Here is a 57,671-nt window from a genome sequence, read left to right on the forward strand (position 1 = left end):
ACCGTCCATCGGCGCGTTCGCCGCGGCTCCGGCGACACCGGTGGGCCCCACCGGCGGATACGGCGGCGGGGGAGCGGGGGCCAAGGGAGGCTCCGGGGCCGGCGGCTCCACGGACGACGGCGCCGCCGATCCCACCGAGGGCACACCGCCGATCGCTTCCCCCGCGACGTAGGCCGTTCCGCCCCACCCCAGGAGCCCATCGGCGATCACGGGCCGGGGATCCTCGTCCATCCGTATCAGGTCGCCGTACACCCCGGCACACGAAAGGCACCCGGACAGATGGCGTTCCAGGTCGTCGCAGCGCCGGGGGTTCTCCGGCCGTACCGCGGCCTCGATCAGGCCCCGGAACCCCCGACACGTCTGCTCGCCGCCACGCTCCAGATGGATCCGCAGCCATGCCTCGCGCAGCGCGCCCTGAGCCGTCTCCCGGAGTGTGGGGACGGTGTGCGGCGCCACGCCCGCGAAGGTGGCCACCACCGTATCGGGCTCCTCCTCCACCACGCTGTACCACAGGACATCGCGGGTGCGCGCCGAGAGGGTGAGGAAGCCGTCGAGCATGGGCGAACGCTCCCTCGGCCCCGGGAGTCCGGCCGCGCCGCCCGTGGTGGTACCGGAGTGGCCGAGCCACTCGGCGAACGCGGGATCCAGCCGCTCCTCCCGGCGGCCCTCCGCCCAGGTGGCGGCCACCCGCTGGACGAGCAGCAGCAGATGGTGGCGCCACGGCCCCCAGGGATCGATACCCCGGCAGGTCTCCTGCGCGGCGAGGCCGAGGGAGAGGTCGGCGAGCTGGTCGGCGTCGGCCTGGGTCCTGCCGCAGAGCCGGGCGTAGGACAGCACCGCCGAAAGGTGGCGCTCCCTCAGTTCCTGGGTGGCGGGGAGGGCGGTGGGTGCCCCGGAGCGGATCCGCTCGGTGAGCTCCGTGTCGGACAGTTGGGCGTACGACCGCTGCCCGGTGGTGGCATCGGGTTCGGTTCCGTGCGGGTCGGTCACCCTCACCACTCCTCGCGTCACCGACAGTGAGACGGGTGCCCATAGTGGTGGAGGGCGCGGGTGCGGGTAAAGGTATCCGCCGGTAACTCCCCTGAGGCGACAATTCTTTACCGGTCGGTTGGCTACCGACCGGTTGGCTACCGACCGGTGGTGAAGCGGCCGACGAGTCGGCGTTTGAGCACCTTGCCGCTGGGGCCCAGGGGGAAGGCGTCGATGAACTCCACCCGGCGCGGGTACTTGTGCCCGGCGAGCCGCTCCCTGGCCCACGCCACGATCCCGGAGCCGAGCGCCGCGTCCGGGGCCGTTCCGGGGCGTGGCCGCACCACGGCGCACACCTCCTCGCCGTACACCTCGTCGGGCAGTCCGATGACGGCCACCTGGGCGATGGCCGGGTGGCGCATCAGCACGTCCTCCACCTCACGCGGGTAGACGTTGTAGCCGCCGCGCACCACCAGGTCCTTCTTGCGGTCCACGAGGGTGAGGTAGCCCTCCGCGTCCTTGGTGCCGAGGTCGCCCGAGCGGAACCACCCGTCGACCAGCACCTCGGCCGTGGCCTCCGGGCGGTTGAGGTAACCGGCCATCACATTGTGGCCACGGATGACGATCTCACCGACCGCGCCCGTCGGCAGCAGCTCGACGCGGTCCTCCACATCGGCCGCGGCGATCTCCGCCTCGACACCCCAGATCGGGCGCCCCACCGTCCCCGGTTTGCGCGGCCACGCCTTCTGGTTGTAGGCGACCACCGGTGATGCCTCGGTCAGCCCGTACCCCTCGTAGATCGGGCAGCCGAAGACCTCCTGGAAGTCCTCGAGCACCTTCACCGGAAGCGCCGAGCCGCCGGAGAAGGCGCGGTCGAGGGCGGGGCGGCGGGGGTCCTCGGCGGCGGCGTCGAGCAGGGCCAGATACATGGTGGGCACGCCCATGAAGACGGTGCACCCCTCGGTGACCATCAGGTCCAGCGCCCGGGGGCCGTCGAACCGGCTCATCAGCACCATCGTGCCGCCCGCCAGGAAGGTGGTGCTCATCCCGCAGGTCTGCCCGAAGGTGTGGAACAGGGGCAGACAGCCGAGCAGCACATCGTCGGGACCGAGGTCGAACGGCGAGCGCATCGTGGTGCTCACGTTCATCACCAGGTTGAACTGGGTGATCATCGCACCCTTGGGATGGCCGGTGGTGCCCGAGGTGTACAGGACCACGGCGAGGTCGTCCGGCTCGCGCGGGACACACCGCTCGATGGGCGCGGCGCCGTCGGCGAGGGCGTCCAGCCGTGGACGGCCGCCGTCGTGCTCCTCCAGCACGGTGACCACGGGAATCCCGGCCATCTCCGCGCCCTTGGCGCCCTCGGTGAGCATCGGCGCCCCGCAGACCAGCACCTTCGACTCCGAGTCGCGGAGCACATGGACGATCTCATCGGCGCGCAGCAGACCGTGCACCGGGACGGCCACGGCGCCGAGCGCCAGCACCCCGTAGTACACCATCGGGAAGTGCGGGGTGTTCGGCAGCAGCAGCGCCACCCGGTCGCCGGGGCCGATGCCCTGGTCGCGCAGTACGGCGGCGTACCGCCGGGTGGCGTCCCACAGTTCGCGGTAGGTGATGCGCCGTGAGCCGAAGACGAGCGCGGGGTGGTCCGGGCGCCGCAGTGCGGACTCGGCGAGCACCGCGGCCGCGGTGAGCGTCATGCCCCGGCCCGCTGGGCGGCCAGCCGCTGCTTGTCCGGCTTTCCCGCGCCGGTCAGCGGAAGGTCGTCATGGAAGGTGATGGCGGCCGGCACATGCTTGGGCGAGAGCTCACCGGACACATGGTCGAGCAGCGAGGTGAAGTCGGCGGCCCCGCCGGGCCGGAGCACCACGGCGGCGTGGATGTGCTCCACCCGGTCCCCGTCGGCCACTCCGTACACCGCGGCCTGGGCCACATCGGGGTGGGTCAGCAGCGCGTTCTCGACGGCGGTGGGATGGACCTTGATCCCGTTGGTCTTCATCACCTCGCCCACCCGGCCGTGCAGCCGCACATAGCCGCGCTCGTCGAGGGAGCCGAGGTCGCCGGTGTGGACCCAGCCGTCGCGTACGGCCTCCGCGGTCAGCTCCGGCTCCCGCCAGTAGCCGAGCATGTTGAACGGCGACCGCACACAGATCTCGCCGATCTCGCCCACCGGCAGATCGCGCCGGTCCTCCAGGTCACGGATGCGCACCTCGGCGGTCAGCCGGCCGGCGGTGAACCGCAGTTCGGGGTCGAAGTGGTCCGGCGGGGCGAGCAGGCTGATCCCGCTGGTCTCGGTGGTGCCGTAGAACTGGAGCAGCACCGGGCCGAACACCTCGACCGCCTCGGCCAGCCGGGCCGGGGCGGCGGGGCAGCCGCCGTAGGAGATGATCTGGATGCTCGACAGATCGGTGTCCTTGATGGCCGGGTGGTCCACCAGCATGTACAGCTGCGGAGGGGTGAGGGTGAGTGCGGACACCCGGTGGCCCTCCACCGCGTCGAGCACCGCGCTCGCGTCGAAGCCCTCGTGCAGCACCACCGTGCCACCGGAGGCGAGTGCGAGGTCGGCGCCGGAGCCGTTGGAGTGGCTCACCGGCAGCGTGGACAGATAGGTGATCGGACCGGGTGCCTCAAGTCCCGCCCGCAGATAGAGAGTTCGGACGCGGAAGGGAAGTGTCACACCCTTCGGGGTGCCGCTGGTGCCACTGGTGAACAGGACCACGGCCGGGCGCTCCGGGTCGGTCTCCACGACCGTCAGATCGAAGGCGTCCGCGTCACCCGTGGTCAGATCCAGCACATCGGGGCCGAGGGAGCCCAGCGCGGCGAGCCGGGGCGGTTCCGGCAGACGCTCGCACAGCTCCCGGGCCAGGCCCAGGTTCTCCTCGTCCACGGCGAGGAAGGTGGCGCCCGTCTTCTTCAGGATCTCGTGCCGCTCGCGGGTGGCCAGCTGATCGGTGGGGTCCACCGCGTTGGTGGAGTGCAGATGGACCACCGTGGCGCCGATGAGGTTCGCCGCATAGCGCAGAATGATGGTGGCCGGGGTGTTGGCGACCGTCAGCACGGCCACGACCGGAATTTCTTCCTCCGCTATCTGGCGGCGCAGCAATTCCGCCGCCGCGACCACGGTGCGGGTGAACTCACCGGCGGTGAACCGCTCGTCGTCGCGGAGCAGGGCAACCCGCTCCGAATCGGCCGATAGAGCCTCGAGGACCCGTCGGACGTAATTGTCGGTCGGAGACATCGAAACTCCAGTTCGCCGTGTGTGCCGATGAGTTCAAGGTGCCGTTTCCCGCTGAAGGATGACACCCTGCTCCCGGCATGGCAACCTTCTTCCATCCACCCGTCAGTTTCCTGCCGTGAAACCGGGCCGGATGTGCGGAGGTTGCCTTTCGGCATACCGATTGACGGCCGACCGCATGTAGATTGGCGTCGGCGGGGGGTCGCTACGGCTCATCCCGCTTTCTGCGCGATTCTCAAGTAGCCTAAAAGCGAAGTGAGTGGACGTGACGACCCAATATCTGGACCTGTTTTCGCGCCTCACCGAAGGTTCTGACGGTGGAAAGCGGGAGTTCCTGGAGATCGGACGGCTCGCCGGTCAGTTCCCCGCCGCCAGCGTCAGCGGTGTCGAGGACACCTCCCGGATCAGCGTCTGGTGCAGCAACGACTACCTCGGCATGGGGCAGCACCCGGCCGTCCTGGAGGCGATGAAGGAAGCCGTCGACGAGTACGGGGCGGGTGCCGGCGGCTCGCGGAACATCGGCGGCACCAACCACTACCACGTAACTCTGGAGAAGGAGCTCAGCGCGCTCCACGGCAAGGACGACGCGCTGCTGTTCACCTCCGGCTACACCGCCAACGACGGCGCGCTGTCCGTCATCGCGGGCCGCATGGAAGGGTGCGTCGTCTTCTCCGACGCGCTGAACCACGCCTCCATCATCGACGGCCTGCGCCACAGCGGTGCCCAGAAGCGGATCTTCCGGCACAACGACACCGCGCACCTGGAGGAGCTGCTCGCGGCCGCCGACCCCGATGCGCCGAAGCTGATCGTCGCCGAGTCGGTCTACTCGATGAACGGCGACATCGCGCCACTCGCGGAGATCGCCGACATCGCCGAGCGCCATGGTGCCATGACCTTCCTCGACGAGGTGCACGCGGTGGGCATGTACGGCCCGCAGGGCGCGGGCATCGCGGCGCGCGAGGGGCTGGCCGACCGGTTCACTGTCATCATGGGCACGCTGGCCAAGGGTTTTGGCACCAACGGCGGGTACATCGTGGGCCCGGCGGAGGTGATCGAGGCGGTGCGGATGTTCTCCCGCTCCTTCATCTTCACCACCGCGATGCCGCCCGCCGTGGCCGCCGCGGCCCTCGCCGCCGTCCGCCATCTGCGCTCCTCGGAGGCCGAAAGGGAACGGCTGTGGGCAAACGCACAGTTGATGCACCGGCTGCTGAAGGAGCGCCGGATCCCGTTCATCTCCGACCTCACCCACATCGTGTCCGTGCTGGTGCGGAACGAGGCCCTGTGCAAGCGGATGTCCACGGCCCTGCTGGAGCGGCACGGCATCTATGTGCAGGCGATCAACGCGCCCAGCGTACGGGCCGGTGAGGAGATCCTCCGGGTGGCACCCGGAGCCGTGCACTCCACCTCCGAGGTCGAGATGTTCGTCAAGGTCCTCGACCAGGTCTGGGAGGAGCTCGGCGGCCCCCGCGAGGACGCCGAAATGCGGTTGCGCAATGAGGCCCACCGGGGTTAGGCAAAGGTGGCGCAAGGCATATCGATCTTGCTTGACACGCCTTGGCGGCGGGAGGTTTGATGAGCCCACGCGAACAGCTGGGTGATTCTTGAGACCCGCTAGCGGAACGGGGATCTCGGGGGAGCAGTTCATGGGGTGCCGCGGCGATGTGGCACGCTTTGGCCCGGCGCGAACGGGTGGAAACGGGGGTTTCGGGGTGACGCTTGCGTATGTCCTCGACGGTGGTATGAACGATCAGCCGGGAGCCGGCGCAGAGCTGTATGAGCTCTTTCCGAGTGTGCAGCACACCTATCAACGAATCGCCGAGTGGACGGGTATCGACGTCCAGCGGATATTCGAAGAAGAACGGCAACCCGGACAGGAGCACCGACAAGGGATCGGTGCCATTCGTCAGGCCGCGGCCGTATTAGGAATTGCGGATGTTCTCGCCGAGGAATACGGCATAACACCGGCCGCCGTATGCGGACTGAGTTTCGGCGCACTGGTCGGCGCCACTCTCGCCGGAGCCGTAGAGCGTGAGGATCTCTTCACCCTTCTGATGCGATTGCGGGAAGTACCCCCGCCGGCCGCGGACAACGGCCCACAGGCCGTCGCCATGCTGCGGATCCCCTACGACACCGCCGCCGCCGACCTGCTCGCCGACGTCCCCGATGTGTATCTCTCCGCCGACCTCGGGAAGGTCGGCACGGGCCAGGAGCGCATGGTGCTGCTGGGCGGCTACCGCTCCGCGCTCCAGGAGTTCGGCGGGGGGTTCCCGGCCGGTGCGCTGCATGTGTCCGACGACCACGGCGCGGCCTTCCACTCGCCGCTCCAGCAGCACATCAGCGACTACCTCGAGCCCACGCTGGAGGCCATGGCCTTCCACGACCCACGGGTGCCCGTGCACTCGTGCATGGAGCGCAAGGCCCTCACCACCGCCGAGGAGATCCGCGATCTCTTCCGCCGCAACCCCACCGCCCCCGTGAGCGTCCCGCACATGATCGGCGGACTGGAGGACGGCGGCACCGAACTGGGCCTGGTGCTCGGCCCCGCCGCGTTCGGCACCTTCCAGAACGCGGAGTTCCCCGTGGTCCACGTGGAATCCCCGGACCATGTCTTCGAGGCGATGACCGCGGTCTACGACTTCGGCATCGAACTCCCTTCCACGGAAGCCGGGGTGACCCAGTGAAGGACGTGACCGAGCAGATCGACCAGTGGCTGTCGCAGGACATCGACGCCTGGACCCGCCGGGTCGTCCGCCGCCACTTCGACCCGGACACCGGCACCCCGTACTGGCTCAAGCGCGCGGCCGAACTCGCCATCGATCCACGGGACATCACCCGCTACGACGAGCTGACCGCGTTCGGCCCGATGCCGCTGGGCGACCTGCGCACCCTGGACCCCGCCGAGCTCGTGCCCCAGGCCGTGCCCCGGCCCCTGAGCGGCCGGATCTGGGACTCCGGAGGCACCACCGGCAACCCCTGCCGGGTGTTCTACACCGAGCCGATGCTCGAGCACCGCGCCGCGTGGCGGCGCTGGGTGATCGAGCGTGAGGGGTTCGAGCCCGGCCGCACCTGGCTCCAGGCCACCCCCACCGGTCCGCATCTCATCGGACAGGGCGCCGTGGATCTGGCCGACCTGTACGACGGCCGGGTGTACGGCATCGACTTCGATCCACGCTGGGTCAAGCGGCTGCTCCGCGACGGCCGGCTGAAGGACGCGCAGGAGTACACGGCCCACATCACCGAGCAGATCGCCGCGGTCCTGGAGCATCAGCCGGTCGACTACCTCGTCACCACCCCGGCCCTGCTGCAGGCCCTGATCAAGGCGAGGTCCGAACTGGTGGCGCGGCTCAAGGGCGTACGGCTCAGTGGGACACACGCCACCCCCGCCATGCGCAGATCCTTCCACAAGGCCCTGGGCGGCGGACTGGTCGTCGTCACCTACGCCAACACCTTCGGCAACACGGTGGGCCTGCCCGCGGAGGACGACGGCGCCCTCATGCCGTACCTGCCGAACTACCCGCAGGTGACCATGGCGGTCGTCGACAAGGACGACTGGTCCGAGGTGGTCGGATACGGCGAACAGGGCCAGGTCCGGCTGACCGTCCTGCACGACGACCTCTTCCTGCCCAATGTGCTCGAGCGCGATCTCGCGGTGCGGTACGACACGGGCCCGGAGTGGCCGTGTGACGGCGTCGCCAACGTCAAGCCACTGCAGGTCGTGCGATCGGCGCCGGAAGGCATCTACTAGGCCCCGCCAGACCCACAAGACATCCACGAGGCACGGGGAACACGGTCCACGAATCACGGACTGGGGCCACCGGCCACAGGGCATGAGCGCTCCGCGTGGCATCCGCCACGCGGGAGGGCACCGCCCGCCCATGTCCCGTCCGTTCCCCGCCCGCTTCGTCATCTCGTTCTCCTGTCCCGCTGTCCTGCCCGGACGCGGCGCAGACCTTCGCGTTGCGCCGGGGTGCACCCGGCGTCCTACGTTCCTGGATCCAGGGAGTCACGCTCATGAAGGGTTCCGACGGCACCTCGCCGACCACGACGGACGCGCCGATCGCGGTCGTCGGACTGTCCTGCCGCCTCCCCGGAGCACCCGACCCCGCCACCTTCCGGCAACTGCTCCGCGACGGCGCCGACGCCATCACGGAGGCCCCGGAGGGACGGTGGGCAGGGGACACCGGAGCCCCACGCCGGGGCGGATTCCTGGACCGGGACCGGATCGAACACTTCGACGCCGCCTTCTTCGGCATCTCGCCACGCGAGGCGGCGGCCATGGACCCCCAGCAGCGCCTGACCCTGGAACTGACCTGGGAGGCCCTCGAAGACGCCGGAATCGTTCCGGACCGGCTCCGCGACAGCCGCACCGGCGTGTACATCGGTGTGATCGCGGACGACTATGCCACGCTGATCCGGCGGGGCGGTCCGGAGGCCATCGACCGGCACAGCTTCACCGGACTCCACCGCGGCATCATCGCCAACCGCGTCTCCTACCACCTCGGCCTGCGCGGCCCCAGCCTCACCCTCGACGCCGGACAGGCGTCCTCGCTGGCGGCCATCCACCTGGCCTGCGAAGGCATCCGCCGCGGCGAGACATCCATCGCCATCGCCGGCGGCGTCCACCTCAACCTCGCCCCCGAGAGCGGCATCAGCGCCGCCCGGTTCGGCGGGCTGTCACCGGACGGCGTCACCTATACCTTCGACGCCCGCGCCAACGGTTTCGTACGCGGCGAGGGCGGCGGCGCCGTCGTTCTCAAGCCTCTGGCGGACGCCCTCGCCGACGGGGACCCCGTGTACTGCGTCATCCGGGGCAGCGCGCTCAACAACGACGGTGGCGGTGACCACCTCACCACCCCCCACCGGGCGGCCCAGGAGGACCTTCTGCGCCGCGCCTACCGGCAGGCCGGAGTCGACCCGGCCCGTGTCCAGTACGTGGAGCTCCACGGCACCGGTACGAAGGTCGGCGACCCGATCGAGGCGGCGGCGCTGGGCGCGGTCCTGGGCACGGCACGGCGGCCCGCCGACGCTCCACTGCTGGTGGGGTCGGCCAAGACCAACGTGGGCCACCTGGAGGGCGCGGCCGGTGTCGTCGGCTTCATCAAGACGGCCCTGGGGCTCAAACACGGCGAGCTCTTCCCCAGCCTCAACTTCCGGACGCCCAGCCCGGACATACCGCTGGACCGGCTGAGGCTGCGGGTGCAGACGGCATCCGAGCCGTGGACCGCGGATGCGGCGGGGACGCGGGAGGCGTTGACCGCCGGGGTGAGCTCGTTCGGAGTGGGCGGGACGAACTGCCATGTGGTGCTCTCCGGGGCCCCGGAGCCGGTGGTGGCTCGGGAGGCGGCGGGAGCCGATGGGAAGGGCGCTCCCGCCCGGATCCCGTGGGTGGTGTCGGGGCGCTCCGAGGCGGCGTTGCGGGCGCAGGCGGGTCGGCTGGCGTCGTATGTGGGGGAGCGGGCGGAGCTGTCGGCCGGAGATGTTGGGTTCTCTCTGGCGGCGACGCGTAGCGCGTTCGAGCATCGTGCGGTGGTGTTGGGGTCCGACCGTGCGGCTCTGGCCGAGGGCTTGGGTGCGGTGGCGGAGGGCCGGGATGTCTCTGGGTTGGTGCGGGGTGTGGTTGCGGGTGGTGATGGTCGTGCGGTGTTGGTGTTTCCGGGGCAGGGGTCGCAGTGGGTGGGGATGGCGGTGGGGTTGTTGGAGTCGTCTGCGGTGTTCGCGGAGCGGTTGGGTGAGTGTGCGGCGGCGTTGGGGCCGTTGGTGGAGTGGTCGTTGGTGGATGTGCTCGGCGATCCGGTGGCGTTGGAGCGGGTGGATGTGGTGCAGCCGGTGTTGTGGGCGGTGATGGTGTCGTTGGCTGAGGTGTGGCGTTCGTACGGTGTGGTGCCTGCGGCGGTGGTGGGGCATTCGCAGGGTGAGATCGCGGCGGCGTGTGTGGCGGGTGCGTTGTCGTTGGAGGACGCGGCGCGGGTGGTGGCGTTGCGGAGTAAGGCGTTGCGGGCGTTGTCGGGGCGTGGGGGCATGGTGTCGGTGTCGCTGCCGGTGGCGGAGGTGCGGGAGCGGCTGGGCCGGTGGGGTGAGCGGTTGTCGGTGGCCGCGGTGAACGGGCCTTCGGCGGTGGTGGTCTCCGGTGACGCCGACGCGTTGGACGAGCTGCTGGCCGTATGCGAGGGCGAGGGGATCCGGGCGCGGCGCGTTCCGGTGGATTACGCCTCACACTGCGCTCACGTTGAGGCCATCGAAGATGAGCTTCAGCAGACCCTCGTGGGGATCAGCCCTCGGTCGTCATCGGTGCCGTTCTACTCGACGGTGACCGGTGGAGTGCTCGATACGGCCGACCTGGACGCCGGGTACTGGTATCGGAATCTGCGGCAGACGGTGCGTTTCGAGGAGACCGTCCGCGCTCTGCTGGCCGACGGTTTCCAGGTGTTCATCGAGGCCAGCGCCCATCCGGTGCTCACAGTGGGGGTGGAGCAGACCGCCGAGCAGCATGGCTCCGACGTGGCGGCCGTCGGGTCGCTGCGCCGTGACGAGGGCGGCCTGGATCGCTTCCTGACTTCCGTGGCCGAGGCCTATGTGGGCGGGGCTTCCGTCGACTGGACGGGGATGTTCGCGGCGACGGGTGCGCGGCGCGTCGAGCTGCCCACCTACGCCTTCCAGCGCAAGCGGTACTGGCTGGACGTCCAGGCCCTGCCGCAGTCGAGTCCGATCACCGAGACCGATGCGACCGACCCGGATGACAGCGTGGAGCACACATCGGCGACCGACGCGGCGTCGCTTCTGCGCGCGCGTCTCGCCCCGCTGGACGACGCCCGGCGCGGGGAGACACTGGCCGACCTGGTACGTGAACAGGTCGCCATCGCGCTGGGGTACGAAGGGCCGGACGCCGTCGATCTCGGCCGGACCTTCAAGGAACTGGGCTTCGATTCGCTCGGCGCCGTCGACTTCCGCAACCGCCTGAACACCATCACCGGACTGCGCCTGTCGACCACGCTGCTGTTCGACCACCCCACGCCCCGGATCCTCGTTCGCCATCTGCGGGACAGGCTCCTGGGTGACGACGGGCGCGAGGACACTGCGTCGGTGCCGGTTGGCGTGGCTCCGGACGAGCCCATCGCGATCGTGGGCATGAGCTGCCGCTACCCCGGTGGTGTGCGGTCGCCCGAGGAGCTGTGGCAGCTGATCGCCTCCGGTGGCGACGCCATCGGGGCGTTTCCGGCGGACCGGGGCTGGGATCTGTCCGGACTGTATGACGCCGATCCTGGACGAGCCGGGACGACGTATGCCCGGGAAGGCGGATTCCTCTACGACGCCGGGGACTTCGATGCCTCCTTCTTCGGGATCTCGCCACGAGAGGCGCTGGCGATGGACCCGCAGCAGCGGCTCTTGCTGGAGACCTCCTGGGAGGTCTTCGAACGCGCGGGCATCGACCCGGCCGGGCGGGAGAGGAGCGGGACCGGTGTCTTCGTGGGCGCGATGTCCCAGGACTACGGCCCGCGGATGCACGACGCCTCGGACGAGTTGCAGGGATACCTGCTGACCGGCAACACCGTCAGCGCCGCTTCCGGCCGCATCTCCTACACCATGGGCTTCGAGGGCCCGGCGATGACGGTGGACACCGCCTGTTCGTCTTCCTTGGTGGCCCTGCATCTGGCGGTCCAGTCGCTGCGCCAGGGCGAGTGCGCGCTTGCCCTCGCCGGTGGTGTGACGGTGATGCCTACGCCGGGGCTATTCGTGGAGTTCAGCAGGCAGCAAGGGCTGGCTCCGGACGGCCGGTGCAAGCCGTTCGCGTCGGCGGCGGATGGCACGGGCTGGGCCGAGGGCGCCGGGATGCTGCTGCTGGAGCGGCTGTCCGACGCGCGGCGGAACGGTCACCAGGTGCTCGCGGTGGTACGCGGCAGCGCCATCAACCAGGACGGTGCGTCAAACGGGCTGACCGCGCCGAACGGACCCTCCCAACAGCGCGTGATCCGGGCGGCGTTGGCGAATGCCGGGCTTTCGCCCGCCGACGTGGACGTGGTCGAAGCGCATGGCACGGGCACGGCCCTGGGCGACCCGATCGAGGCCGAGGCGCTGCTCGCGACCTATGGGCGGGAGCGGGGCGCCGAGGACCGGCCGCTGTGGCTGGGGTCGGTGAAGTCGAACATCGGTCATACGCAGGCAGCGGCTGGTGTCGCGGGCGTGATGAAGATGGTGCTCGCGATGCGGCACGGTGTGCTGCCGAGGACACTGCATGTGGATGAGCCGTCGCCGCATGTGGATTGGTCGGCGGGTGCGGTGGAGTTGTTGACGGATGCGGTGGTGTGGCCGGAGACGGGCCGGTCGTGGCGTGCGGGGGTGTCGTCGTTCGGCATCAGCGGGACGAACGCCCACGTCATCGTGGAGCAGGCTCCCGCAGAGATGGGCGTAGCCGAGCCGGTGGACGAGGGGCGGGAGGCCCCGGCATCGGTGCCGTGGGTGGTGTCGGCGAAGTCCGAGGGTGCGCTGCGGGCGCAGGCGGAGCGGTTGCTGTCGACGGTGCGTGGGGAGCTGGACGCTGAGGCGTCGGTCGTGGATGTGGCCTCGTCGCTGGTGACCACCCGGTCGGCGTTCGAGCATCGTGCGGTGGTGCTGGCCGGTGACCGCGAGGGGTTTGCGGCCGGGCTGGAAGCGCTGACGGAGGGTGTACCGGCGGCTGGTGTGGTGCGTGGCTCGGTGGTGCCGGGGAAGCTGGCGGTGCTGTTCTCGGGGCAGGGCAGTCAGCGTGCCGGAATGGGTCGGGAGCTGTATGAGGCGTTCCCGGTCTTCGCGGACGCGTTTGATGAGGCGTGTGGGCACTTCGACGGGGTGTTGGAGTGTTCGCTGCGGGATGTGGTGTTCGGTGATGTGCCGGGGCTGGATGGGACCGGGTTTGCGCAGTGTGGGTTGTTCGCGGTGGAGGTGGCGCTGTTCCGGTTGGTGGAGTCGTGGGGTGTGCGGCCGGACTTCGTGGCGGGGCATTCGATTGGTGAGTTGGTGGCGGCGTATGTGGCGGGGGTGTTGTCGCTCGAGGACGCGTGTGCTCTGGTGGCGGCTCGTGGGCGGTTGATGCAGGCGCTGCCCCCGGGTGGGGTGATGGTGTCGGTGCGGGCCGCCGAGGTCGACGTACTGCCGCTGCTGGTCGGTCGTGAGGCCGAGGTGAGTGTGGCGGCGGTCAACGGTCCGCGCTCCACCGTGATCTCCGGTGTGGAGGAGGCGGTGACGGAGATTGCGGGGCTGCTGGAGGCCGAGGGGGTCAAGACGAAGCGGTTGCGGGTCTCGCATGCCTTCCATTCGCCGTTGATGGAGCCGATGCTGGCGGAGTTCCGGCGGGTGGCCGAGGGGCTGTCGTACGCGCCTCCGCGCATTCCCGTCGTGTCGAACGTGACGGGTCTGGTGGCGGACGCCGAGGCGCTGTGCTCGCCCGAGTACTGGGTGCGGCATGTCCGTGAGTCCGTGCGGTTCGCGGACGGGGTGCGGAGCCTGGCGGACGCGGGAGTCACCACCTTCCTGGAGCTGGGTCCGGACGGGGTGCTCTCCGGGATGGGGCAGGAGTGCGTCTCCGACGCGGTCTTCGCGTCGGTGCTGCGCGATGGCCGGAGCGAGATCCCTTCGCTTCAGGAGGCGCTCGCCGAGATCTATGTTCGGGGGCGGCAGGTCGACTGGCCGGCCCTGTTGGCGCCGGGCCGCCCCCGCCGTGTGGAGTTGCCGACATATGCGTTCCAGCGGGAGCGCTTCTGGCTGGAGCCGGTCCGTACCGGCACGGCCCCGGCGCTGACGCAGGTGGCTGATGGCTGGCGCTATCGGGTGTCGTGGTCGCCCGTTTCGGATGTGGTGGGCGCTGCGCTGACGGGCACGTGGCTGGTGGCGGTCCCGGCCGGGCTGGCCGGGGATGAGTGGGTCGCGGAGTGTGTGGCCGCGTTGGCTGGGCGCGGTGCCCTGCCTGTCGTGGTCGAGCTGACGCAGGACGACGCCGACCGCACGGTGATCGCGGACCGGCTGCGCCGGGCCCTGGAGGAGGCCGAAGTCCCCGACGCCGCGGGTGTGGTGTCGCTGCTGGCGCTGGCAGCGGGGCGGCACGGCGAGTACGGGTCGGTGCCGTTGGGTCTGGCGCTGACGTTGTCCCTGCTCCAGGGGATCGGGGATGCGGGCGTGGGTGGCCGTGTGTGGTGTGTGACGCGGGGCGCGGTGGCGGTGGGCGGTTCGGAGAGCCCGTTGAGTGTGGAGCAGGCGGCCGTGTGGGGGCTGGGCCGGGTGGCCGGTCTGGAGGTGCCCGAGCGCTGGGGCGGTCTGCTGGATCTTCCCGAGGCGTGGGATGCGCGGGTGGCGGACCGGCTGATGGGTGTGGTGAGTGGCCGCGCGGGTGAGACCGAGGCGGCGGTGCGGGCATCGGGTGTGTTCGGCCGCCGTGTGGTGCGTGCGGTCGAGGGTGCGCATGGTGTGGAGGGCTGGGAGCCGTCGGGCACTGTGTTGGTGACCGGTGGTACGGGTGCGTTGGGTGCCCATGTGGCGCGGTGGCTGGTGCGTGCGGGTGCGGAGCATCTGCTGTTGGTGTCGCGTCGTGGTTGTGAGGCCGTGGGCGTGGATGAGCTGTGTGCCGAGCTCAGGGAGGTCGGTGCTCGGGTGACGGTTGCGGCATGTGATGTGGGTGACCGGGATGCGGTGGCCGGGGTGTTGGCGGGGGTGCCGGAGGAGTTGCCGTTGACGGCTGTGGTGCATGCGGCGGGTGTGCTGGATGACGGTGTGGTGGATGGGCTGTCGGTGGACCGGTTCGAGGGTGTGCTGCGGGCGAAGTCGGAGGCGGCGTGGCATCTGCATGAGTTGACGCGGGAGCTGGATCTTTCGGCGTTTGTGCTGTTCTCGTCGTTTTCGGGGATGGTGGGTGCCGCTGGGCAGGCGAACTACGCTGCGGCGAACGCGACTTTGGACGCGTTGGCGGAGTGGCGGCGCGGTGCGGGGCTCCCGGCCACGTCGGTGGCCTGGGGGCCCTGGGCCGCCCACGGCATGGCAGAGGCCGTCGCGGACCGGTGGCGGCGCCATGGTCTCCCCGCGATGGACCCCGAGTCGGCCGTCGCCACCCTGGCGCAGAGCGTCAACCACCCGGCGGCAGCGTCCCTGATCGTCGCCGACGTCGAGTGGGACACCCTGGCCCGGACGATGGCGGACACCCGTTCGCGCCGACTCCTGCACGGCCTCATGGCCCACGGCTCACCCGACACCGCCGACGAGGTCACGCTCGCTGATGGGTCGCTTCGGCGCCGACTCGCCGGGCTGGGAACGGCGGAACAAGACCGCGTCCTCCTGGAGTTCGTGCGCTCCCATGTGGCAGCCGTCCTCGGACACCGCCGTCCCGAGGCCATCGACGCCGACCGAGCCTTCAAGGAACTGGGTTTCGACTCCCTCGCGGCGGTGACCCTGCGCAACCGGCTGAACGCGGCCACCGGGCTGAGTCTGCCGAGCACGTTGCTCTTCGACCACCCCACCGTGACGGCGCTGGTCAAACTGCTGCGCACCGAGGCGCTCGGACTGGGGAACGGCGCGGACGCCGCGTTGCCCGTCGCCGTGGCCCCCGACGACGAGCCCATCGCCATTGTGGCCATGAGCTGCCGCTTCCCGGGCGAGGTGCGGACACCGGAAGACCTGTGGCAGCTGCTGCTCGCCGGGCGCGAGGTGCTGACCGAGTTCCCCGCCGACCGCGGATGGGACCTGGAAACGCTCTACGGGCCGGACCCGGACGAGCACGGCAAGAGCTATGTCCGCGAGGGCGGGTTCCTCGAGGGAGCGGGCGACTTCGACCCGAAGTTCTTCGGGATCTCGCCGCGTGAGGCGGTGGCGATGGACCCGCAGCAGCGGCTCCTGCTGGAAACGTCGTGGGAGGCGTTCGAGCGGGCCGGGATCGATCCCACGTCGCTCCGGGGCAGTCAGACCGGAGTCTTCGTGGGCAGCAACGGCCAGGACTACGCAACCAGCCTGCGCCAGGCGGCAGCGGAGCACGTCGAGGGGCACCTGGTCACCAGCAGCGCCGCCAGCGTCGTCTCCGGCCGTATCTCCTACACCTTCGGCTTCGAGGGCCCGGCGGTCACGGTGGACACCGCCTGTTCGTCGTCGCTGGTCGCCCTGCATCTGGCGGCGCAGTCCCTGCGCCGGGGCGAATGCTCGCTCGCGCTCGCCGGCGGGGTCACCATCATGTCCACCCCCGAGCTCTTCGTGGAATTCAGCCGACAGCGCGGTCTGGCGGCCGACGGTCGGTGCAAGGCTTTCGCGGCGGCAGCGGACGGCACGGGCTGGGGCGAGGGTGTGGGCCTGCTGCTGCTGGAGCGGTTGTCGGACGCGCGGCGCAGCGGCCACCAGGTGCTGGCGGTCGTGCGCGGTTCCGCCGTCAACCAGGACGGCGCGAGCAACGGCCTCACCGCACCGAGCGGCCCGTCGCAGCAGCGGGTGATCCGGGCCGCCCTGGCGAACGCCCGGCTGTCGGCCGCCGACGTCGATATGGTCGAGGCGCACGGCACGGGTACGACGCTGGGCGACCCCATCGAGGCGCAGGCGCTGCTGGCCACGTACGGACAGGAGCGGCCCGGCGAGCGGCCGCTGTGGCTCGGCTCGATCAAGTCCAACATCGGCCACACCCAGGCCGCGGCCGGTGTGGCCGGGGTCATCAAGTCGGTGCTGGCCATGCGCAACGGCGTGCTTCCGCAGACCCTGCACATCGATGAGCCATCAGCGCACGTGGACTGGTCCGTGGGCGCGGTGGAGCTTCTGACCGGCCCGATGCAATGGCCCGAGACCGGTCGGCCCCGTCGGGCGGGTGTCTCCTCCTTCGGTGTGAGCGGCACCAACGCCCATGTGATCCTGGAGCAGGGGCCGATGGAGTCCGATGCCGCCACGGACGCCACCTCTGAGCCGAGCGGCGTGGTGCCGTGGGTGGTATCGGCGCGATCCGAGGCGGGGCTGCGGGAGCAGGCCGCGCGCCTGCTGTCGAGGGTGGGGGACGGGGCCGGTCCGGCGTCGGTGGATGTCGGTCTGTCGCTGGTCACCACGCGCGCCGTGTTCGAGCGGCGGGCGGTGGTGCTGGGCGCCGACCGTACCGCGCTCGTCAGCGGCCTGACCGCGCTGGCCGAGGGGCGCGAGGCCACGGGTGTGGTGCGCGGGGCGGCTACTGGCTCCTCCGACCGCGTCGCCTTTGTCTTCCCTGGTCAGGGGTCGCAGTGGGTGGGGATGGCGGCGGGGCTGCTGGAGTCGTCTCCGGTGTTCGCGGAGCGGATGGAGGAGTGCGCGGCTGCGTTGGCGCCGTTCGTGGACTGGTCGCTGGTGGATGTGCTCGGCGACCCCGCGGCGCTCGAGCGGGTGGACGTGGTGCAGCCCGTCTTGTGGGCGGTGATGGTGTCGTTGGCGGAGCTGTGGCGTTCGTACGGTGTCGAGCCCGCGGCCGTCATTGGTCACTCGCAGGGTGAGATCGCGGCGGCGTGTGTGGCGGGTGCGTTGTCGCTGGAGGACGGGGCACGCGTGGTGGCCCTGCGGAGCGAGGCGTTGCGCGCGCTGTCGGGGCTCGGCGGCATGGTGTCGGTGTCGTCGCCGTTGGAGGCGGTGAGGGAGCGGCTCGCGTCGTGGAGTGAGCGGCTGTCGGTGGCGGCAATCAACGGGCCCTCGGCTGTCGTGGTCTCCGGCGACGCGGACGCGTTGGACGAGCTGCTGGCGGCGTGCGAGGCGGACGAGATCCGGGCGCGGCGCATCCCCGTGGACTACGCCTCGCACTGCGCTCATGTCGAGGCCATCGAGGACGAGCTTCAGCGGACCCTCGCGCCGATCACCCCGCGCTCGTCGTCGGTGCCGTTCTACTCCACGGTCACGGCGGGTGTGCTGGACACCCAGCAACTGGACGCCGGGTACTGGTACCGCAATCTGCGCCAGACGGTGCGCTTCGACGAGACCGTCCGTGCCCTGCTGGCCGGCGGCTTCGATACGTTCATCGAGACCAGCGCCCACCCCGTTCTGACGATGGGCGTGGAGCAGACGGCCCAGGACCACGGCACGCACATCACCGCCGTCGGATCCCTGCGCCGCGACGAAGGCGGGCTCGAACGGTTCGCCATCTCCCTGGCCGAGGCATACGTCGGCGGCGCCGCCGTCGACTGGGCGGCCGTGTTCGCGGGCACGGGCGCACGGCACGTCGACCTGCCGACGTACGCCTTCCAGCACCAGCGCTACTGGGTCGAGCCCTCAGCCGTGGCGGGCGATGTGTCCTCGGCCGGGCTGGCCTCCCCCGACCACCCCCTCCTCGGCGCGGCGACCGCGCTGCCCGATTCGGACGGGTGGTTGCTGACGGGCCGCCTCTCGCTCCGTACGCATCCCTGGCTCGCCGAACACACCGTGCACGGGCGGGCCCTGCTGCCCGCGTCCGCATTCGTGGAGTTGGCGCTTCGTGCCGGTGACGCGGCCGGATGCGACCGCGTGCAGGAACTGACTCTGGAGGCGCCTCTGGTGCTTCCGGAACAGGGCGCCGTACAGCTCCAGTTGACCGTCGGCGGACCCGGGGAGGACGGCGGACGTCCCATACGGATGTACGCGCGGCCGGAGGACACCACGGACCGGCCATGGACCCGATATGCCTCGGGAACGCTGGTCCACGGCGAAGCCCACCATGAAGCCCACGGCGAGGTCCAGAGCCACGCGACGGACCTCGGCGTATGGCCGCCGACCGGCGCGGAGGCCGTCGACACCGCCGGTCTCTACGAGCGGTTGGCCGACGCCGGGGTGGCGTACGGGCCCGTCTTCCGCGGCGTTCGCGCGGTATGGCGCCGCGGTGACGAGCTCTTCGCCGAGGTGGTGCTGGCCGAGGAAGCCCATGGCGAGGTGTCCCGGTTCGGCATCCACCCGGCCCTGCTGGACACCGCCTTGCAGCCGGGTCTGGCGCCCCTCTCGGGCGATGCGGACAGCATCCGCCTGCCGTTCCTCTGGAGCGGTGTGTCGCTGCACGCGACCGGGGCGTCGATGCTCCGCGTACGGCTGACCCGCAAGGGAACCGACACCCTGTCCGCGCTGGTCGCCGACACCGCGGGAACGCCGGTGGCCACGGTGGACGCGCTGGTGGCGCGGCCGGTCACGGAGGAACAGTTCGCGGCCGCGACAGCGCGGCCCGGCGACGGCCGACCGGAACGGGCCACCGTGGTCCGCCGCGCGCTGGCCCGGACGACGCCCGCAGCGGAGGAGGCGTCACTACGGCAGCGGCTGCGCCGGGTGGGCGACGCGGAGCGGGAGCGGATGGTGCTGCGCATGGTCCAGGACCAGGCCGCCACCGTCCTCGGCCACAGCACACCGGACGCGGTCGAGCCGGAGATCTCCTTCAAGGAGCACGGTTTCGACTCCCTCACGGCGGTGGAGCTGCGGAACCGGCTGAACGCTGCCACGGGCGAGCGGCTGCCCGCCACGGTCGTCTTCGACTACCCGACCCCCGCCGCGCTCGCGGAATACCTCCGCACGGAACTGCTCGGCCTCCGGGAGGGCGATGCCCCCTCGGCACCCGCGCCCGTCACCCGTGCCGAGCCGGACGACGACCCGATCGCCATCGTCGCCATGGGGTGCCGTCTGCCCGGCGGTGTCCGGTCCCCGGAGGAACTGTGGGACCTGCTGACCGAGGGCCGTGACGCGATATCCGGCTTCCCCGAAGACCGTGGCTGGGAGCTCGACGGACTCTACGACGCCGACCCCGACGCCCCCGGGAAGACCTACACGCGCCACGGCGGCTTCGTCGACGGCGCGGGTGAATTCGACGCGGCGTTCTTCGGCATCTCACCGCGCGAGGCGGTGGCGATGGACCCGCAGCACCGACTGCTGCTGGAGACGTCCTGGGAGACCTTCGAGCGCGCGGGCATCGACCCGGCCTCCCTGCGCGGCAGCCAGACCGGTGTGTTCGTGGGCGCCGGGTCACACGGATACGGCGCGGGCCCGATCCGGCCGTCGAGCGGTGTCGAGGGCTATCTGCTCACCGGTAACGCCCTCAGCGTCACCTCCGGGCGGCTCGCCTATGCGTTCGGCTTCGAAGGGCCCGCCGTCGCCGTCGACACGGCGTGCTCGTCGTCGCTGGTGGCGCTGCACCTGGCCGCGCAGTCGCTGCGGCAGGGCGAGTGCTCCCTGGCCCTGGCCGGTGGCACCGCCGTCATGTCCACCCCCTGGACGTTCGTCGGCTTCAGCCGCCAGCGGGGGCTGGCGCCGGACGGGCGCTGCAAGCCCTTCTCCGCCGCCGCCGATGGCTTCGGCCCGGCGGAGGGCGTCGGTGTGCTGCTGCTGGAACGCCTGTCGGACGCCCGCCGAAACGGACACCGTGTGCTCGCCCTCGTACGGGGCACCGCCATCAACCAGGACGGTGCGAGCAACGGCCTCACCGCGCCCAACGGCCCCTCGCAACAGCGGGTGATCCGCGCCGCGTTGGAGAACGCCCGGCTCCAGCCGGCCGAGGTGGACGCGGTCGAGGCACATGGCACCGGCACCAAGCTGGGCGACCCCATCGAGGCGCAGGCCCTGCTCGCCACGTACGGCAGGGGCCGCCCCGAAGAACGGCCGCTGCTGCTGGGCTCGGTGAAGTCGAACATCGGGCACACGCAGGCGGCGGCGGGTGTGACCGGTGTGATCAAGATGGTGCTCGGCATGCGACACGGCGTGCTGCCGCGCACCCTGCACGTGGATGAGCCATCGCCGCATGTGGACTGGTCCGACGGCGGGTTGCGCCTGCTGACGGACGATATGCCCTGGCCGGAGACGGGACGACCGCGTCGTGCGGCGGTCTCCTCCTTCGGGATGAGCGGAACCAACGCCCACGCCGTGCTGGAGCAGGCCCCGCTCGATGAGGCCCCCGACCATGGTGCCGATGACGACGCCCCGGCCGAGGGGCTGCCGGAGATCACGCCCTGGGTGATCTCCGGACGGTCGGACACCGCGGTCGAGGCACAGGCGGAGCGGTTGCTGGCGCATGTGCGCGAGCACGGAGAGGTTTCGCCCGCCGACGTCGGGTTGTCGTTGGCGACCACGCGCGGTGTCTTCGAACACCGCGCGGTGGTGCTGGCGGGGGACGGGGACGGTCTCGTCGACGGCCTGGGCGCGCTGGCCGAGGGGAACGTGGCCCCCGGTGTGGTGCGCGGGATGGCGGCGGCCCGGGATCACGCGGTGCTTGTCTTCCCTGGTCAGGGGTCGCAGTGGGTGGGGATGGCGGCGGGGCTGTTGGAGTCGTCTCCGGTGTTCGCGGGGCGGATGGAGGAGTGTGCGGCGGCGTTGGCGCCGTTTGTGGAGTGGTCGCTGGGCGATGTGCTGGGCGATGCGGTGGCGTTGGAGCGGGTGGATGTGGTGCAGCCGGTGTTGTGGGCGGTGATGGTGTCGCTGGCCGAGTTGTGGCGTTCGTACGGTGTCGAGCCTGCCGCGGTCGTTGGCCACTCCCAGGGTGAGATCGCGGCGGCGTGTGTGGCCGGTGCGTTGTCCTTGGAGGACGCGGCGCGAGTGGTGGCGTTGCGCAGTAAGGCGCTGCGGGCGTTGTCGGGGCTGGGCGGCATGGTGTCGGTGTCGCTGCCGGTGGAGGCCGTACGGGAGCAACTGGGCCGGTGGGGTGAGCGGTTGTCGGTTGCCGCAGTGAACGGACCCTCGGCCGTGGTGGTCTCCGGTGACGCGGACGCGTTGGATGAGTTGCTGGCCGTATGCGAGGGCGAGGGGATCCGGGCGCGGCGCGTTCCGGTGGATTACGCCTCACACTGTGCTCACGTCGAGGCCATCCAAGATGAGCTTCGGCACGCCCTGGCGGGGATCAGCCCTCGGTCGTCGTCGGTGCCGTTCTATTCGACGGTGACCGGCGGGGTGCTGGACATCCAGGAATTGGACGCCGGGTACTGGTACCGCAATCTTCGTCAGACGGTGCGCTTCGACGAGACCGTCCGCGCCCTGCTCACCGACGGTTTCCAGGTGTTCATCGAGGCCAGTGCCCACCCCGTCCTGACGATGGGTGTGGAGCAGACTGCCGAGGACCACGGGACCCGGGTCACCGCGGTCGGTTCGCTGCGTCGCGACGAAGGCGGCCTGGAGCGATTCCTGACCTCCCTGGCTGAGGCGTACGTGGGCGGCGCGTCCGTCGACTGGGCGGGGCTCTTCGCGGGCACGGGCGCGCGGCGCGTCGATCTGCCGACGTATGCCTTCCAGCGCACCCACTTCTGGCTGGAGTCCGAGGCCATCGAGACCGCTGGTGATGCGGCGTCGGTGGGGCTGGACTCGGCGGGGCATCCGTTGCTGGGGGCCGCCGTGCCGCTGCCCGACTCCGATGGGTTCCTGCTGACCGGCCGGCTCTCGCTCCGTACCCACCCCTGGCTCGCCGACCACGCGGTGTTGGGCCGGACCATCCTGCCCGGTACGGCGTTTGTCGAGCTGGCGTCGAGGGCCGGTGACGCGGTCGGCTGTGACCGGTTGGAGGAGCTGACGCTGCAGGCGCCCCTGGTGCTGCCCGACGAGGGGGCGGTCCAGGTGCAGCTGGTCGTGAGTGGACCCGGGCAGAGTGCGCAGCGCGAGTTCAGCGTGCACGCCCGCCGCGACGGCGTTACGAACGCCTCGTGGACGTGCCATGCGAAGGGCATCCTGGCAGTGAACTCCACCGCGATCGACGGGACGACCGGCCCTGCGGACCTGAAGGCATGGCCACCGGCGGGCGCGGAAGCGGTCGACACCGCGGGCTTCTACGAGGATGTGGCGGCCACCGGGCTGGCGTACGGGCCGGTGTTCCAGGGGCTGCGCGCCGTGTGGCGCAAGGGTGATGAGGTCTTCGCCGAGGTGGCGCTGCCGGAGGAGTCGCGGGCGGAGGCGGCCCGGTTCGGGCTGCACCCCGCGCTGCTCGATGCGGCGCTGCACGCCTGGCTGGTGTGCGCCGCCTCGCATCCGGAGAAGGACGGGAGTAAGACAGGGATCCGGCTGCCGTTCGTGTGGAGCGGTGTGTCGTTGCACGCCACCGGCGCGACCACTCTGCGGGTGCGGCTGGCCCGCACGGGCGCCGAGGGGATGTCCGTGCTGGTGGCTGACGCCGCCGGTACGCCGGTGGCGTCGGCGGAGGCGCTGGTGACCCGGCCGGTCTCGGAAGCGCAGCTCGCGTCGTCCGCCGGCGACGGCGAGTCGCTGTACCGGGTGGAGTGGATCGCGGCGCCCACAACCGCCCAGGCCCCCGCCACCGACCGGTGCGCCGTGGCCGGGCCGGACCCCTTCGGTGTGGCCAGGGTGTTTGAGGCGGCCGACGGGTCGGTGGAGGAACATGCCGACCTGGCCGCTCTGGCGGTACATGTGGGATCGGGTGCTCCGATGCCGGACCTGGTGTTCGTGACCGTGTCCTCCGGCCCCGGTGAGGACGTCGTCCCGGCGGCACACGCCGTGGCCCACCGGGCCCTGGAGATGGTGCGGGCGTGGCTGGCTGAGGACGGGTTCGCCGGGGCGCGGCTGGTGTTCGTCACCCGGGGCGCGCTGGCGACCGAGGACGGTGCGGATCCGCGTGATCTGGCGGCGGCTCCGGTGTGGGGGCTGGTGCGGTCGGCGCAGGCCGAGCATCCGGACCGGTTCGTTCTGCTGGACGTGGACGGTGCCGGGGCGTCGCTGGCCGTGGTGCATCAGGCGGTGTCCATCGGGGAGCCGCAGCTCGCGGTGCGCGGTGCCGAGGTGCTGGTGCCGCGTCTGGCCCCCGGCATCGCGAGGGGTGTGCTGACGCCGCCGGATGGCGGGGAGGCATGGCGGCTGGAGGCGTCCGGAGCGGGCACGCTGGAGGGGCTGAGGCCGGCCACGGCCACGGATGCCACCGGGGAACTCGGCGAGCACGAGGTGCGGGTCGCCGTGCGCGCCGCGGGCATGAACTTCCGCGATGTCCTGATCTGCCTGAACATGTATCCGGACCCGGGGGCCGTGATGGGGAGCGAGGGAGCCGGTGTGGTCGTGGCCACCGGCCCCGGCGTGACCTCCCTCGCCGTCGGCGACCGGGTCATGGGGCTGTGGAACGGCGGATTCGGGCCGCTGGCCGTAGTGGACCACCGCAGCCTGGTGCGCATCCCGGACGGCTGGTCCTTCACCGAGGCCGCGTCCGTCCCTGTGGCGTCCGTGACGGCTTTGTACGCGCTGCGGGAGTTGGGGGGTCTGCGGCGTGGTGAGTCGCTGTTGGTGCATTCGGCTGCTGGTGGTGTGGGTATGGCGGCGGTGCAGTTGGCGCGGGCGTGGGGTGTGGAGGTGTTCGCGACCGCGAGCGAGTCCAAGTGGGATGTTCTGCGCGGGCTGGGGCTGGACGATGCGCATATCGCGTCGTCGCGGACGCTGGAGTTCGAGGAGCGGTTCAGGGAGGCCTCGGGTGGTCGTGGTGTGGATGTGGTTCTGGACTCTCTGGCCGGTGAGTTCGTGGACGCGTCGCTGCGGCTGCTGGGTGAGGGCGGGCGGTTCATCGAGATGGGCAAGACGGATGTGCGGTCGGCCGAGGAGGTGGCCGCGGCGCATCCGGGGGTGATGTACCGGGCGTTCGACCTGGCCGAGGCGGGTCCGGAGCGTATTGGGGAGATGCTTGCGGAGATCGTGGCGCTCTTCGGACGAGGTGAGCTGGAGCCGCTGCCCGCACGGGTGTGGGATGTGCGCAGGGCTCCTGAGGTGTTCCGGTTCATGAGCCAGGCGCGTCATGTGGGCAAGCTGGTGCTGAGTGTTCCGGCCGCGCTGGACCCGGAGGGGACGGTACTGATCACCGGCGCCGGAGGTGTCCTGGGCGGGTTGGTCGCCCGGCATATGGTGGCCGAGCACGGTATACGCCGCCTGCTGCTGGTCAGCCGCCGTGGCCGCGCGGCCGAGAGTCTGACAGAGCTCGAGGCGGAGCTGACGGCTCAGGGGGTCTCGGTCACGGTCGCGGCCTGCGATGTCGCCGACCGCGAGGCGCTGGCCGATCTGCTGGCCGACCTCCCCGACGGACACGGTCTGACCGGTGTGGTTCATGCCGCGGGTCTTCTGGATGACGGCACGGTGGCCTCGCTGACGCCGGAGCGGCTGGACGCGGTGTTGCGGGCGAAGGTCGACGGGGCGTGGCATCTGCACGAGCTGACGCGCCGTTTCGATGTGGCCATGTTCGCCCTGTTCTCGTCGGCCGCCGGTGTGTTGGGGGCCGCGGGGCAGGCGAACTACGCCGCCGCCAACACGTTCCTGGACGGGCTGGCCCAGCGGCGCCGGGCGATGGGCCTGCCCGGAGTGTCACTCGCCTGGGGTCTGTGGGCCGAGCGCTCCGGGATGACCGGACATCTCGATCAGGCGGACATCTCGCGGATGACGCGGGGGGGACTGGTGCCGTTCTCCTCCGAGGAGGGACTGCGGCTGTTCGACACGGCGGGTCGGCTGGCCGAGGGTGTGGTGGTGCCCGCCCGGCTCGACCTCGGCCAGTTGGCGGCCACCGCTGACACCTCGCCCGTACCCCCGCTGCTCAACGGGCTCGTACGACGGCCCGTCCTGTCCCGGCGCGCCTCGGCCCAGGAAGACCTCGGCTCGCAGGAGGCGTCGTTGGCGCGGCGGCTGGCCGGGCTCGGTCAGGGGGAGCGGCAGCGGATGCTGCTGCGTCTGGTCCAGGAACACGCCGCCACGGTGCTCGGCCATGGGACGGCGTCCGCGGTGGACACCGATCGGGGCTTCCTGGAGCTGGGCTTCGACTCGCTGACCGCGGTCGAGCTGCGCAACAGGCTGAACGCGGCCACCGGGCTGCGGCTGCCCGCGACCCTCATCTTCGACTACCCGACCCCGGCCGCACTGGGCGCACATCTGGTTGCGGAGATCGCCCCCGTGGCCGCGGACGACCCGTCGGACGTGGCCGCGGAATTCGACCGGCTGGACGTCGCGTTGCTCGGCACGGACGCCGCAGCTGACGACGCCACCGGGGCGATGGCGAGCGACCGGCCGAAACGCCTTCCGTCGCGCTGGGACGGCGACTTCGGCGGCCCGGCGCCGGATGCCCCGACCACCGATGCCGGTGGCACGGACGACGTCGCCGACCACCTGGAGACGGCGGCGGCCTATCTCCGGCGGGTGACGGCTGATCTGCGCCAGACGCGGCAGCGCCTTCAGGATGTGGAGTCGGCGGCCCGCGAGCCGATCGCGATCGTCGGGATGAGCTGCCGCTTCCCCGGTGGGGTGCGCTCTCCCGAGGAGTTCTGGCGGCTGCTGAGCGGCGCCGAGGACGCCATCACACCATTCCCCGAGGACCGCGGCTGGGACCTCGACTCGCTCTATGACGCGGACCCCGACCGGCCGGGCACGTCCTATGCGCGCGAGGGCGGATTCCTGCACGATGTCGGCGGCTTCGACGCCGATTTCTTCGGGATCTCACCGCGTGAGGCGCTGGCGATGGACCCCCAGCAGCGGCTGCTGCTGGAGACCTCGTGGGAGGCCATCGAGCGGGCGGGCATCGACCCGGCCTCGCTCAAGGGCAGCCGGTCCGGAGTGTTCGTCGGCGCCGTGGCCCCCGACTACGGGCCGCGGGTGCACCAGGCCGCCGACGGTGTCGAGGGCCACTTGGTGACCGGCAGCGCCATCAGCGTGGTGTCCGGGCGTGTGGCCTACACCCTGGGCCTGGAGGGCCCGGCGGTCACGGTGGACACCGCGTGTTCCTCGTCGCTGGTCGCCCTGCATCTGGCCGTACAGGCCCTTCGTCAGGGGGAGTGCTCCCTGGCCCTGGCCGGTGGTGTCACCGTCATGGCCACGCCCGGCACGTTCATCGGCTTCAGCCGGCAGCGCGGGCTCGCAGCCGACGGGCGGTGCAAGCCCTTCGCGGCGGCGGCCGACGGTTTCGGGCCGGCCGAGGGCGTCGGCATGCTCTTCCTGGAGCGGCTCTCCGACGCACAGCGCAACGGGCATCCCGTGCTGGCCGTCGTCCGGGGCACGGCGACCAACCAGGACGGTGCGAGCAGTGCGCTGTCCGCCCCCAACGGGCCGTCCCAGCAGCGGGTGATCCGCCAGGCGCTGGCCAACGCCGGGCTCACGGCCGGTCAGGTCGACGCCGTCGAGGCACACGGGACGGGAACGAAGCTGGGCGACCCGATCGAGGCACAGGCACTGCTGGCCACCTACGGCCGTGAGCGCGCCACGGACCACCCGCTGCTGCTGGGGTCGGTCAAGTCGAACATCGGTCATACGCAGGCGGCGGCCGGTGTGGCGGGTGTGATGAAGATGGTGCTGGCGATGCGGCACGGCATGCTGCCCCGCACCTTGCACATCGACGAGCCGTCCCCGCACGTTGACTGGACGGCGGGCACCGTCGAACTCCTCGCCGAGGCCACCGCGTGGCCCGAGGGTGGGGAGCCGCGCCGGGCCGGGGTGTCCTCGTTCGGCATCAGCGGCACCAACGCCCACGTCATCATCGAGCAGGCGCCGTCACCGGCCGCTACCGACGCCGCTTCCGGTGCGGACGTGGCGGAGGAGACGGCGGCGCCCCGCACGGCGCCGCCGCTCGTCCCCTGGCTGCTGTCGAGCAAGTCCGAGGCGGCGCTGCGCGCCCAGGCCACGCGGCTGCTGGACCACGTGGAGCGGCACCCGGAGGTCACGGCCGAGGACATCGGATTCTCCCTCGCCACCACGCGGACCGCCTTCGAACACCGTGCGGTCGTGCTGGCCCCCGACCGTGCGGAGGCCGTACGGATCCTGGCCGACCACCTCGCGGGACGGGCCACCTCCGGGCTGGTCGAAGGCGTCGCCACGCGCAGCGCCGGGGTCGCCTTCGTCTTCCCCGGCCAAGGGTCGCAGTGGGTGGGCATGGCGGCCCGGCTGCGGGATTCCTCGCCGGTGTTCGCCCGGCGGATCGAGGAGTGCGCGGCGGCCCTGGCGCCGCATGTGGACTGGTCACTGGTGGATGTGCTCGGTGACCCCGTGGCGCTGGAGCGGGTGGATGTCGTACAGCCCGCCCTGTTCGCGGTGATGGTGTCGCTGGCGGAGCTGTGGCGCTCGTACGGCGTGGAGCCGTCGGCCGTCATCGGCCACTCGCAGGGTGAGATCGCGGCGGCGTGTGTGGCGGGTGCGTTGTCGCTGGAGGATGCCGCGAAGGTGGTGGCGCTGCGCAGTCAGGCGATCCGGGCGCTGTCCGGGCGCGGTGGCATGGCGTCGGTGTCGCTGCCCGTGGAGCGCGTGCGGGAGCGGCTCGTGGCATGGGGCGAGCGGCTGTCGGTGGCGGCGGTGAACGGCCCGTCGGCGGTCGTGGTCTCCGGCGACGCGGACGCGCTGGACGAGTTGCTGGCGGCGTGCGAGAAGGAGGAGATCCGGGCGCGCCGCGTCCCCGTGGACTACGCCTCGCACTCCGTGCACGTCGAGAGCATCGAGGACGAGATCCGGCGCACCCTCGCCGGGATCGCTCCGCGATCCTCCTCGGTGCCGTTCTACTCGACGGTGACCGGCGGCGTGCTGGACACCACGGAGCTGAACGCCGGCTACTGGTACCGCAATCTGCGCGGGACCGTGCGTTTCGACGAGACCGTACGCGTGCTCCTCGACGAGGGCTTCCAGACGTTCGTGGAGGCCAGCGCGCATCCCGTGCTCACCATGGGCATCGAGCAGACGGCTGACGACCACGGCACCCCCGTGGCGGCCATCGGCTCGCTGCGCCGCGACGAAGGCGGCCCGGAGAGGTTCCTGACCTCCCTGGCCGAGGCCCACGTCGGCGGCATCGCCGTCGACTGGCGGACGGTCTTCGCCGGGACCGGTGCGCACCCCGTCGATCTGCCCACCTACGCCTTCCAGCACCAGCGCTACTGGCTCACCTCGGCCACCACCGCGCGCCCCACTGAGGGCACGTCCACCGAAGACAGCGCGGACACGCACTTCTGGCAGGCCGTGGAGCGCGAGGACACCGAGGCACTGGCCGCCACGCTCCAGGTCCAATCCACCGAGCAGCACGCCTCGTTGGGCACCGTCCTGCCCGCCCTCGCACAGTGGCGTCGGCAGCGGCGCTCCGAATCGACCGTGGACGAGTGGCGCTACCGCGTGATCTGGCGCCCCAAGAGCGGCACCCCGGCCGCCTCGCTTCCGGGGCCATGGCTGCTGCTGGCTCCCAGCTCCCGCCCCGACGACCCGCTGGTCATGGCCTCCCGCGAGGCGCTCGCGGCACACGGAGCCGATGTCGTCCTCGTCGAGCTGGGCGCGGACGACGCACACCGCGCCACGGTGGCCGAGCGGCTGCGCGCCGCCACCGCCGACCACCCGCTGGACACGCTGTCCGGCGTACTGTCACTGCTGCCGCTCGATGAACACCCGCACCCCGCACATCCCGTGGCCACCACCGGCCTGACCCTGACCCTCGTCCTGATCCAGGCCCTCGACGACCTCGGCGTCCGCGCGCCACTGTGGTGCGCCACCCAGGGCGCGGTGTCCATCGGCAGCTCCGATCCGCTCACCAGCCCCACCCAGGCGGCGGTGTGGGGTCTGGGCCGGGTGGCCGGAGTGGAGTACCCGGACAGCTGGGGCGGGCTGATCGACCTGCCGCGCGCCATGGACGCACGGGCCGGGGCCCGGCTCGCCGGAGTGCTCGCGGACGGCGGCCCCGAGGACCAGGCCGCGATCCGCGCCTCGGGCGTGATGCTGCGGCGGCTCGAGCCCGCACCCCTGGGGAACACCCCTGTGCGGCGCACCTGGAAACCCAATGGCACGGTCCTCATCACCGGTGGCACCGGCGCCCTCGGCACCCGCCTGGCCCGGTGGCTGGCGCACAACGGCGCCGAACACCTGGTGCTGACCAGCCGCCGCGGCCTCGCCGCTCCCGGCGCCGAAGACCTGGTCGCCGAACTGGCCGAACAGGGCACCCGGGTCACCGTCGCCGCCTGCGACGTGGCGGACCGCGCCGCGCTCCAGCGCGTCCTCGCGTCCGTACCCGACGACCGGCCGCTCACCGCCGTCATCCACGCCGCGGCCTATATCGACCTGGCCGGGCTGGGCGCGACGACCTCGGCGGAGTTCGCCCAGGTCATGGACGCGAAAGTGGCGGGCGCTGCCCATCTGGACGAGCTGCTGGGCGACACCCCGCTGGACGCGTTCGTGCTGTTCTCCTCGGTGTCCGGGCTGTGGGGCGTGGGCGACCACGGCGCGTACGCCGCCGCCAACGCCTACCTGGACGCGCTCGCCGAGCGGCGGCGGGCGAACGGCTTGACGGCCACCTCGGTGGCCTGGGGAGTGTGGGACGCCACCGGCGACAACCTGCCCGAGGCCCTGGACCTGGACCAATTGCGGCGGCGTGGACTGCGGTTCATGGACCCGGAGCTCGGCATCGCCGCGCTGCGGCAGACCCTCGACCACGACCAAACCCATCTGGCCATCGCCGATATCGACTGGGACAACTTCATCCCGGTCTTCACTTCCGCCCGCCCCAGCCCGCTGCTGGACGAACTGCCCGCGATGCGACGCGTCCAGGAGGGCACCGACACCGCCGGGTCGGTCGCGAACGCGTCGGCCGACGGCTCCTCGGGCCTGCGGCAGCGGCTGACCGGGCTGACCCCCACCGAGCGTGAGCACACCGTCCTGGAACTGGTGCGCGCGCAGGTGGTTTCCGTCCTCGGACACGCCACCTCGGACGCGGTGGATTCCGAGCGTGCGTTCAAGGAGCTCGGGTTCGACTCGCTGACGGCCGTCGAACTGCGCAACCGGCTGAACGCGGCCACCGGGCTGCGCCTGCCCGCCACGCTGGCCTTCGACTACCCCAGCACCGCCGTCCTGAGCCACCACATCCTCACCGAGCTGACGGGGACGGCGGCCGACGAGGCGGACCTCCCCGCCCTCCCGCAGACGGCGGCGGGGGCGGAGATGGCCCGGGCCGTGCCCGTGGACTCCGACGACGACCCCATCGCCATCGTGGCGATGAGCTGCCGCTACCCCGGCGGGGTGTCCTCCCCCGACGAGCTGTGGCAGCTCATCATGTCCGGCGGTGACGCGATCGGCGGGCTGCCCACCGACCGTGGCTGGGACATCGAGGGCATCTACCACCCGGACCCGGACGCGCCAGGCAAGACGTATGTGCGCGAAGGCGGTTTCCTCTACGGCGCGGGTGACTTCGACCCGGCGTTCTTCGGGATCTCGCCACGCGAGGCGCTGGCGATGGACCCCCAGCAGCGGCTGCTGCTGGAGACCTCATGGGAAGCGTTCGAGCGTGCCGGTGTGCCCGCGCTCGCGCTGCGCGGCAGCCGCACCGGCGTCTTCATCGGCTCCAACTACCAGGAGTACGGGCCGCGGGTGCATGAGGCGCCCGAGGGCTCCGAAGGCCACCTGATGACGGGAAGCGCGGCCAGCGTCGTGTCCGGACGCGTCGCGTACTCCTTCGGCTTCGAGGGCCCCGCGGTGACGGTGGACACCGCGTGCTCCTCGTCCCTGGTGGCGCTGCACCTGGCGGCGCAGGCGCTGCGGAACGGGGAGTGCTCACTGGCGCTCGCCGGTGGCGTCGCCGTCATGCCGAACCCCGGTGCCCTCATCGGTTTCAGCCGCCAGCGCGGCCTGGCGCTCGACGGCCGCTGCAAGGCGTTCGCGGGGGCCGCGGACGGCATGGGGCTCGCGGAGGGCGTCGGTGTGCTGCTGCTGGAGCGGCTGTCGGACGCACGGCGGAACGGGCACCGGGTGCTCGCCGTGGTGCGGGGCAGCGCGGTCAACCAGGACGGTGCGTCGAACGGTTTGACGGCGCCGAACGGTCCTTCGCAGCAGCGGGTGATCCGGGCGGCGTTGGAGAGTGCTCGGCTGTCGGCCGCTGAGGTGGACGTGGTCGAGGCGCACGGTACGGGCACGAAGCTGGGCGATCCCATCGAGGCGCAGGCGCTGCTGGCTACGTACGGGCAGGAGCGTGGCGCGGAGGAGCGGCCGTTGTGGCTGGGCTCGGTGAAATCCAACATCGGTCATACGCAGGCCGCCGCGGGTGTGGCGGGTGTGATGAAGATGGTGCTGGCGATGCGGCATGGTGTGCTGCCGAGGACACTGCATGTGGATGAGCCGTCGCCGCATGTGGACTGGTCGGCGGGCGCGGTGGAGCTGCTGACGGATGCGGTGGAGTGGCCGGAGACGGACCGTCCCCGGCGTGCGGGTGTGTCGTCGTTCGGGATCAGTGGCACCAACGCACACGTCATCCTGGAACACCTCGCCGAGGAGCTGCCCGTCGCCGAGCCGGTGACCGGCGCGCCTGAGGAGTCGGCCCTGGTGCCGTGGGTGGTTTCGGCGAAGTCCGAGGGTGCGCTGCGGGCGCAGGCGGAGCTTCTGCTGCCCTATGCCCGGGGTGAGGCCGGGGCGGGGGCGCCGCCGGCTGATGTGGCGCTGTCGCTGGTCACGACGCGATCGGCCCTCGATGAGCGGGCGGTGGTGCTGGCGGGCGACGGTGAAGGGTTCGCCGCTGGGTTGCGAGCGCTGGTGGATGGCGTACCGGCGGCTGGTGTGGTGCGCGGGTCGATGGTGCCGGGGAAGCTGGCGGTGCTGTTCTCGGGCCAGGGCAGTCAGCGTGCCGGGATGGGCCGGGAGCTGTATGAGGCGTTCCCGGTCTTCGCGGACGCGTTTGACCAGGTGTGCGCGGTGTTCGACGTGGAGTTGACGCGCCCGCTGCGGGATGTGGTATTCGGTGATGTGTCGGGGCTGGATGGGACCGGGTTTACGCAGTGTGGGTTGTTCGCGGTGGAGGTGGCGCTGTTCCGGTTGGTGGAGTCGTGGGGTGTGCGGCCGGACTTCGTGGCGGGGCATTCGATTGGTGAGTTGGTGGCGGCGTATGTGGCGGGTGTGTTGTCGCTCGAGGACGCGTGTGCTCTGGTGGCGGCTCGTGGGCGGTTGATGCAGGGGTTGCCTCCGGGTGGGGTGATGGTGTCGGTGCGGGCCGCCGAGGCGGATGTGCTGCCGCTGCTGGTCGGTCGTGAGGCCGAGGTGAGTGTGGCGGCGGTCAACGGTCCGCGCTCCACCGTGATCTCCGGCGCGGAAGAAGCCGTGGTGGAGATTGCGGGGCTGCTGGAGGCCGAGGGGGTCAAGACGAAGCGGCTGCGGGTCTCGCATGCCTTCCATTCGCCCCTGATGGAGCCGATGCTGGCGGAGTTCCGGCGGGTGGCCGAGGGGCTGTCGTACGCTCCTCCGCGCATTCCCGTCGTGTCGAACGTGACGGGTCTGGTCGCGGATGCCGAGGCGCTGTGCTCGGCCGAGTACTGGGTGCGGCACGTCCGCGAGACGGTGCGGTTCGCGGACGGTGTGCGGTGCCTGGCCGGGCAAGGCGTGGCCACCTACCTGGAGTTGGGCCCCGACGGGGTCCTCTCCGGGATGGGGCAGGAGTGTGTGCCGGACGCCGTCTTCGCCCCCGTACTTCGCAGCGGTTGGGAGGAGATCGCCTCGGCCATGGAGGGGCTGGCCCAGATCCATGTGCGGGGCCGCGCCGTGGACTGGGCGGCATTGCTCGCACCGGCGCGCCCCCGGACCGTCGAGCTGCCCACGTACCCCTTCCAGCGGGAACACTTCTGGCTGGAGTCGTCCGTCCCCACGGCTGAGGCGGGCCCCACGGACGCGGTGGACGCCGACTTCTGGGACGCGGTCGAGCGTGAGGATCTGCCCGCGCTCACGGACACGCTGGCGGTCGCGGACGGGAACGGCGCCGGTGAATCGCTGGCGGCGGTGTTGCCGGTGCTGTCGTCGTGGCGTCGCCGTGGGCGTGAGCGCGCCACGGTGGACGGGTGGCGCTACCGCGTGTCGTGGTCGCCGATGTCCGACGGTGCGGGCACGGTGACCGGTCCGTGGCTGGTCCTGGTCCCCGCGGGGATGACCGCCGACCCATGGGTGTCGGCGTGTGCGGACGCCCTCGCCGGGCATGGTGCGCGGCCGGTGATGGTCGAGCTGGGGCCCGATGACGCCGACCGTGAGCTGGTGGCGGCGCGGCTGCGCGAAGGTCTGGGCGGGGCCGAAGCGGCCGCTGCCGCAGGGGTGTTGTCCCTGCTGGCACTGGCCGAGGGACGGCACGGCCAGTATCGGTCGGTGCCCTTGGGCGTGGCCTTGACGCTGTCGCTGGTGCAGGCGGTGGGCGATGTGGGTCTGGCCGCTCCGGTGTGGTGTGCGACGCGCGGTGCGGTCGCGGTCGCTGGTTCCGAGGGCGTACGCGCGGTGGAGCAGGCAGCGGTGTGGGGCCTGGGCCGGGTGGCCGGTCTGGAGATGCCCGAGCGCTGGGGCGGTCTGCTGGATCTTCCCGAGGTGTGGGATGCGCGGGTGGCGGATCGCCTCGTGGATGTGGTGAGCGGTCGTACGGGCGAGAGCGAGGTCGCCGTGCGTGGCTCGGGGGTGTTCGCGCGCCGTATCGTCCGGGCGTTGGCCGGCGGGCATGGTGTGGAGGGCTGGGAGCCGTCGGGCACTGTGTTGGTGACCGGTGGTACGGGTGCGTTGGGTGCCCATGTGGCGCGGTGGTTGGCGCGTGCGGGTGCGGAGCATCTGCTGTTGGTGTCGCGTCGTGGTTGTGAGGCCGTGGGCGTGGATGAGCTGTGTGCCGAGCTCAGGGAGATCGGTGCTCGGGTGACGGTTGCGGCATGTGATGTGGGTGACCGGGATGCGGTGGCCGGGGTGTTGGCGGGGGTGCCGGAGGAGTTGCCGTTGACGGCTGTGGTGCATGCGGCGGGTGTGCTGGATGACGGTGTGGTGGATGGGCTGTCGGTGGACCGGTTCGAGGGTGTGCTGGGGGCGAAGTCGGAGGCGGCGTGGCATCTGCATGAGTTGACGCGGGAGCTGGATCTTTCGGCGTTTGTGCTGTTCTCGTCGTTTTCGGGGATGGTGGGTGCCGCTGGGCAGGCGAACTACGCTGCGGCGAACGCGACTTTGGACGCGTTGGCGGAGTGGCGGCGCGGTGCGGGGCTTCCGGCCACGTCGGTGGCCTGGGGTCCCTGGGCCGACAACGGCATGGCCGTCAGCAGCGCCGAGGTCAGTCGCACCATCCGGCGCAATGGCATGACCGCGATGGATCCACGGCTGGCCCTGGCGGCGCTGGAGCGCGCCATCACCCACCCGGACGCCGCCATCGCCGTCCTCGACGCCGACTGGGAGCGTTTCGCCGACACCTTCGAGGCTCGGCGGCTGTCCCGGCTGCTCAGCGGAGTCCCGGAAGTCCGGAAGCTGACCGCGACCGCCCGGCGAGGCGACACCGACACCGCGCACACCGAGGGGTCCTCGGCACTCGTCCGCCGTCTGGAGACCCTGTCCGGGGCCGAACGGCAGCGCACCCTGCTGGATCTCGTGCGTGCCCATGTGGCCGCCGTACTCGGCCACAGCGGTGTGGACGCCATCGGCCCCGGCCACGCCTTTATGGAGATCGGCTTCGACTCCCTGACCGCGGTGGGCCTCCGTAACCAGCTCAGCGAGGCCACGGGCGTTCAGCTCCCGGCCACCTTGGTCTTCGACTACCCCACACCGACCGCGCTGGCCGGATACCTGCTCACCGAACTGCTCGGCGGCCACGAGCAGACGGACGGCGCGACCGTGGACGTGGCCACGACCGCGTCCACCGCGGCGGATGAGCCGATCGCGATCGTCTCGATGAGCTGCCGCTTCCCTGGCGACGTACGCTCCGCCGACGATCTGTGGCGGCTGCTGGCCTCAGGAGAAGACGCCGTCTCGGCCTTCCCCACGGACCGTGGCTGGGACCTCGAGGGGCTGTACGACACGGACCCTGACGCGATCGGAAAGAGCTACGTACGCGAGGGTGCGTTCCTCTCCGAGGTGAGCGGCTTCGACGCCTCCTTCTTCGGCATCTCGCCACGCGAGGCACTGGCGATGGACCCGCAGCAGCGGCTGCTGCTGGAAACGTCATGGGAGCTGTGGGAACGGGCCGGAATCGACCCGGAAGCGGTGCGCGGAAGCCGCACCGGCGTGTTCATGGGCACCAACGGGCAGGAGTACGTGTCCCTGGTCGACCGGGCTCCGGAGACGACCGAAGGCTATGTGGCCACCGGCAACGCGGCCAGCGTCGTCTCCGGCCGCATCTCGTACACCTTCGGCTTCGAGGGACCCGCGGTGACGGTGGACACCGCCTGCTCGTCGTCCCTGGTGGCGCTGCACCTGGCGGCGCAGGCGCTGCGACAGGGCGAGTGCTCCCTCGCGCTCGCCGGTGGCGTCTCGGTGATGGTGTCACCGCGTGGCTTCGTGGAGTTCAGCCGTCAGCGGGGCCTGGCGCCGGACGGCCGGTGCAAGCCGTTCGCGGCGGCCGCCGACGGCACGGGCTGGGGCGAGGGTGTGGGCATGCTGCTGCTGGAGCGGCTGTCGGACGCGCGCCGCAACGGCCACCAGGTGCTGGCGGTGGTACGTGGCTCCGCCGTCAACCAGGACGGTGCGAGCAACGGCCTCACCGCGCCCAACGGCCCGTCCCAGCAGCGGGTGATCCGCCAGGCGCTGGCCAACGCCGGGCTCCCGGCCGGGCAGGTCGACGTCGTGGAGGCGCACGGGACGGGTACGACGCTGGGCGATCCGATCGAGGCGCAGGCGCTGCTGGCCACCTACGGCCGGGAGCACACCGATGAGCAACCCCTGTGGCTCGGCTCGATCAAGTCCAACATCGGGCATACGCAGGCGGCCGCCGGTGTGGCGGGCCTGATAAAGATGGTGCTGGCCATGCGGCACGGTCTGCTGCCCGGGATGCCCAACGTGGACGAGCCCTCGCCGTACGTGGACTGGTCGCCCGGCACCGTCCAGCTGCTGACCGATGCCACGCCGTGGCCCGAAACCGGTCGGCCGCGGCGGGCGGGCGTGTCCTCCTTCGGCGTCAGCGGCACCAACGCGCACGTCATCCTCGAGCAGGCGCCTTCGCCACGGCCGGAGCTCGAGCGGGCCGCCGTGGACGTGCCCGCCGGTGACCTGGGGCGGCTGCCCGTCACCCCCTGGCCGGTCTCGGGCAAGTCCGAGGCCGCGCTGCGCACACAGGCGGACCGGCTGCTGGCCCATGTGCGCGAGCGGACGGAGCTCTCGGCCGATGACATCGGCCTGTCGTTGGCGACCACGCGCAGTGCCTTCGAGCACCGTGCGGTGGTGCTGGCCGGGGACCGGGACGGTCTGGTCGACGGTGTGGCGGCACTCGCGGAGGACCGGGACGCCTCGGGGCTGATCCGGGGTGTGGCCGGTGCTGACGGTCGTGCGGTGTTGGTCTTCCCTGGTCAGGGGTCGCAGTGGGTGGGGATGGCGGCGGGGTTGTTGGAGTCGTCTCCGGTGTTCGCGGGGCGGGTCGGGGAGTGTGCGGCGGCGTTGGCGCCGTTCGTGGACTGGTCGCTGGTGGATGTGCTCGGCGACCCCGCGGCGCTGGAGCGGGTGGACGTGGTGCAGCCCGTCTTGTGGGCGGTGATGGTGTCGTTGGCGGAGCTGTGGCGTTCGTATGGGGTGGAGCCTGCGGCGGTCATCGGTCATTCGCAGGGTGAGATCGCGGCGGCGTGTGTGGCGGGTGCGTTGTCGTTGGAGGATGCGGCGCGGGTGGTGGCGTTGCGGAGTAGGGCGTTGCGGGCGTTGTCGGGGCTGGGTGGGATGGTGTCGGTGTCGTTGCCGGTGGGGGAGGTGCGGGAGCGGCTGGGCCGGTGGGGTGAGCGGTTGTCGGTGGCGGCGGTGAACGGTCCGTCTGCGGTCGTGGTGTCCGGTGACGCGGACGCGCTGGACGAGTTGCTGGGGGTGTGCGAGGCGGACGGGGTCCGGGCGCGTCGCATCCCCGTGGACTACGCCTCGCACTGCGCCCATGTCGAGGCCATCGAGGGCGAGTTGCTGAGGGAACTCGCGGGGATCGCTCCTCGGTCGTCGTCGCTTCCGTTCTATTCGACGGTGACCGGCGGAGTGCTCGATACGGCCCACCTGGACGCCGGGTACTGGTACCGCAATCTGCGCCAGACCGTGCGTTTCGACGAGACCGTACGCGCCCTGCTGGCCGCTGGCTTCGATACGTTCATCGAGGCCAGCGCCCATCCGGTGCTCACGATGGGTGTGGAGCAGACCGCCGAGGACCACGGGGAACGGGTCACCGTCGTCGGGTCCCTGCGCCGTGACGAAGGCGGGCTCGGCCGGTTCCTCGCCTCCCTGGCCGAGGCGTACGTGGGCGGCGCTTCCGTCGACTGGGCGGGGATGTTCGCGGGGACGGGCGCGCGGCGCGTCGATCTGCCGACGTACGCCTTCCAGCACCAGCGCTTCTGGGTCGAGCCCTCAGGCGTGGCGGGCGATGTGTCCTCGGCCGGGCTGGTCTCCGCCGACCACCCCCTGCTCGGCGCGGCCGTCGCGCTGCCCGAGTTCGGCGGGCAGCTGTTCACCGGTCGGCTCTCGCTCCGTACGCACCCGTGGCTGGCCGACCACACCATTCACGGCACCGCGCTGCTCCCCGGGTCCGCCCTGGTCGAGTTGGCGCTGCGGGCCGGTGACGCGGTCGGCTGCGGCCATTTGGAGGAGCTGACGCAGGAAACGCCCCTCGCCCTTCCCGAGAGCGGCGCCGTCCAGCTGCAACTGACGGTGGGCGGCCCGGACGACTCCGGACGACGCACCGTGAACCTCTACTCGCGCTTCGAGGACGGGCCTGCCGACCTGCCGTGGACCCACCATGCCACCGGTGTGCTGACCACGGAGGGGCCCACGGCGCCGGCGGAGACCGGGCTCGGCCAGTGGCCGCCGGCCGATGCCTCGCCGATCGACCTCGCCGACCGGTACCCGAGCGCGGCCGCGCCCGGCGGTGTCGAGTACGGTCCGGCGTTCCGCGCCCTGCGCCACGCGTGGCGTCGCGGTGCGGAGATCTTCGCCGAGGTGGCGTTGGCGGAGGACATGCGCTCGGAGGCCGGTCGCTTCGGGGTCCATCCCGTGCTGCTCGACGCGGCCCTGCACGCCGTGGCCGATCTGACCGCCGACGACGGTGACCGCGTCCGGCTCCCGTACCGGTGGACCGGACTGTCCCTGTACGCCACCGGTGCGACGACCCTGCGCGTACGGCTCTCCACGGAACGGCCGGACGGCATGGCGATCCTGCTTGCCGACGAATCGGGCCACGCGGTGGCCGATGTCGATGCGGTGGCGACCCGCACCTTCACATCGGAGCAGCTCACCGGGGGGCGGCGGCCTCATGAGTCGCTGTTCCGGGTGGAGTGGATGAGCGTCCCGGCAGGCTCCGCCGGTGTCGAGCCGGATCGTGCCCACTGGTCGATCGTCGGCCCTGACGGCGCCGAACTGCGCACCGCGCTCGAAACGAGCGGTGGCCGGATCGACGAGTACGACGACATGGGCGCGCTGCTCCGGTCCGACGCATCGGCCGGGGCCGTGCCCGACCTCGTACTCCTGCCGTTCCTCACCGACTCGGCAACCGACTCCGTCGCGGCGGAAGACGACCGGGTGTCCGCGACCCGCCAGGCGACACATCGCGCCCTGGACGCGCTTCAGGCGTGGCTGGCAGAAGAGCGGTGCGCCGATTCCCGGTTGGTGGTGGTGACGCGTGGTGCGGTGGCGGCCATGGCGGGCGAGGACGTGCCGGACGTGGCGGCTGCCGCGGTCTGGGGCCTGGTGCGCTCGGCACAGGCCGAGCATCCGGACCGATTCGCCCTGGTGGACCTGGAGAGCCTGGAGTGGGCAGCCGAGGCGATCGGCGCGGCGGTGGCCACCGGAGAGCCTCAGATCGCCGTGCGTGGGGGCGGTGCGTACGCCCCCAGGCTGACCCGGGCCCTGGTACCCGTAGCGCCCCGGCGAGAAGTGGTGTGGGAGCCCGACGGTTCGGTGCTGATCACCGGCGCCAGTGGTGCGCTGGGCGGTTTGGTGGCGCGTCATGTGGTCGCCCGCCACGGCGTGCGCAGCGTGGTGCTGGTGTCGCGTCGCGGCCGCGACGCGGCGGGTGCCGCGGAGCTCGAGGCCGAACTCGCCGGCATCGGCGCACGCGTGGTGTTCGAGGCGTGCGATGTCGCCGACCGTGAGGCGTTGGCCGGGGTGCTGGCGCGCATTCCGGCGGATCGGCCGCTGCGTGGTGTGGTGCATGCGGCCGGTGTGCTGGACGACGGTCTGGTCGAGTCGTTGACGCCGGAGCGCATCGACGCGGTGTTGCGGCCGAAGGTCGATGCGGCGGTGCATCTGGATGAGCTGACGCGGGAGCTGGAGCTGTCGGCGTTCGTGCTGTTCTCGTCGGCTGCTGCCACTTTCGGTGCGGCGGGGCAGGGGAACTACGCGGCGGCGAACATGTTCCTGGACGCGCTGGCGGCGCGGCGCCGGGCACGTGGGCTTGCGGGGGTCTCGTTGGCCTGGGGCTTCTGGGCCGAACGCAGCGATATGACCGGCCACTTGGGCGAGGTCGACATGGCCCGGATGGCACGGTTCGGGATGACCCCCCTGACCGCCGACGAGGGGCTCGCGCTCTTCGACGCGGCACACACGACCGATGACGTCCTGCTGGTGCCGACGCGTATGGACGTCGCGGTGCTCCGCGCGCACGCCCGGCCCGGAACCACCCCGGCTCTGCTGCGCCACCTCATCGGCGCCCCGGCCCGGCGGGTGATCGACGCCGCCGCCGACGATCAGGACGGCGCCACCGCCCTCGTACGCCGTCTCACGGATCTGCCCCGGTCCGAGCGGGAGGACGCCCTGCTGGAGCTGGTGACCGATCACGCGGGAGCCGTGCTCGGCCATACGGAATCGGACGCGATCGCTCCCGACCGCGCCTTCAGCGACATCGGCTTCGACTCGCTCACCGCGGTCGAGCTGCGCAACCGACTCAACGCCGCCACCGGTCTTCGGCTTCCGGCCACGCTGGTCTTCGACTATCCGACACCGACCGCGGTCGCCCGCCACATCCTCGTCGAGGTGATGGGCTCCGCGCAGGCCGAAGCCGAAACCCCGGGCCTCGACCGGACCCGGGCCACGCCGTCGGCGCGCCAGGCCACGACCGACGACGAGCCGATCGCCATCGTGGGAATGGGCTGCCGCTTCCCGGGCGGTGTCCGTACGCCCGAAGAGCTGTGGCAACTGCTCATCAGCGGCGGGGACGCGATCTCGGGGCTGCCCGACGATCGCGGCTGGGACCTGGAGGGTCTGTATCACCCGGATCCCGATCATCGCGGCACGGCGTATGCGCGTGAGGGTGGTTTCCTGTACGACGCGGGTGATTTCGATCCGGAGTTCTTCGGGATTTCGCCGCGTGAGGCGCTGGCGATGGATCCGCAGCAGCGGCTGTTGCTGGAGACGTCGTGGGAGGCGCTGGAGCGGGCCGGTATCGATCCGGCGTCGGTGCGCGGCAGCCAGACCGGCGTGTTCTGCGGGCTGACCTACCACGACTACACCGATGCGGTGCAGCAGGCCGGCGAGGCCACCGAGGGCTACCTCATGACGGGCAACGCGGGGAGCGTCGCCTCGGGGCGCATCTCCTACACCTTCGGCTTCGAGGGACCCGCGGTGACCGTGGACACGGCCTGCTCGTCGTCCCTGGTGGCGCTGCACTGGGCCGCCCAGGCGCTGCGGCAGGGCGAGTGCTCGCTGGCCCTCGCGGGCGGCGCCACGGTCATGGCCGGCCCGCTGGCGTTCGTCGAGTTCAGCCGTCAGCGCGGACTGGCCCCGGACGGGCGCTGCAAGCCCTTCGCCGGGGCCGCGGACGGCACCGGCTGGGCCGAGGGCGTCGGAATGCTGCTGCTGGAGCGGCTGTCGGACGCACGGCGGAACGGGCACCAGGTGCTCGCGGTGGTACGCGGCAGCGCCATCAACCAGGACGGTGCGTCGAACGGTTTGACGGCGCCGAACGGTCCTTCGCAGCAGCGGGTGATCCGGGCGGCGTTGGAGAGCGCTCGGCTGTCGGCCGCTGAGGTGGACGCGGTCGAGGCACACGGTACGGGCACGAAGCTGGGCGATCCGATCGAGGCGCAGGCGCTGCTGGCTACGTACGGGCAGGAGCGTGGCGCGGAGGAGCGGCCGCTGTGGCTGGGTGCGATCAAGTCGAACATCGGCCATGCGCAGGCGGCCGCGGGTGTGGCGGGTGTGATGAAGATGGTGCTGGCGATGCGGCATGGTGTGCTGCCGAAGACGCTGCATGTGGATGAGCCGTCGCCGCATGTGGACTGGTCGGCGGGCGCGGTGGAGCTGCTGACGGATGCGGTGGAGTGGCCGGAGACCGGCCGTCCCCGGCGTGCGGGTGTGTCGTCGTTCGGCATCAGCGGCACCAACGCGCACGTCATCCTGGAACACGCCCCCGAGGAGCAGCCCGTCCCCGGGCCGGTGACCGACGAGTCCGAGGAATCGGCGCTGATGCCGTGGGTGGTGTCGGCGAAGTCCGAGAATGCGCTGCGAGCCCAGGCGGAGCGGCTGCTGTCGTACGCGCGCAGTCGGGCCGGAGCGGATACGCCGGTGGCCGATGTGGCGTCGTCGCTGGTCACGACGCGTAGCGCGTTTGAGCGTCGTGCCGTGGTGCTGGCCGCTGATCGGGCTGGTCTTGCCGAGGGTTTGAAGGCGCTGTCGAGTGGTGACCTGGCGCCGGGTGTGGTTCAGGGTTCGGTGGTGCCGGGCAAGTTGGCGGTGTTGTTTTCGGGTCAGGGCAGTCAGCGGGTCGGGATGGGCCAGGGGCTGTATGAGGCGTTCCCGGTGTTCGCCGATGCCTTCGATGAGGTGTGTGGGCACTTTGAGGGCGCGCTGGAGCTCCCACTGCGGGAAGTGATCAGCGGGGACGTGGCGGCGTTGGATGAGACCGGGTTTGCGCAGTGTGGGTTGTTCGCGGTGGAGGTGGCGCTGTTCCGGTTGGTGGAGTCGTGGGGTGTGCGGCCGGACTTTGTGGCGGGGCATTCGATTGGTGAGTTGGTGGCGGCATATGTGGCGGGTGTGTTGTCGCTGGCGGATGCGTGTGTGTTGGTGGCGGCTCGTGGGCGGTTGATGCAGGGGTTGCCTCCGGGTGGGGTGATGGTGTCGGTGCGGGCTGCCGAGGCGGATGTGCTGCCGCTGCTGGTCGGTCGTGAGGCCGAGGTGAGTGTGGCGGCGGTCAACGGCCCCCGCTCGACGGTGGTCTCTGGCACTGAGGCCGCGGTGGCGGAGGTCGCCGGGTTGCTGGAGGCCGAGGGGGTCAAGACGAAGCGGTTGCGGGTCTCCCACGCCTTCCATTCGCCGTTGATGGAGCCGATGCTGGCGGAGTTCCGGCGGGTGGCCGAGGGGCTGTCGTACGCGCCTCCGCGCATCCCCGTCGTATCGAACGTGACGGGTCGGGTCGCGGATGCCGAGGTGCTGTGCTCGGCCGAGTACTGGGTACGGCACGTCCGTGAGTCCGTGCGGTTCGCGGACGGGGTGCGGAGCCTGGCCGGCGCGGGAGTCACCACCTACCTGGAGCTCGGCCCGGACGAGGTTCTGTCCACGATGGGCGAGCAGTGCCTGCCGGAGGAGACAGCAGATGTCGCCGTCTTCCTACCCGTCGCGCGCTCCGGTCGCGACGAGGTCGAGACCGCACTGACGCTCGCCGCCAGGGCCCATGTCCGAGGTGTGTCGGTGGAGTGGACGGCCGTGCTCGCGGCCGTCGCCGGACGACCGGCACGGCGGGTGGAGCTGCCGACATACGCCTTCCAACGCACGCGCTACTGGGTCGCGACAGGCGCGGCGCCGGAAACCCACCACGGCACGGCAGACGCTCAACGCGACTCCGCCGACGTCGACTTCTGGGACGCGGTGGAGCGCGAGGACCTGTCAGCGCTCGCGGACACACTGGCCGTCGAGAGCGAGGCCGACACGGGTGAGTCGCTCGCGGCGGTGCTGCCGGTCCTGTCGTCGTGGCGGCGTCGTAGCCGTGAGCGGTCGCAGGTCGACGCGTGGCGCTACCGGATCGTGTGGTCGCCGGTCTCGGAGATGGCGGCTGCGTCGCTGACGGGATCGTGGCTGGTGGTGGTGGGTGCCGCGCTGGCTGACGACACATGGGTCGCGGACTGCGTGGCCGCCTTGGCCAGGCGCGGCGCGCTGCCTGTGGTCGTCGAGCTCGATGATGCCGACGCCGACCGTGAGGCGGTGGCGGCGCGGCTGCGCGAGGCCCTGGGTGGTGCGGACCAGGCCGCCGATGTCACAGGGGTGCTGTCGCTGCTGGCCTTGGCCGAGGGGCGGCACAGTCGGTATGCGGCTGTGCCATCGGGCCTGGCACTGACGTTGTCCCTGCTCCAGGGGATCGGGGATGCGGGTGTGGGCGGCCGTGTGTGGTGTGTGACGCGGGGCGCGATGGCGACGGGCGGTTCGGGGAGCCCGTCGAGTGCGGAGCAGGCGGCGGTGTGGGGGCTGGGCCGGGTCGCGGGGCTGGAGGCCCCGGAGCGCTGGGGCGGCCTGGTCGACCTGCCTCAGGTCCCGGATGGCCGGGCGCTGGAGCGGCTGACCGCCGTCATCAGCGGTGCCACCGGTGAGAACGAGGTGGCGGTGCGGGCGTCGGGCGTGTTCGCTCGCCGTGTGGTCCGTGCCGCCGTGGGTGCCGAGAGCGGGGAGGCGTGGCAGCCGTCGGGCACGGTGCTGGTGACCGGTGGTACGGGTGCGCTGGGCGCTCACGTGGCGCGGTGGCTGGCGCGGGCCGGTGCGGAGCATCTGGTGCTGGTCTCGCGGCGCGGTCCGGCGGCCGAGGGCGTGGACAAGTTGCGGGCGCAGCTTGCCGAGTTGGGCGCTCGGGTGACGATTGCGGCATGTGATGTGGGCGACCGCGAGGCGCTGGCCGGGGTGTTGGCCCGGATGCCGGAGGAGTTCCCGCTGACGGCTGTGGTGCATACGGCCGGTGTGCTGGATGACGGTGTGCTGGACGGGCTGTCGGCCGACCGGTTCGAGGGTGTGCTGCGGGCGAAGTCCGAGGCCGCGTGGCATCTGCACGAGCTGACGCGCGAGCTGGACCTCTCGGCGTTCGTGCTGTTCTCCTCGTTCTCCGCGACGGTGGGTGGCGCCGGACAGGGCAATTACGCGGCGGCGAACGCCTACCTGGACGCACTCGCCGAACACCGCCGCGCCGAGGGCCTGCCCGCCACCTCCGTGGCCTGGGGGCCGTGGGCCGACGGTGGCATGGCCACCCAGGACGCGGCCGTCAGCGGCCGCATGGAGCGGTTCGGCCTCCCCGCGATGGAACCCGAGCTGGCCGTGACCGCGATGGCGCGTGCCGTCAACCAGTCCGACACCTGCCCGGTCATCACCGACATCGACTGGCCGAGGTTCACCGCCGGTGTCGACGGCACCCGGCTCGGCCTACTCTTCGGCGACATCGCCGAGGTCAGGACGGTACGGCGGGCCGCCGACGCCACTCTGGACGGGCAGGCCGCCGGCACTCACCGCCCGACGCTCGCCACGACCGTCGCGGAGCTTCCGGCGGCGGAACGCGAACCCGCCCTGCTCGATCTGGTGCGTACGCATACGGCGGCCGTCCTCGGATACGCCACGCACGAGGGCGTCGACGCCGAGCGTGGCTTCTTCGACATGGGGCTTGATTCGCTGACCGCCGTGGAGCTGCGCAACCGGCTCAACGCGGCCACCGGGCTGCGGCTGCGGCCGACCGCGCTGTTCGACTACGGATCGCCGTCCGCGCTGGCCCGCCACCTCAAGGAGGAGCTGGTCGAGGACGAGGCCGCCCCGGAGAAGGCGCTGCCGGCCGAAATCGACCGACTCGAAACCGTCCTCACGGCCATGCCGCAGGACGACATCGCCCGGACGAAGGCCATCGTCCGGCTCCAGTCGGTGCTGGCCAAGCTGAGCGAACCCGTCGGTGGGGGCGGGAGTTCCGTACGGGACGACAACGCCAACGACGACCTGGAAAGCGCATCGGTGGACGAGCTCTTCGACGTCATCGACCGAGAACTCGGAGACGCCTGACATGAACGAGAACCACCTGGTTTCTTCGAGGGGGCAGGGCCAAGTGTCAAACGAAGAGAAGCTCGTCGAGTACCTCAAGCGCGTCATGGCCGATCTGCGCCAGACGCAGCGGCGTCTCCGCGATGTCGAGGAGAAGTCCCGGGAGCCGATCGCGATCGTGGCGATGAGCTGCCGCTTCCCCGGCGGTGTGCGGTCTCCGGAGGAGCTGTGGGGGCTGCTCACCCGTGGTGAGGACGCGGTGAGCGCGTTCCCGGAGGACCGCGGCTGGGACTTGGAGGAGCTGTACGACCCGGACCCCGACCGCTCCGGCACCTCGTACGTCAAGGAGGGCGCGTTCCTCTCCGACGCGGGCGCATTCGATCCCGCCTTCTTCGGGATCTCGCCGCGTGAGGCGCTGGCGATGGATCCGCAGCAGCGGCTGCTGCTGGAGACGTCGTGGGAGGCCATGGAGCGGGCCGGTGTCACTCCGGCGTCGTTGCGTGGCAGCAAGACCGGTGTCTTCGTGGGCACCAACGGTCAGGACTACACCGTCGCCCTGCGGCAGGCCCCGAAGGGAGTCGAGGGCTTCCTGGCCACCAGCGGTGCGGCCAGTGTGATGTCGGGTCGGCTCTCCTACACCTTCGGCTTCGAAGGGCCCGCGGTCACGGTGGACACCGCCTGCTCATCGTCGCTGGTGGCACTGCATCTCGCGGTGCAGTCCCTGCGGCAGGGGGAGTGCCCGCTCGCCCTCGCCGGAGGCGTGACCGTGATGTCCACGCCCGGCCTCTTCGTGGAGTTCAGCCGTCAGCGGGGTCTCGCCCCGGACGGCCGGTGCAAGGCGTTCGCGGCGGCCGCGGACGGCACGGGCTGGGGCGAGGGTGTGGGCCTGCTGCTGCTGGAGCGGCTGTCGGACGCGCGCCGCAACGGCCACCCGGTGCTGGCGGTGATACGCGGCTCCGCCGTCAACCAGGACGGCAGCAGCAGCGGTCTGACCGTGCCCAATGGCATTTCCCAGCAACGCGTCATCCTTCAGGCACTCACCGACGCGCGGCTGTCGGCCGCCGAGGTGGACGCGGTCGAGGCCCATGGCACGGGTACGACGCTGGGCGACCCCATCGAGGCCCAGGCGCTGCTGGCCACCTACGGACAGGACCGCGCGGACGGTCGGCCACTGCTGCTGGGGTCGGTGAAGTCCAACCTCGGCCATACGCAGGCGGCGGCGGGCGTGGCCGGTGTGATGAAGATGGTCCTGGCCATGCGACACGGTGCGCTGCCGAAGACGCTGCACGTCGATGAGCCGACACCGCATGTGGACTGGTCGGCCGGCGGGGTCGAGCTGCTGGCCGAGCAGGTGGCATGGCCGGAGAGCGGCGAACCGCGCCGGGCCGGTGTCTCGGCCTTCGGCGTCAGCGGCACCAACGCCCATGTGGTGCTGGAGCAGGCGCCGGTCGTCGATGACGACGACGCGGCGGACAAGCGGGTGAGCGGGGGCGACGCGGCAGTGGTGCCGTGGGTGCTGTCGGCCCGCTCCGAGGCGGCCTTGCGGGCGCAGGCCGGTCGGCTGGCCTCGTACGCGGAGGAGCGGGCGGAGCTGTCGGCCGCGGATGTCGGGTGGTCGCTGGCGACGACGCGTACGGTCTTCGAGCATCGTGCGGTGGTGCTGGCGGGGGACCGGGGCGGCTTGGTCGGTGGGGTGGCCGCGGTGGCGGAGGGCCGGGATGTCTCCGGGTTGGTGCGGGGTGTGGTTGCGGGTGGTGATGGTCGTGCGGTGTTGGTGTTTCCGGGGCAGGGGTCGCAGTGGGTGGGGATGGCGGTGGGGTTGTTGGAGTCGTCTGCGGTGTTCGCGGAGCGGTTGGGTGAGTGTGCGGCGGCGTTGGGGCCGTTGGTGGAGTGGTCGTTGGTGGATGTGCTCGGCGATCCGGTGGCGTTGGAGCGGGTGGATGTGGTGCAGCCGGTGTTGTGGGCGGTGATGGTGTCGTTGGCTGAGGTGTGGCGTTCGTACGGTGTGGTGCCTGCGGCGGTGGTGGGGCATTCGCAGGGTGAGATTGCGGCGGCGTGTGTGGCGGGTGCGTTGTCGTTGGAGGACGCGGCGCGGGTGGTGGCGTTGCGGAGCAAGGCGCTGCGGGCGTTGTCGGGGCTGGGCGGCATGGTGTCGGTGTCGCTGCCGGTGGCGGAGGTGCGGGAGCGGCTGGGCCGGTGGGGTGAGCGGTTGTCGGTGGCCGCGGTGAACGGGCCTTCGGCGGTTGTGGTCTCCGGTGACGCCGACGCGTTGGACGAGTTGCTGGCCGTATGCGAGCGTGAGGCGATTCGGGCGCGGCGCGTTCCGGTGGATTACGCCTCGCATTGCGCTCATGTGGAGGCCATCGAGGGTGAGTTGTCCCGGGAGCTTGCCGGGATCGCTCCGCGCTCGTCGTCGGTGCCGTTCTATTCGACGGTGACTGGTGGGGTGCTGGATGCGGCTGGGCTGGATGCCGGGTACTGGTATCGCAATCTTCGTCAGACGGTGCGTTTCGAGGAGACCGTCCGCGCTCTGCTGGCCGACGGTTTCCAGGTGTTTGTCGAGGCCAGTGCCCATCCGGTGCTCACGATGGGTGTCGAGGAGACGGCTGAGGAGCACGGCACCCGTGTCACCGCCGTCGGTTCGCTGCGCCGCGACGAGGGCGGCCTGGAGCGGTTTATGACCTCGCTGGCCGAGGCGTATGTCGGCGGGGCCTCCGTCGACTGGTCCACGGCGTTCCGGGGGGCGGGTGCTCGGCGGGTGGAATTGCCGACCTATGCCTTCCAGCAACAGCACTACTGGATCGAGACTCCCTCGTCGGCCGTCGGCGATGTGACATCCGCCGGTTTGGGTTCGGCTGATCATCCGTTGTTGGGTGCGGTGGTGGGGTTGGCGGGTGTGGATGGGGTGTTGTTGACGGGGCGGTTGTCGTTGGTGTCGCATGGTTGGTTGGCTGATCATGCGGTGTGGGGTGTGGTGGTGGTGCCGGGGGCGGCGTTGGTGGAGTTGGTGTTGCGTGCGGGTGATGGGGTGGGGTGTGGGTGGTTGGAGGAGTTGACGTTGGAGGCGCCGTTGGTGGTGCCGGAGCGTGGTGGGGTGCGGGTGCAGTTGTCGGTGGGTGCGCCGGATGGGGTGGGTCGGCGTGTGGTGGGTGTGTTTTCTCAGGTGGAGGGTGAGGAGGAGGGGTCGTGGACGCGGCATGCGAGGGGGGTGTTGTCGGCTGATGTTCCGGTGGTGGTGGATGGGTTGAGTGTGTGGCCGCCTGTTGGTGCGGTGGCGGTGGATGTGGGTGGGGTGTATGAGCGGTTGGCTGGGGTGGGTTTGGAGTATGGGCCGGTGTTTCAGGGGGTGCGGGCCGCGTGGCGTCGTGGTGATGAGGTGTTCGCTGAGGTGGCGCTTGCGGAGGAACAGCGCGCGGAGGCGGGCCGTTTTGGTCTGCACCCGGCGCTCCTCGACGCCGCCCTGCATATGGCCGGGGTGGGTCCGGAAGACGAGGAGACGGGCCCCGCTCGTCTGCCGTTCGCGTGGACAGGGGTCTCCCTCTACGCGACGGGTGCGACGGAGCTGCGGGTGCGCCTGTCGCCGTCGGGCGCCGAGGGGATTTCGGTGCTGGTGGCGGACGCCGACGGAGTGCCGGTGGCGTCGGTCGACTCGCTGGTGGGTCGACCGGTGGCGGCCGAGCAGCTCACCGCGTCCCCGCAGGTGGCCAGGGACTCGCTGTTCACCGTGGAGTGGGACCGCGTGCCCACAGAAGGTATGCGGGGAGCGGCGGCCTCTCAGGCTCAGTGGGCGATAGTCGGATCGGACGACATCGGCCTCACCGCCGCGTTGGAGACGGCAGAACAGGATGTAGTGAGTAGTCCGGAACTGGCCACTCTGGCCGGCTCCCCGGATGTCGTCCTCGTGACATGTGCGTCCGCGTCGGATTCGGGTGCACAGGATCTTCCGTCAGCCACGCGCCATTTCGCCCATCGTGTCCTGGGTGTGGTGCAGGGGTGGTTGGGGGAGGAGCGGTTTGCCGGTTCGCGGTTGGTGGTGGTGACGCGGGGTGCGGTGGCGGCTGTGGAGGGTGAGGATGTGCTGGATGTGGCGGCGGCTGTGGTGTGGGGTTTGGTGCGGTCGGCGCAGGCTGAGCATCCGGATCGGTTCGTCCTGGTGGACGTGGATGAGGTACCGGTGTCGGCCGGTGTGCTTCAGGCGGTGCTGGGGTGGGGGGAGCCTCAGGTGGCCGTGCGGTCCGGGGAGGCTTTGGTGCCTCGGCTGTCGCGTGCTGTTGTTCCTGTGGGTTCTGCTGGGGGAGTTGGGTCGGGGTTTGTGTGGGATTCCGGGGGCACGGTGTTGGTGACCGGTGCCACGGGCACGCTGGGTGGTTTGGTGGTGCGGCATTTGGTGGCTGAGGGTGGGGTGCGGCATCTGGTGTTGGTTTCTCGGCGGGGCCGGGAGGCTGTTGGTGCGGTGGAGTTGGAGGCCGAGCTGGTGGGGCTGGGTGCGTCGGTGACCATGGTGGCCTGCGATGTGGCCGATCGTGAGGCGTTGGCGGGGGTGCTGGCGCGTATTCCGGCGGATCGTCCGTTGCGTGGTGTGGTGCACGCGGCCGGTGTGCTGGACGACGGTGTGGTGGAGTCGTTGACGCCGGAGCGCATCGACGCGGTGTTGCGGCCGAAGGTCGATGCGGCGGTGCATCTGGATGAGCTGACGCGGGAGCTGGAGCTGTCGGCGTTTGTGCTGTTCTCGTCGGCTGCTGCCACTTTCGGTGCGGCGGGGCAGGGGAACTACGCGGCGGCGAATATGTTCCTGGACGCGCTGGCGGCGCGGCGTCGGGCGCGTGGGCTTGCGGGGGTGTCGTTGGCCTGGGGTTTCTGGGCCGAGCGCAGCGATATGACCGGCCACCTCGCCGACGCCGATGTCGCCCGGATGGAGCGCGGCGGCGTCATCCCGCTGTCGTCGGACGAAGGCCTTGCGCTCCTCGACGCGGCGAGTGCCATGGACCAGTCGCTGCTGGTTCCCGTGCGGATCGCCCCGGCAGCGCTCCGTGCTGGGGCCGGGGCCGTACCGCCGTTGCTTCGACGGCTGGTCCGTACCCCCTCGCGGAGGGCTCTTGCGGACGCCGCGCCGGGTATGGACACACCCCTGCACGGTGATCTCGTCCGGCTCGCGGGGTTCTCGGAGGCCGAGCAGGAGCAGACGCTGCTGGATCTCGTGCGTGGCGGGGTCGGCGCGGTGCTGGGCTACTCGGATGTGGAACAGGTCGAGCCGGAGCGTGCGTTCAAGGAGCTCGGGTTCGACTCGCTGACGGCCGTCGAACTGCGCAACCGGCTGAACACGGCCACCGGGCTGCGCCTGCCCGCCACCCTGGTTTTCGACTACCCCTCGCCCCTGGCGCTCGCCCGCTACCTCCGTGATGAGCTGCTCGGCGGGAGCGGCGAGGCGGCTGCCGACGCGGTACGTCGTATGCCGGTGGCCGCCTCTCGGGACGAGCCGATCGCCATCGTGGGCATGAGCTGCCGCTTCCCGGGTGGGGTGAAGTCCCCCGAGGATCTGTGGCGGCTGCTGGCCCACGGCGGAGACGCCATCGCGGCCTTTCCGGACGATCGCGGCTGGGACCTGGAGGGTCTGTATCACCCGGATCCCGATCACCGGGGCACGGCGTATGCGCGTGAGGGTGGTTTCCTGTACGACGCGGGTGATTTCGATCCGGAGTTCTTCGGGATTTCGCCGCGTGAGGCGCTGGCGATGGATCCGCAGCAGCGGTTGCTGCTGGAGACGTCGTGGGAGGCGCTGGAGCGGGCCGGTATCGACCCGGCGTCGGTACGCGGCAGCCAGACCGGCGTCTTCGCCGGAATCATGCACCACGACTACGGCTCGGCCACGGTGCCGGAAGGAGTCGAGGGCTACATCGGCAACGGCACCGCCGGCAGCATCGCCTCGGGCCGCGTCTCCTACACCTTCGGGTTCGAGGGGCCCGCGGTGACGGTGGACACCGCCTGCTCGTCGTCGCTGGTGGCGCTGCATCTCGCGGCCCAGTCGCTGCGCCAGGGCGAGTGCTCGCTCGCGCTCGCCGGTGGCGTGACGGTGATGTCGACCCCCGCCCTGTTCGTGGAGTTCAGCCGCCAGCGGGGACTGTCGGCCGACGGTCGCTGCAAGGCGTTCGCGGGGGCCGCGGACGGTACGGGGTTCTCCGAGGGCGTCGGCGTGCTGCTGCTGGAACGGCTCTCGGACGCACGGCGCAATGGCCACCGGGTGCTTGCCGTCGTCCGTGGGTCCGCCGTCAACCAGGACGGCGCGTCCAACGGACTGACGGCCCCCAACGGCCCGTCGCAACAGCGAGTCATCCGGGCGGCGCTGGCGAGTGCCGGGCTGTCGGCCGCTGAGGTGGACGCGGTGGAGGCACACGGTACGGGCACGACACTCGGCGATCCCATCGAGGCTCAGGCGCTGCTGTCGACCTACGGGCGCGAGCGGGCCACCGAGGAGCGGCCGCTGTGGCTCGGCTCGATCAAGTCGAACATCGGCCATACGCAGGCGGCTGCCGGTGTGGCGGGCGTGATGAAGATGGTGCTGGCCATGCGGCATGGTGTGCTGCCGGAGACGCTGCACGTGGACGAGCCGTCACCGCATGTGGACTGGTCCGAGGGCGCGGTGCGGTTGCTCATGGATGCCACGGAATGGCCGGAGACGGGGCAGCCGAGGCGTGCCGGTGTCTCCTCCTTCGGCGCCAGCGGGACCAATGCGCATGTGATTGTGGAGCAGGCCCCCGAGGAACGGGGTGGCGCCGAGCCGGTGACGGACGGCTCCGCCGGGTCGCCGCTGGTGCCGTGGGTGGTGTCGGCGAAGTCCGAGGGTGCGCTGTGGGCACAGGCGGAGCGGTTGTTGTCGTCCGCGCGTGGAGAACTGGACGCCGGGACATCGGTCGTGGACGTGGCCTCGTCGCTGGTGACCACGCGCTCGGTGTTCGAGCACCGGGCGGTGGTGCTGGCCGGTGACCGCCAGGGTTTCGTGGCCGGGCTGGAAGCGCTGGTGGATGACGTACCGGCGGCCGGTGTGGTGCGGGGTTCGGCGGCGCCGGGGAAGCTGGCGGTGTTGTTCTCGGGTCAGGGCAGTCAGCGGATCGGGATGGGTCAGGAGCTGTGCGAGGCGTTCCCGGTGTTCGCGGAGGCCTTCGATGAGGTGTGTGCGCGGTTCGATGGGGTGTTGGGGCGTTCGCTGGGGGAGGTGGTCCGTGGGGATGCGGAGGGGCTGGATGAGACCGGGTTTACGCAGTGTGGGTTGTTCGCGGTGGAGGTGGCGCTGTTCCGGTTGGTGGAGTCGTGGGGTGTGCGGCCGGATTTTGTGGCGGGGCATTCGATTGGTGAGTTGGTGGCGGCGTATGTGGCGGGTGTGCTGTCGCTCGAGGACGCGTGTGCTCTGGTGGCGGCTCGTGGGCGGTTGATGCAGGGGTTGCCCCCGGGTGGGGTGATGGTGTCGGTTCAGGCCGCCGAGGCGGATGTGCTGCCCCTGCTGGCCGGTCGTGAGGCCGAGGTGAGTGTGGCGGCGGTCAACGGCCCGCAGTCGACCGTGATCTCTGGCACTGAGGCCGCGGTGGCGGAGGTCGCCGGGCTGCTGGAGGCCGAGGGCGTCAAGACGAAGCGACTGCGGGTCTCGCATGCGTTCCACTCGCCGTTGATGGAGCCGATGCTGGCGGAGTTCCGGCGGGTGGCCGAGGGGCTGTCGTACGCTCCTCCCCGCATCCCCGTCGTATCGAACGTGACGGGTCTGGTCGCGGATGCCGAGGCGCTGTGCTCGGCCGAGTACTGGGTACGGCACGTCCGTGAGACCGTGCGCTTCGCCGACGGCATGGCGGCTCTCGCGGAGGCGGGTGTGACGACCTCCCTGGAGCTGGGCCCGGACGGGGTGCTCTCCGGCATGGGACAGGAGTGTGCGGCGGACGTCGAGTTCGTCTCCGCCCTGCGCAGCGGCCGAGGTGAGAGCGCCACGCTCCAGGAGGCATTGGCTCGGATCTTCGTCCGTGGCGTCCCGGTGGACTGGACGGCGCTGCTCGCACCGACTCCCGTACGCCACGTGGAGCTGCCGACCTACGCGTTCCAGCGGAAGCGGTACTGGCTCGAGGCCGGTGGGGCGGCGGGCAACGTGGTCTCGGCGGGGCTGCGGTCCGAGGAACATCCCCTGCTCGGCGCCGCCGTGAGGCTGCCCGACTCCGGCGGATGCGTGTTCACCGGTCGGCTGTCCGCTCGTACGCACGCCTGGCTGGCCGACCACGCCGTGCTGGGCTCGGTGGTGGTGCCGGGGACGGCCTTCGTGGATCTGGCGTTGCATGCCGGTGGTTGTTTTGGCTGTGACCAGGTGGACGACCTGGTGCTGGAAGCGCCGCTGGTCCTTCCCGAACGCGGTGCGATTCAGCTCCAGGTGCTGGTGGCCGGAGCCGATGACGACGGTCGCCGACCCGTCACCGTCTACTCCCGCCAGGAATCCGGCGATGAGGACGGACCCTGGTCGCGCCACGCCACCGGCGTTCTGACCCAGGCCGAGGGACCGGAGGCGGCGATCTCGGCCGAGCTGAGCGTGTGGCCGCCCGCGGACGCCGAGGCGATCGACATCAGCGGCATGTACGAGCGCTTCGCGCTGGGCGGGCTCGGGTACGGGCCGGTGTTCCAGGGCGTGCGGGCCGCCTGGCGGCGCCAAGGCGAGGCCTTCACGGAGGTTTTCGCCGAGGTGGCGCTGGCCGAGGAGCAGTGGCCGGACGCCGCGCGGTTCCGCGTGCACCCCGCGTTGCTCGACGCCGCCCTCCACATGGCGGGGCCCGGCGGTCTGGTGGCCCCGGACGCGGAACGGGTCCGCTTGCCGTTCGCCTGGAACGGGGTGTCGGTGCACATCACCGGCGCGACCACGGTCCGCGTACGGCTGGCGGCGGCCGGGGCCGAGGGGCTGTCGCTCGCCGTGGCCGATGAGACGGGCCGGTTGATGGCCTCGGTGGCAGAGCTGGTGACGCGCCCGGTCTCCGCCGAGCAGATCGACGCCGCGCGTGGCACCTCCCATGAGTCGCTGTACCAACTGCGCTGGAACGCCATGCCGCCCCTGGCCGACGAGCCGTCCACCGCCCGCTGTGCGGTGATCGGTGAAGAGGACGGTGAGCTGGCCATGGCGTTGCGGTCGGCGGGTTGGCAGGTGCGAACGCACCCTGATCTGGAGGCGCTTGCCGTGTCCGGCGCCGAGGGCGAATCTCTGCCGGAGTGGGTGCTGCTGACCTCTGCGACCGGTACCGGTGGCGACACCCACCAGGGTCTACGTGGCGTGTCGCATCAGGCGCTGGAGCGGATGCAAGAGTGGTTGGCCGAGGAGCGGTTCGCCGACTCGCGTCTGGTCATCACCACTAGTGGCGCCGTGGCCACCACCTCCACCGAGGGCGTGGACGACCTGGCAGGGGCGGCGGTATGGGGCCTGGTGCGATCCGCGCAGGCCGAACACCCCGGCCGACTGCTCCTCCTCGATGTGGACGAACCCATGGAGCTCGGCTCCGTTCCGCTGGCCGCGGCCCTCACCTCGGGCGAGCCGCAGTTGGCCGTACGAGGCGGGCGCGTACTGGCGGCGAGGCTGGTCCGAGCCGAGGGGGAGGCGGAACAGGGCCGTTCGGCGACATGGGATCCCGAGGGCACGGTCCTCATCACCGGGGCCGGCGGCACCCTGGGCGGTCTGCTGGCCCGGCACCTGGTGGCCGACCATGGTGTGCGGCATCTGGTGCTGCTCAGCCGCAGGGGCTCGGCGGCCGAGGGCGCGGCAGAGCTGGCCGACGAGCTGGCCTCGGCCGACGTGTCGGTGACTTGGGCGGCGTGCGATGTGGCCGACCGGGATGCCCTCGGCGCGGTGTTGTCGGACATCCCCGCCGCACATCCGCTCAGGGGCGTCGTCCACGCCGCCGCCGTGCTGGACGACGGGGTGATCGCGTCGCTGACTCCGGAGCGGCTGGACACGGTAGTGCGGCCGAAGGCGGAGGCGGCCCTCGCGCTGCATGAACTGACGGCCGGGCTCGACCTTTCGGCGTTCGTGGTCTTCTCCTCGGTGGCGGGCATGTTCGGGGCCGCCGGACAGGGCAACTACGCCGCCGCCAACGCCTTCCTCGACGCGCTGGTCACACAGCGCCGGGCGCAAGGTCTCCCCGGCCTGTCGCTGGCCTGGGGCCTGTGGGAGGAACGCAGCGGAATGACCGCGGGGCTGGCCGAGGTGGACAGGCGGCGGATGGACCAGGTCGGCATCTCCGCCCTGTCCTCGGCCGAGGGGCTTGCCCTGTTCGACGCCGCCTGTGCGGGCGATGGCCCGGTCATCGCCGCCGCACGGCTGAACACGACGGTCTGGAGGTCCGCCGCACATGACGGCCTCACGGAAGTACCGCATGTGATGCGGGAGTTGGTGCGAGTGCCCGCCCGCCGGGCGACGGCGGAATCCAGCGGAGTGGCCGGAGCGGCGGAGGCGTTGCGGGCGCGCCTGGCCGGAGCCTCGTATGCGGAAGGCGAACGCCTGGTGCTGGACACGGTGCGGCGCAATGTCGCCGCGGTGCTGGGCCACGGCGGCCCCGAAACCGTGGAACCCGGCCGCGCGTTCAAGGACTTCGGCTTTGATTCGCTGACGGCGGTGGAATTGCGCAACCGGCTCGGCACGGCGACCGGACTGCGTCTGACTGCGACGCTGGTCTTCGACCACCCGACCCCGACCGCCCTGGCCCAGCACCTCCACCACGAGCTGGCGCGGGACGCCGCATCCGCCGCCACCTCGGTCCCCGTATCCGTGGGACTCGATCAGCTCGAAGCCGGTCTGTCCGCGATGACCTGGGAGGAGATCGGCCGCACGGATGTGGTGTCACGCCTGCGCGAGCTCTTGGCAAAGTACGGCGACGCACAGGAAGTCCCGAGCAGCGGCGCTGCTCTCGTCGACCAACTCGAATCGGCGACGGATGGCGAACTCTTCAAGATGGTGGACGAGGATCTCGGAATTCTCTGAAGCAATCTGAGGCAATACCCCTCCGCGATCTGCCGACAGCCTTGTGATTGGGAAAGCGCGATGAGCAACGAAGACAAACTCCGGGATTACCTCAAGCGAGTCATTGCCGAACTTCACCAGACGCGTCAGCGCCTCCAGGAGGCGGAGTCGGCGGACCACGAGCCGATCGCGATCGTGGCGATGAGCTGCCGCTACCCGGGCGGGCTGCGTTCGCCGGAGGAGCTGTGGCGGTCGGTGGCCGCCGGCGAGGACGCCATCTCGGGCTTCCCTGAGGACCGCGGCTGGGACGTGGAGGGGCTGTACGACGCCGACCCCGGCGCGGTCGGCAAGAGCTATGCGCGCGAGGGCGGATTTCTGCACGGCGCCGGTGAATTCGACCCGGCCTTCTTCGGGATGTCCCCGCGTGAGGCGCTCGCGACCGACCCCCAGCAGCGGCTGCTCCTGGAGACGGCTTGGGAGGCGTTCGAGCGGGCCGGTATCGACCCGGAGTCGGTGCGGGGCAGCAGGACCGGTGTCTTCACCGGTGTGATGTACCACGACTACGGCACCGGTCTGACCTCGCTGCCCGCAGGTGTGGAGGGCTACCTGGGCAACGGCACCGCGGGCAGCATCGCCTCCGGCCGGGTGGCCTACACCCTCGGCCTCGAGGGCCCGGCGGTCACCGTCGACACGGCGTGCTCCTCGTCCCTGGTGGCGCTGCACTGGGCCGGTCAAGCCCTGCGGCGCCAGGAGTGCACACTCGCCCTCGCGGGTGGCGTCACGGTG

At 71.2% G+C, this 57,671-nt stretch carries 9 protein-coding genes (2 of these 9 cut by a window edge); 6 read left to right on the forward strand and 3 right to left on the reverse strand.

Translation table 11 applies throughout. The annotated features are described in order from the left end of the window. The 3 genes from ACMTAK_RS47745 to ACMTAK_RS47755 form a co-directional block, all read right to left on the reverse strand. Positions 1–990, reverse strand: the 5' portion of a protein-coding gene (locus ACMTAK_RS47745; RefSeq protein WP_413811962.1) for a ricin-type beta-trefoil lectin domain protein. It extends 792 nt beyond the left edge of the window; the window shows 990 of its 1,782 coding nt (coding positions 1–990); the start codon lies at positions 988–990; the stop codon falls past the left edge of the window. Between the two features lie 137 nt (positions 991–1,127). Beyond that, positions 1,128–2,669 (reverse strand): long-chain-fatty-acid--CoA ligase, encoded by a 1,542-nt coding sequence (locus tag ACMTAK_RS47750; RefSeq protein ID WP_413811963.1) that lies wholly within the window; start codon positions 2,667–2,669, stop codon positions 1,128–1,130. Beyond that, complete coding sequence (locus ACMTAK_RS47755; protein WP_413811964.1) at positions 2,666–4,207, reverse strand: class I adenylate-forming enzyme family protein; 1,542 nt, start codon at positions 4,205–4,207, stop codon at positions 2,666–2,668. The genes ACMTAK_RS47750 and ACMTAK_RS47755 overlap by 4 nt, the downstream gene beginning before the upstream one ends. 256 nt (positions 4,208–4,463) lie before the next feature. Between ACMTAK_RS47755 and hemA the strand changes: the two genes are divergently transcribed. From hemA to ACMTAK_RS47785, 6 genes are all read left to right on the forward strand, one after another. Continuing rightward, positions 4,464–5,717, forward strand: a complete 1,254-nt coding sequence (gene hemA, locus ACMTAK_RS47760; protein WP_413811965.1) for a 5-aminolevulinate synthase — start codon at positions 4,464–4,466, stop codon at positions 5,715–5,717. Positions 5,718–5,943: 226 nt separating this feature from the next. After that, a complete protein-coding gene (locus tag ACMTAK_RS47765; protein ID WP_413811966.1) occupies positions 5,944–6,885 on the forward strand; it encodes an ACP S-malonyltransferase in 942 nt (313 codons plus the stop codon). After that, positions 6,882–7,949 carry an acyl-CoA synthetase family protein gene (locus tag ACMTAK_RS47770; protein ID WP_413811967.1) on the forward strand — a complete coding sequence of 356 codons (1,068 nt, stop codon included), beginning with the start codon at positions 6,882–6,884 and terminating at the stop codon, positions 7,947–7,949. The genes ACMTAK_RS47765 and ACMTAK_RS47770 overlap by 4 nt, the downstream gene beginning before the upstream one ends. A gap of 266 nt (positions 7,950–8,215) precedes the next feature. Then, positions 8,216–45,940, forward strand: coding sequence for a type I polyketide synthase (locus ACMTAK_RS47775; protein WP_413811968.1), 37,725 nt, complete (start codon positions 8,216–8,218; stop codon positions 45,938–45,940). Between the two features lie 43 nt (positions 45,941–45,983). Then, positions 45,984–56,906: a type I polyketide synthase gene (locus ACMTAK_RS47780; protein ID WP_413811969.1), complete on the forward strand. Its 10,923-nt coding sequence runs from the start codon at positions 45,984–45,986 to the stop codon at positions 56,904–56,906. Between the two features lie 102 nt (positions 56,907–57,008). Continuing rightward, a protein-coding gene (locus tag ACMTAK_RS47785) for a type I polyketide synthase (RefSeq protein ID WP_461773851.1) crosses the window boundary here: on the forward strand, positions 57,009–57,671 show its 5' portion. Its footprint extends 16,539 nt past the window's final position; the window shows 663 of its 17,202 coding nt (coding positions 1–663); its start codon is at positions 57,009–57,011; the stop codon falls past the right edge of the window.

Origin of the sequence: Streptomyces lacaronensis (assembly GCF_047337785.1) — a bacterium.
GTDB lineage: Bacteria > Actinomycetota > Actinomycetes > Streptomycetales > Streptomycetaceae > Streptomyces > Streptomyces lycopersici.

Excerpts from the sequence above, each read along its gene's own strand:
- ACMTAK_RS47750 (WP_413811963.1), bottom strand. The coding sequence starts at position 2,669 with ATGACGCTCACCGCGGCCGCGGTGCTCGCCGAGTCCGCACTGCGGCGC.
- ACMTAK_RS47775 (WP_413811968.1), top strand. The coding sequence starts at position 8,216 with ATGAAGGGTTCCGACGGCACCTCGCCGACCACGACGGACGCGCCGATC.
- ACMTAK_RS47765 (WP_413811966.1), top strand. The coding sequence starts at position 5,944 with ATGAACGATCAGCCGGGAGCCGGCGCAGAGCTGTATGAGCTCTTTCCG.
- ACMTAK_RS47755 (WP_413811964.1), bottom strand. The coding sequence starts at position 4,207 with ATGTCTCCGACCGACAATTACGTCCGACGGGTCCTCGAGGCTCTATCG.